Source organism: Corynebacterium sp. MSK012, assembly GCF_030232435.1.
In the GTDB taxonomy this organism is placed as follows: Bacteria; Actinomycetota; Actinomycetes; order Mycobacteriales; family Mycobacteriaceae; genus Corynebacterium; species Corynebacterium jeikeium_D.
Genome location: NZ_JASPJU010000003.1, coordinates 101,716 through 159,386 on the forward strand (window position 1 = coordinate 101,716; position 57,671 = coordinate 159,386).

The 57,671-nt window shown below is 59.4% G+C and carries 53 protein-coding genes and 1 pseudogene (1 of these 54 running past the window's edge); 28 read left to right on the top strand and 26 right to left on the bottom strand.

All coding sequences use genetic code 11. The annotated features are described in order from the left end of the window. Positions 1 to 31: 31 nt before the first annotated feature. The 12 genes from QP977_RS02730 to QP977_RS02785 form a co-directional block, all read right to left on the bottom strand. Complete coding sequence (locus QP977_RS02730; protein WP_049170724.1) at positions 32 to 799, bottom strand: isoprenyl transferase; 768 nt, start codon at positions 797 to 799, stop codon at positions 32 to 34. Next, positions 783 to 1,532: a DNA repair protein RecO gene (recO, locus tag QP977_RS02735; RefSeq protein WP_016423113.1), complete on the bottom strand. Its 750-nt coding sequence runs from the start codon at positions 1,530 to 1,532 to the stop codon at positions 783 to 785. The genes QP977_RS02730 and recO overlap by 17 nt, the downstream gene beginning before the upstream one ends. Before the next feature lie 4 nt (positions 1,533 to 1,536). Further along, complete coding sequence (gene era / locus QP977_RS02740; RefSeq protein WP_070607128.1) at positions 1,537 to 2,478, bottom strand: GTPase Era; 942 nt, start codon at positions 2,476 to 2,478, stop codon at positions 1,537 to 1,539. 4 nt (positions 2,479 to 2,482) lie between these two features. Further along, a complete protein-coding gene (locus tag QP977_RS02745) occupies positions 2,483 to 3,811 on the bottom strand; it encodes a hemolysin family protein (protein ID WP_016423115.1) in 1,329 nt (442 codons plus the stop codon). Next, positions 3,808 to 4,341: an rRNA maturation RNase YbeY gene (gene ybeY, locus QP977_RS02750; RefSeq protein ID WP_005511056.1), complete on the bottom strand. Its 534-nt coding sequence runs from the start codon at positions 4,339 to 4,341 to the stop codon at positions 3,808 to 3,810. The genes QP977_RS02745 and ybeY overlap by 4 nt, the downstream gene beginning before the upstream one ends. A 16-nt stretch (positions 4,342 to 4,357) precedes the next feature. Further along, positions 4,358 to 5,386, bottom strand: a complete 1,029-nt coding sequence (locus tag QP977_RS02755) for a PhoH family protein (RefSeq protein ID WP_070549896.1) — start codon at positions 5,384 to 5,386, stop codon at positions 4,358 to 4,360. A 12-nt stretch (positions 5,387 to 5,398) separates the two neighbouring features. Further along, positions 5,399 to 6,178: a 16S rRNA (uracil(1498)-N(3))-methyltransferase gene (locus QP977_RS02760; protein ID WP_070827319.1), complete on the bottom strand. Its 780-nt coding sequence runs from the start codon at positions 6,176 to 6,178 to the stop codon at positions 5,399 to 5,401. 44 nt (positions 6,179 to 6,222) lie between these two features. Further along, positions 6,223 to 7,353: a molecular chaperone DnaJ gene (dnaJ, locus tag QP977_RS02765; RefSeq protein ID WP_049170716.1), complete on the bottom strand. Its 1,131-nt coding sequence runs from the start codon at positions 7,351 to 7,353 to the stop codon at positions 6,223 to 6,225. Positions 7,354 to 7,355: 2 nt separating this feature from the next. Continuing rightward, positions 7,356 to 8,393, bottom strand: coding sequence for a heat-inducible transcriptional repressor HrcA (hrcA, locus tag QP977_RS02770; RefSeq protein WP_016423119.1), 1,038 nt, complete (start codon positions 8,391 to 8,393; stop codon positions 7,356 to 7,358). Between the two features lie 9 nt (positions 8,394 to 8,402). Further along, entirely contained in the window at positions 8,403 to 9,566 is a 1,164-nt protein-coding gene (gene hemW, locus QP977_RS02775) for a radical SAM family heme chaperone HemW (protein ID WP_016423120.1), read from the bottom strand. Continuing rightward, positions 9,563 to 10,249: a hypothetical protein gene (locus QP977_RS02780; RefSeq protein WP_016423121.1), complete on the bottom strand. Its 687-nt coding sequence runs from the start codon at positions 10,247 to 10,249 to the stop codon at positions 9,563 to 9,565. Before QP977_RS02780 ends, hemW begins: the two co-directional genes overlap by 4 nt. 205 nt (positions 10,250 to 10,454) lie before the next feature. Next, the gene (locus QP977_RS02785; RefSeq protein ID WP_016423122.1) at positions 10,455 to 12,287 is read right to left on the bottom strand and encodes an AMP-dependent synthetase/ligase; all 1,833 of its coding nucleotides are present in this window, start codon (positions 12,285 to 12,287) and stop codon (positions 10,455 to 10,457) included. A 154-nt stretch (positions 12,288 to 12,441) separates the two neighbouring features. Here QP977_RS02785 and malQ point away from each other — a divergent pair, with 154 nt between their 5' ends. Then, positions 12,442 to 14,661 carry a 4-alpha-glucanotransferase gene (gene malQ, locus QP977_RS02790; protein ID WP_049189616.1) on the top strand — a complete coding sequence of 740 codons (2,220 nt, stop codon included), beginning with the start codon at positions 12,442 to 12,444 and terminating at the stop codon, positions 14,659 to 14,661. A 359-nt stretch (positions 14,662 to 15,020) separates the two neighbouring features. On the opposite strand, the gene QP977_RS02795 is transcribed toward malQ, so the two are convergent. Both QP977_RS02795 and QP977_RS02800 read right to left on the bottom strand, forming a co-directional pair. After that, positions 15,021 to 15,236, bottom strand: a complete 216-nt coding sequence (locus QP977_RS02795; RefSeq protein ID WP_042388817.1) for a hypothetical protein — start codon at positions 15,234 to 15,236, stop codon at positions 15,021 to 15,023. A 75-nt stretch (positions 15,237 to 15,311) separates the two neighbouring features. Then, entirely contained in the window at positions 15,312 to 17,366 is a 2,055-nt protein-coding gene (locus tag QP977_RS02800; protein ID WP_016423125.1) for a M3 family metallopeptidase, read from the bottom strand. 108 nt (positions 17,367 to 17,474) lie between these two features. Here QP977_RS02800 and QP977_RS02805 point away from each other — a divergent pair, with 108 nt between their 5' ends. The 6 genes from QP977_RS02805 (at position 17,475) to QP977_RS02830 (ending at position 26,130) form a co-directional block, all read left to right on the top strand. Next, positions 17,475 to 18,749, top strand: coding sequence for a carboxylesterase family protein (locus QP977_RS02805; RefSeq protein WP_070653265.1), 1,275 nt, complete (start codon positions 17,475 to 17,477; stop codon positions 18,747 to 18,749). Between the two features lie 231 nt (positions 18,750 to 18,980). Continuing rightward, positions 18,981 to 19,469 carry a PH domain-containing protein gene (locus tag QP977_RS02810; protein ID WP_049170706.1) on the top strand — a complete coding sequence of 163 codons (489 nt, stop codon included), beginning with the start codon at positions 18,981 to 18,983 and terminating at the stop codon, positions 19,467 to 19,469. Between the two features lie 60 nt (positions 19,470 to 19,529). Beyond that, positions 19,530 to 20,849 (top strand): PH domain-containing protein, encoded by a 1,320-nt coding sequence (locus QP977_RS02815; protein WP_070653227.1) that lies wholly within the window; start codon positions 19,530 to 19,532, stop codon positions 20,847 to 20,849. A 108-nt stretch (positions 20,850 to 20,957) separates the two neighbouring features. Then, positions 20,958 to 22,769 (top strand): maltose alpha-D-glucosyltransferase, encoded by a 1,812-nt coding sequence (treS, locus tag QP977_RS02820; RefSeq protein ID WP_070827321.1) that lies wholly within the window; start codon positions 20,958 to 20,960, stop codon positions 22,767 to 22,769. 32 nt (positions 22,770 to 22,801) lie between these two features. Next, positions 22,802 to 24,154: a maltokinase N-terminal cap-like domain-containing protein gene (locus tag QP977_RS02825; protein ID WP_070438715.1), complete on the top strand. Its 1,353-nt coding sequence runs from the start codon at positions 22,802 to 22,804 to the stop codon at positions 24,152 to 24,154. Between the two features lie 59 nt (positions 24,155 to 24,213). After that, positions 24,214 to 26,130: an ABC transporter ATP-binding protein gene (locus QP977_RS02830; protein WP_070827323.1), complete on the top strand. Its 1,917-nt coding sequence runs from the start codon at positions 24,214 to 24,216 to the stop codon at positions 26,128 to 26,130. A 55-nt stretch (positions 26,131 to 26,185) separates the two neighbouring features. Here QP977_RS02830 and QP977_RS02835 read toward each other — a convergent pair whose 3' ends face one another. Beyond that, positions 26,186 to 27,145 (bottom strand): diacylglycerol kinase, encoded by a 960-nt coding sequence (locus tag QP977_RS02835; protein WP_049189386.1) that lies wholly within the window; start codon positions 27,143 to 27,145, stop codon positions 26,186 to 26,188. 224 nt (positions 27,146 to 27,369) lie between these two features. On the opposite strand from QP977_RS02835, the gene QP977_RS02840 reads away from it, so the two are divergent. The 3 genes from QP977_RS02840 to QP977_RS02850 all read left to right on the top strand — a co-directional run bounded on the left by QP977_RS02840 (position 27,370) and on the right by QP977_RS02850 (position 32,518). After that, a complete protein-coding gene (locus QP977_RS02840) occupies positions 27,370 to 29,064 on the top strand; it encodes an FAD-binding oxidoreductase (protein ID WP_083324583.1) in 1,695 nt (564 codons plus the stop codon). A 622-nt stretch (positions 29,065 to 29,686) separates the two neighbouring features. Further along, positions 29,687 to 31,270 (top strand): glycerol-3-phosphate dehydrogenase/oxidase, encoded by a 1,584-nt coding sequence (locus QP977_RS02845; RefSeq protein WP_284847115.1) that lies wholly within the window; start codon positions 29,687 to 29,689, stop codon positions 31,268 to 31,270. A gap of 96 nt (positions 31,271 to 31,366) precedes the next feature. Then, positions 31,367 to 32,518, top strand: a complete 1,152-nt coding sequence (locus QP977_RS02850; protein ID WP_016423135.1) for a MalY/PatB family protein — start codon at positions 31,367 to 31,369, stop codon at positions 32,516 to 32,518. 8 nt (positions 32,519 to 32,526) lie between these two features. Here the strand turns inward: QP977_RS02850 and QP977_RS02855 are convergent, their stop codons facing one another. From QP977_RS02855 to QP977_RS02870, 4 genes are all read right to left on the bottom strand, one after another. After that, on the bottom strand, positions 32,527 to 33,885 hold the full coding sequence (locus QP977_RS02855) for an acid phosphatase (RefSeq protein ID WP_284847116.1): 1,359 nt from the start codon (positions 33,883 to 33,885) through the stop codon (positions 32,527 to 32,529). Positions 33,886 to 34,165: 280 nt separating this feature from the next. Continuing rightward, positions 34,166 to 35,032 carry a 3-hydroxybutyryl-CoA dehydrogenase gene (locus QP977_RS02860; protein WP_016423138.1) on the bottom strand — a complete coding sequence of 289 codons (867 nt, stop codon included), beginning with the start codon at positions 35,030 to 35,032 and terminating at the stop codon, positions 34,166 to 34,168. Between the two features lie 187 nt (positions 35,033 to 35,219). Continuing rightward, positions 35,220 to 35,837, bottom strand: a complete 618-nt coding sequence (locus tag QP977_RS02865) for a hypothetical protein (protein WP_048732750.1) — start codon at positions 35,835 to 35,837, stop codon at positions 35,220 to 35,222. Beyond that, entirely contained in the window at positions 35,837 to 36,160 is a 324-nt protein-coding gene (locus tag QP977_RS02870) for a putative quinol monooxygenase (protein WP_038629105.1), read from the bottom strand. Before QP977_RS02870 ends, QP977_RS02865 begins: the two co-directional genes overlap by 1 nt. 106 nt (positions 36,161 to 36,266) lie before the next feature. Here QP977_RS02870 and QP977_RS02875 point away from each other — a divergent pair, with 106 nt between their 5' ends. Then, positions 36,267 to 36,821, top strand: coding sequence for a gamma carbonic anhydrase family protein (locus tag QP977_RS02875; RefSeq protein WP_005510604.1), 555 nt, complete (start codon positions 36,267 to 36,269; stop codon positions 36,819 to 36,821). 62 nt (positions 36,822 to 36,883) lie between these two features. Here the strand turns inward: QP977_RS02875 and QP977_RS02880 are convergent, their stop codons facing one another. Beyond that, positions 36,884 to 37,591 (bottom strand): isochorismatase family protein, encoded by a 708-nt coding sequence (locus QP977_RS02880; RefSeq protein WP_049170681.1) that lies wholly within the window; start codon positions 37,589 to 37,591, stop codon positions 36,884 to 36,886. A gap of 171 nt (positions 37,592 to 37,762) precedes the next feature. Here QP977_RS02880 and QP977_RS02885 point away from each other — a divergent pair, with 171 nt between their 5' ends. Beyond that, positions 37,763 to 38,740 (top strand): DUF808 domain-containing protein, encoded by a 978-nt coding sequence (locus tag QP977_RS02885; RefSeq protein WP_070866664.1) that lies wholly within the window; start codon positions 37,763 to 37,765, stop codon positions 38,738 to 38,740. A 12-nt stretch (positions 38,741 to 38,752) separates the two neighbouring features. Here the strand turns inward: QP977_RS02885 and QP977_RS02890 are convergent, their stop codons facing one another. After that, complete coding sequence (locus tag QP977_RS02890) at positions 38,753 to 39,289, bottom strand: YchJ family protein (RefSeq protein ID WP_172954619.1); 537 nt, start codon at positions 39,287 to 39,289, stop codon at positions 38,753 to 38,755. Between the two features lie 80 nt (positions 39,290 to 39,369). Beyond that, positions 39,370 to 40,803, bottom strand: coding sequence for a GuaB1 family IMP dehydrogenase-related protein (locus tag QP977_RS02895; protein WP_284847119.1), 1,434 nt, complete (start codon positions 40,801 to 40,803; stop codon positions 39,370 to 39,372). A gap of 152 nt (positions 40,804 to 40,955) precedes the next feature. Here QP977_RS02895 and QP977_RS02900 point away from each other — a divergent pair, with 152 nt between their 5' ends. The 5 genes from QP977_RS02900 to QP977_RS02920 all read left to right on the top strand — a co-directional run bounded on the left by QP977_RS02900 (position 40,956) and on the right by QP977_RS02920 (position 46,321). Next, positions 40,956 to 42,206, top strand: a complete 1,251-nt coding sequence (locus QP977_RS02900; protein WP_070827335.1) for a glutaminase — start codon at positions 40,956 to 40,958, stop codon at positions 42,204 to 42,206. A 98-nt stretch (positions 42,207 to 42,304) separates the two neighbouring features. Next, complete coding sequence (locus QP977_RS02905; RefSeq protein ID WP_049192857.1) at positions 42,305 to 43,177, top strand: patatin-like phospholipase family protein; 873 nt, start codon at positions 42,305 to 42,307, stop codon at positions 43,175 to 43,177. 295 nt (positions 43,178 to 43,472) lie between these two features. After that, positions 43,473 to 43,997: a CBS domain-containing protein gene (locus tag QP977_RS02910; protein WP_049189374.1), complete on the top strand. Its 525-nt coding sequence runs from the start codon at positions 43,473 to 43,475 to the stop codon at positions 43,995 to 43,997. Between the two features lie 69 nt (positions 43,998 to 44,066). Then, the gene (locus QP977_RS02915; protein ID WP_371441081.1) at positions 44,067 to 45,290 is read left to right on the top strand and encodes an MFS transporter; all 1,224 of its coding nucleotides are present in this window, start codon (positions 44,067 to 44,069) and stop codon (positions 45,288 to 45,290) included. Between the two features lie 146 nt (positions 45,291 to 45,436). Next, the gene (locus QP977_RS02920) at positions 45,437 to 46,321 is read left to right on the top strand and encodes a hypothetical protein (RefSeq protein WP_070602914.1); all 885 of its coding nucleotides are present in this window, start codon (positions 45,437 to 45,439) and stop codon (positions 46,319 to 46,321) included. A 47-nt stretch (positions 46,322 to 46,368) separates the two neighbouring features. Here the strand turns inward: QP977_RS02920 and QP977_RS02925 are convergent, their stop codons facing one another. Next, the gene (locus QP977_RS02925; protein WP_070827339.1) at positions 46,369 to 46,863 is read right to left on the bottom strand and encodes a 2'-5' RNA ligase family protein; all 495 of its coding nucleotides are present in this window, start codon (positions 46,861 to 46,863) and stop codon (positions 46,369 to 46,371) included. A gap of 371 nt (positions 46,864 to 47,234) precedes the next feature. Here QP977_RS02925 and QP977_RS02930 point away from each other — a divergent pair, with 371 nt between their 5' ends. The 10 genes and pseudogenes from QP977_RS02930 to arfB all read left to right on the top strand — a co-directional run bounded on the left by QP977_RS02930 (position 47,235) and on the right by arfB (position 56,161). Further along, complete coding sequence (locus QP977_RS02930; RefSeq protein ID WP_049170663.1) at positions 47,235 to 47,510, top strand: amphi-Trp domain-containing protein; 276 nt, start codon at positions 47,235 to 47,237, stop codon at positions 47,508 to 47,510. Between the two features lie 260 nt (positions 47,511 to 47,770). Continuing rightward, positions 47,771 to 48,079, top strand: coding sequence for a hypothetical protein (locus QP977_RS02935; RefSeq protein WP_070602909.1), 309 nt, complete (start codon positions 47,771 to 47,773; stop codon positions 48,077 to 48,079). 285 nt (positions 48,080 to 48,364) lie between these two features. Beyond that, a complete protein-coding gene (locus QP977_RS02940) occupies positions 48,365 to 50,077 on the top strand; it encodes a SulP family inorganic anion transporter (RefSeq protein WP_070827346.1) in 1,713 nt (570 codons plus the stop codon). A 189-nt stretch (positions 50,078 to 50,266) separates the two neighbouring features. Beyond that, on the top strand, positions 50,267 to 50,809 hold the full coding sequence (locus QP977_RS02945; RefSeq protein WP_049171224.1) for a DUF488 domain-containing protein: 543 nt from the start codon (positions 50,267 to 50,269) through the stop codon (positions 50,807 to 50,809). Positions 50,810 to 51,170: 361 nt separating this feature from the next. Continuing rightward, positions 51,171 to 52,237 (top strand): annotated as a pseudogene (locus tag QP977_RS02950) (LLM class flavin-dependent oxidoreductase). An 82-nt stretch (positions 52,238 to 52,319) separates the two neighbouring features. Further along, positions 52,320 to 52,679, top strand: coding sequence for a Cd(II)/Pb(II)-sensing metalloregulatory transcriptional regulator CmtR (gene cmtR / locus QP977_RS02955; protein WP_012359887.1), 360 nt, complete (start codon positions 52,320 to 52,322; stop codon positions 52,677 to 52,679). Next, entirely contained in the window at positions 52,676 to 54,568 is a 1,893-nt protein-coding gene (locus tag QP977_RS02960) for a heavy metal translocating P-type ATPase (RefSeq protein WP_049189368.1), read from the top strand. The genes cmtR and QP977_RS02960 overlap by 4 nt, the downstream gene beginning before the upstream one ends. 205 nt (positions 54,569 to 54,773) lie before the next feature. Then, on the top strand, positions 54,774 to 54,938 hold the full coding sequence (locus QP977_RS02965) for a hypothetical protein (RefSeq protein WP_160310014.1): 165 nt from the start codon (positions 54,774 to 54,776) through the stop codon (positions 54,936 to 54,938). 16 nt (positions 54,939 to 54,954) lie between these two features. Further along, complete coding sequence (locus QP977_RS02970) at positions 54,955 to 55,686, top strand: putative glycolipid-binding domain-containing protein (protein ID WP_224783733.1); 732 nt, start codon at positions 54,955 to 54,957, stop codon at positions 55,684 to 55,686. A gap of 31 nt (positions 55,687 to 55,717) precedes the next feature. Next, entirely contained in the window at positions 55,718 to 56,161 is a 444-nt protein-coding gene (arfB, locus tag QP977_RS02975; RefSeq protein WP_010187974.1) for an alternative ribosome rescue aminoacyl-tRNA hydrolase ArfB, read from the top strand. A 54-nt stretch (positions 56,162 to 56,215) separates the two neighbouring features. Here the strand turns inward: arfB and QP977_RS02980 are convergent, their stop codons facing one another. Beyond that, a complete protein-coding gene (locus tag QP977_RS02980; protein ID WP_049189394.1) occupies positions 56,216 to 56,476 on the bottom strand; it encodes a HigA family addiction module antitoxin in 261 nt (86 codons plus the stop codon). A 34-nt stretch (positions 56,477 to 56,510) separates the two neighbouring features. After that, on the bottom strand, positions 56,511 to 56,792 hold the full coding sequence (locus tag QP977_RS02985; protein WP_049189367.1) for a type II toxin-antitoxin system RelE/ParE family toxin: 282 nt from the start codon (positions 56,790 to 56,792) through the stop codon (positions 56,511 to 56,513). Between the two features lie 287 nt (positions 56,793 to 57,079). Here QP977_RS02985 and QP977_RS02990 point away from each other — a divergent pair, with 287 nt between their 5' ends. Further along, positions 57,080 to 57,403 (top strand): type IIL restriction-modification enzyme MmeI, encoded by a 324-nt coding sequence (locus tag QP977_RS02990; RefSeq protein WP_049189366.1) that lies wholly within the window; start codon positions 57,080 to 57,082, stop codon positions 57,401 to 57,403. Between the two features lie 219 nt (positions 57,404 to 57,622). On the opposite strand, the gene erm is transcribed toward QP977_RS02990, so the two are convergent. Next, a protein-coding gene (gene erm / locus QP977_RS02995) for a 23S ribosomal RNA methyltransferase Erm (RefSeq protein ID WP_070429178.1) crosses the window boundary here: on the bottom strand, positions 57,623 to 57,671 show its final stretch. Its footprint extends 806 nt past the window's final position; 49 of the gene's 855 nt are visible here — the last part of the coding sequence; the start codon falls outside the window, past its right edge; the stop codon is at positions 57,623 to 57,625.

Genomic DNA, 57,671 nt, shown 5'->3' on the forward strand with positions numbered 1-57,671 from the left:
CCCTCCCCCCCCCCCTAAAAAAATATCGGCTCTAGGCCTTGCCGAACCTACGGTCGCGCTTTGCGTACTCCACCACTGCGGCGCGCATGTCATCCCGACCGAAATCCGGGAAAAGCTTGTCTTGATAGACCATCTCCGCATAGGCGGACTGCCAGATCAAGAAGTTGGACGTGCGCTGCTCGCCCGACGGACGCAAGAACAGATCAACATCCGGCATAGTCGGCTCATCCAGGAACTGTGCGAAAGACTTCTCGGTCAAGTCATATTCGCTGAGCTCCCCCGCTGCTGCCTGACGAGCAATCTCTCTAGCAGCATCAACAATTTCAGCGCGACCACCGTAGTTGACGCACATATACAGAGTTAGCGCGTCATTGTCCTTCGTCTGTTCCTCGGCAATCTCAAGTTCCTTAATCACCGAGCGCCACAGTCGCGGACGACGCCCTGCCCAACGCACGCGAACGTTCTTCGAATCCAGCTCATCACGACGTCGACGCAGCACATCGCGATTAAAGCCCATGAGGAATCGGACCTCATCGACCGAACGACGCCAATTCTCAGTGGAAAATGCGTAAGCCGACAGGTGCTTGACGCCCATCTCCAAACAAGCATCGACGCACTCCATCAGCACGGCCTCACCACGCTTGTGCCCCTCGGTGCGTTTGAGCCCACGCTGTTCGGCCCATCTACCATTGCCGTCCATCACGAGCGCGATGTGATTGGGCACGAATTGCTGCGGTACAGGAGGATTCAACACGCTTCCTATTGTGCCCCACCGCTGACGTTTACTGCCAAAAAGCATCCACATGTTCCAGCGCCGGCACCCGGCGGCCCAGGTAGTACTGCAGGTACTTCGCCGTTAGGGTACGCGCCGTCGCCATTCGTCCCTCGAATTCGCTTGACGACGTATCGATGCCCGCCCATTGCTCATGAGCAAGCTGCCACATCAGATGCAGAACCTCGGTCGGCGGAGTATCTGCACCCGGTGGCCTGCAGTTGGTGCACACTGCTCCGCCCAGTGCGGGAGAAAACGCGTGGTGAGGGCCGGCTTTGCCGCAGCCTGCGCATTCAAAGAGGCTTGGCTGCCAACCTGCCTGCGCCATTGCTCGCAGGATGTAGGAGGTCAGCAACAAATCGGGGCGATGGCGACCGGCCGCAACGTCGTCGAGCGATTGGGTGGTGAGATCCCACAATTCGGGAGCCGGCACTTGCTCCTCGCCGACAATGCGTTCGGCGACGTCCAGGACTGCACACGCACAGGTGTAGCGCGCATAGTCGTCGACAAGCGGTGCTGCCCACGTGCGCACGGTATCTGCGCCTGCGATAGTGGACAGTCCTCGGCGTGGGTAGATGTTGACATCCACGTCGACGAATGGTGAGAGGCGGGAGCCGAAGCGGCTCTTCGCGCGGCGCACGCCTTTGGCGACACCGCGGACTAGGCCGTGGTCGCGGGTGAAAAGGACGATGATGCGGTCGGCTTCGCCGAGGTCGTAGCGGCGTACGACCAGCGCACGGTCGCGATACGGCTCGACCAACTTTTTAGAATCCCAACTTGCCCAGCTGCTTCGGGTCCGACTGCCAGTCCTTCAGCACCTTCACGCGCAGGTCAAGGTAAACATTCTGACCGAGCAGCGCAATGAGTTCCTTACGAGCTTTGTGAATGGTGGTGCCCATGCGTCGACCGTCGCGCCCCATGAGGATGGACTTCTGCCCCGAACGCTCGACATAGATAACGGCGTGGACATCCAGGACGCTTTCGCGATCCTGGTTTGGCAGCACCTCATCGATCTGGACTGCCACGGAATGCGGCAACTCATCGCGCAGACCGCCGAGGGCCGCCTCGCGGATGAGCTCTGCCATCCGGGTGTGCAGATCCTCATCGGTGATGTGCCCCTTCGGGTACAGGCGCGGTCCCTCCGGCAACTGGGAAGCCATGACATCAATCAGCGTGTTGATGTTCTCGCCGGACTTCGACGACAGTGGCACCAGCTCGGCATCCGGACCGAGCAACTCCTGCAGCTCGATAAGGCGCTCAATAATGGTGTCGCGCGAGACCTTATCCACCTTGGACACAATGCCCATGATGTTCTTGCAACCTTTGGAGACGTTCTCGTAAATCCAGCGGTCACCGGGGCCAATTTTCTCGTCGGCAGGCACGACCATCGCGACCAAGTCCACATCGGAGTAGGTCTCCTGAACCATGTCATTCAGGCGCTCACCGAGCAGCGTGCGTGGCTTGTGCAGACCTGGCGTATCCACGACAACGATCTGACAGTTCTCGCGGTGGACTACACCTCGGACTGGATGACGCGTGGTTTCCGGCTGGTTAGCGGTAATAGCGATCTTCTCGCCCACCAGGGAATTGGTCAGCGTGGACTTACCGGTATTCGGACGCCCCACAATGGAAACGAACCCAGAGCGAAAGCCCTCCGGCGCACTGTAATCATCAGCATCTCCGCCAAGTCCAGCATTGGCCAGCATGTCATCAAGATTGCCCATCAGTATCTTCTTCCTCGGAGTAAAACTCCGCAGTCGGCTCCACCACCACAGTGCGTACCCGCATACGACCACGACGGTCACGCGAGCCCTCGGCGGTAAACTTCAGTCCTGCATATTCTACGTACGAACCGGGCAGTGGCACACGTCCAAGCTCATATGCCAACAGACCGGAGACCGTATCCACCTCATCGGTGACCTCGTCATCGAAGACGAGTTGGCGCCCGTGGGCTTCGTCGTAAAGCTCTATGAGCTCGCCCAAGCTGAGGCGCGCCTGCACGCGGTAGGAGGCATCCCCCAGTGGTTCGATGGGGGCCTGCTCGGCCTCGTCGTATTCGTCGGCAATCTCACCGACAATCTCCTCGAGGATGTCCTCAATAGAGATAAGACCGGCGACCGATCCGTATTCGTCGATGAGAATGGCGATGTGATTGCGGGTGCGCTGCATTTCATCGAGCAGATCATCCAGTGGCTTGGAGTCGGGAACAAAAACGCAGTCGCGCATGACTTCGGAGACGCGAACACCGCGGCCACCATCAGTACGCGAGTACGTCTGCTGGACAATGTCCTTCAAGTAAATGACGCCGACGATGTCCTCAACGCTCTCGCCAATCACCGGCAGTCGCGAGTGACCCGACTTCACGCATAGGGCCACTGCCTGACCACAGTGCTTATCCGCCTCAATCCACACCATCTCTGGGCGCGGAACCATAACAACGCGTGCCGACGTTTCCGCGAGATCGAACACAGACTGAATCATGCGGCGCTCATCGTGCTCCACAATGCCGCGCTCCTGGGCGATATCGACCATCTCGCGCAACTCGACTTCAGTGGCGAACGGGCCATCGCGGAAGCCACCACCAGGGGTGATGATGTTGCCGAACCAAATCAGCAACTTTTCCAGTGGCCCCAACACCTTGGCCATAAAACTCAGAACGACCGCGGTGGCGAGGGAAATCGAGTACGGATTCTTCCGACCCATCGTGCGGGAAAACACCCCGAGGACCAGGAAGGTGAACAGAGCCAACAACACCACTGCAGCCACAATGGCCCAGCGTTCCGGCTCGAAAAGCTTGAGACAGACCGCCGCCAGCGTCACTGCACCGATTGACTCGCACAGCGTCCGCAAAATCACCAGCACATTGACGTGCCGAGCGCGATTTTCTACGACCTTGAGAAGCGCATTAGCACCCGCGACCTCGTCACGCTGCAGCTCAGCCACGCGTGCACGGGAAATGCCTGCGACCGCAGTTTCGACTGTGTTAAGTCCGCCAGCGCAGATCATCGCCACAACGGCGACAATTATCAAAGTGATCATCGCTCGTTAGAACGTTCCGGGAACGCATTGGGGTTAATCGGTTTTTCGGAAAAACTGACACCACGACGATCGATGTCGTCGTACCAGTCCGCCAACAGACCATTCTGCAGGGAGAACATCTGGCGCTCTTCCTCAGCAGTGACGTGGTCATAGCCCAACAGGTGCAGCACACCATGCACGGTGAGCAGCACCAGCTCGTGGCTCAGAGGGTGGCCTGCGCGCTCAGCCTGGCCCGCAGCGAACTCGGGGCACAACACGATGTCGCCAAGCATGGCAGGTCCTGGGCTGGCAGCATCGGGGCGACCAGAGCCGGGAGTGAGCTCATCCATCGGGAAGCTCATCACATCCGTCGGCCCCGGCAGGTCCAGCCAGCGCACGTGGAGATCTTCAATCGTCTTCAAGTCGACAATGTGAATGCTCAGCTCAGCTGCCGGATGCACGTCCAGGCGGCCCAGCGCATAACGGGCAACGTCGATAAGCGACTCTTCATTGACGCCCTGACCGGACTCGTTGAAAACTTCAATGCTCATGTAATTTCAGCGTCCTTTATCGCTTTGTGGCGGACTGTCGCTTTTGTGGGGACTCGGCGCCCTGTTCAATACCTTCGTTATAGGCATCGTAGTCATCGTAGGCCTCGACAATTGCGGTTACCAGCGGGTTGCGCACCACATCCGCAGCCGCCAGCGCCGGAAAAGCGATTCCCGGCACACTGCGCAGCACCTCACGGGCGACAGCTAGACCGGACTTCTGCCCTCGAGGCAGGTCGACCTGGCTGGCGTCACCGGTGATGACCATCTTCGAACCGAAGCCCAGGCGGGTGAGGAACATTTTCATCTGCGCCGGAGTAGTGTTCTGTGCTTCGTCGAGAATGATGAACGCATTGTTCAAGGTACGACCGCGCATGTACGCCAGCGGTGCGACCTCCACTACCCCAGTTTCCATCAGCTTTGGAATCAGCTCTGGCTCAAGCATTTCGCGCATCGCATCGTGCAATGGGCGCAGGTAGGGGTCAATCTTCTCGTGCAGAGTACCCGGCAGGAAGCCCAGGTTCTCACCCGCCTCCACTGCGGGGCGAGTCAGAATAATGCGTTCTACCTGCTTATTCTTCAGTGCAGCAACCGCCTTGGCCATGGCCAAGAAGGTCTTGCCCGTACCGGCTGGGCCGATACCGAAAACAACGTTATAGCGGTCGATGGCATCGACGTAGTTCTTTTGTCCCTCGGTCTTGGGACGCACGGTCTTGCCACGATGTGTCACGATGCCGCCACCGAGCACCTCGCTGGCGGACTTCTCCCCGCGATCCACAATGCCCACCGCGTGCCGCACCGACTCCGGGGAGAGCTCGTGCCCACGACGGGCCATTGCCTCTAGCTCCTTGAACGCGCGGACAGCCAACGAAACATCCGCCGGAGCACCCTTGATTGTCACAACTCCGCCGCGGACATGAATATCCGCTGCCAGCAGAGATTCCAGCAGACGTAGGTTCTGATCCGCATGACCGACCACAATCGGCGCGAGATTGTCATCGAGCTCGACGACGGCAGTGGTACGAGCAGTTACTGAATACTTTGTCATTATGCGTCTATCCTACTGACCAGGCGTGGGTGCGCCGCCCCAGCGCTTTGTCAACGGGCCCAGTGCGCAAAGAGCAGCAGCTCCCGCGAGGGCGCTGCGGAGAACTGTCGGGCCGAGTACTACCGAGCTAGCACCTGCGGCGCGGAAGGCCTCGAGTTCCCCAGGGCTGACTCCCCCTTCTGGGCCGACGATGAAAAGAACCTTGTCAGCGTTTGCTGCCTGCGCGGCGAAGTCCACGAACGGAGCTGTTTCCTCCTCGTGCAAAACTGCTGCCACACCACCTGCTGACGTGGTTTCCTGGATGAGTTGCTCAATATCGGCGGAGCTATGCAGGTCAGCGACCGGCGGAATCCATGCACGACGAGCCTGCTTGGCTGCCTCGCGCGCAGCCGACTGCCACTTTGCGCGCGCCTTGGTGACCTTTGCTGCACCCTGCCAACGGGCCACACAGTTCACTGCCGCCCACGGGATAATCTCGTCAACCCCAGCCTCGGTCATCAAGTCAACAGCGAGCTCGGCACGATCCGACTTCGGCAACGCCTGCACTACCGTGACGTGCGGCGTTGGACGTGCACGCTTCTCGGCAGCGATTACGCGGACGTGAACCTCGCGCGGGTCAACATGCATAAGCTGTGCTCGCACCACCTTGTCCGCACCATTGGCAAGAAGAATCTCCGAGCCCTCCTTCAGCCTGCGAACGCTGATGTGCTTTGCCTCCGACCCGAGGATTCGAATGATTTCTTCCGGGCGCGGCAGCTCGGTGAACTCACCGAGGAATACGGGCAAACTCATGTGTGCTTCACACTCACTGGAGGGGGCTTTGGGGATGGCGTGTTCTAACGGCGGCGGAATCGGGAGAAGAAACCGTTGCGCTCACTCGAGTCTGCCACCTTGGCATCATCATCGCGGTGCTCGCGTAGCTTCTCCAGCAGCTCGCGGGACTTGCGGTCCAGCTTCGTCGGCACCGTGACATCGACGTGTGCGACCACGTCGCCGTTGCCCTCGCCGCGCAGATGCGGCATGCCCTTACCCGACAGACGAATCTGCTCTGCCGGCTGGGTGCCCGAATCAACCTTGATGGTCATTGGTTCGCCGAGCAGGTCGTCGACCTCAAACTCGGTACCAAGTGCGGCATCAGCCATGGGCACCTGCACGTTAAAGTGCAGATCATCGCCCTCACGCTCGAATACAGGGTGCGGGTCCATGGCAACTTCCACGTAGAGGTCACCCGCCGGGCCACCGCCCGGACCGACCTCGCCCTGCCCTGCCATGCGAATACGCATGCCATCAGAGATACCTGCCGGAACGTTGACCGTCAGATCACGGCGAGCACGGACGCGGCCATCGCCACCGCAGTTGTTACACGGATCGGGGATGATCTCGCCGGTGCCCTCACAAGTCGGGCACGGCCGCGAGGTCATCACATTGCCCAGGAAGGAACGCTGGACCTGCTGAATCTCGCCAGTGCCATCACAGCTGGTACACATCTTCGGCTTGGATTTGGACTTCGAGCCAGTTCCCTCGCACTGCTCACACAGCACCGCGGTGTCCACCGTGATGGGCTTGCGGACACCGGTGAATGCCTCATCGAGGCCCAGCGAAATACGCAGCAGCGCATCTGCACCTGGCTGTACACGCGAGCGGCGCTGGCGGGTACCGCCGGCACCGCCGAAGAATGCTTCGAAGATATCGCCGACTCCGCCGCCACCGAAACCGCCGAAACCTCCGCCTGGCATACCGCCCTGCGGATTGAGAGGATCTCCTCCCATATCCACAATCCGGCGCTTTTCAGGATCCAGCAGGACCTCGTTCGCCTCAGATGCCTCACGGAACTTCTCCGCAGCTTCTTCATCACCCGGATTACGGTCTGGGTGGTACTTGAGCGCCAGCTTTCGGTACGCCTTCTTAATCTCAGCGTCCGTAGCGTCCTTCTCCACTCCGAGGATGCCGTAATAGTCGCGTGCCAACTTTAGCTACTTCCTTTCAATACCCGGCCAACGTACTGTGCAACAGCAGCAACCGAGGAAATTGTTCCCGGATAATCCATAAATGTGGGGCCAACTACGCCCATGCCACCCAAAATTTCGGTGCCGGTGCCATAGCCAGTTGAAACAACTGAGGTAGCGCGCAGCTCCTCGTCCTCGTTTTCCTCACCGATGGAAACGCGAACGTGGTGCAAATCCTGCGCGGCCGACAGCAGTTTCAGCACGACCACCTGTTCTTCGAGAGCTTCAAGAACCATGGGCAACGTAGAAGGTAAGCGACCGGCCATATTACCACGGGTCAAATTCGATGCCCCGGCCAGGATGAGTCTGTCATTCGGCTTCTCAATCAACGACTCCACCAGCACCGTCGAGCAGCGAATAAGCACATCCCGCAAATCACGCGGGGCGTTAGCCGCAAGATCGGAAATCGCAATCGACGCGTCGGCAAGCGTGTGCCCCGACATTGCACGGTTGAAATGCTCACGCAAGAGCGGCACGAGATCGGGATCCATCGGTGCTGGCAGCTCAACATTGCGCTGCTCCACGCGCCCGGTGTCAGTGATGACTACCAGCAACAATCGCGCGTCGGCGAGCTGGACAACCTCGCAGTGCCGGACGCGGGAGACCTCCAGCGTCGGTACCTGCACCACTGCGACCTGACGGGTTAGCTGGGCCAGCAGCTGCACACTGCGACGCAGAACGTCCTCCAAATCGACGCCGCCTTCGAGGAACTCGAGGATAGCTCGGCGCTCAGCCCGGGACAGCGGCTTAATCTGCGAAAGATTGTCCACAAAAAGGCGGTAGCCCTTCTCAGTCGGGATACGCCCGGACGATGCATGTTCCTGCTGGATATAGCCCTCGGCCTCCAGCACCGCCATGTCATTTCTAATGGTCGCCGAGGACACACCCAGATTGTGGCGCTCCACCAGAGCCTTCGAGCCGACTGGCTCCTGGGAAGCTACGTAATCCGAGACAATTGCCCGAAGAACTTCCTGCCTGCGCTTATCCGTCTGAGATGACATGCGGATAGTTTAACTAAGGATGTCAACAATTATTGCGTCGGCCAGCAAACGACCGCGATTGGTCAGCTGAATCCGCTGGCCACAATCGACGGAAACAAACTCCACCATGCCCGCTTCCGCTTGCCGACGTGCCTTGCCCAGCTCATCCTCTCCGAGCAGATTGGCATCGATACCCTCGGCCAAGCGGAGGCCCAGCATAATCTTCTCAGTGTGCCGATTCTCGGCCGTTAGCCCTTCTGAATCCTTAATCGGCAACTCTCCGCCGGAAATGGTCGCCGCGTAGCGAGCCGGATGCTTGACGTTGTAAAACCTCGTGCCATCCAGATGCGAATGGGCACCGGGGCCCGCACCCCACCAATTTCCATCGCGCCAGTAGAGCATATTGTGACGACATTGGCCGCCCGGTTTCGCCCAGTTGGACACCTCGTACCAGGAGAAACCGGCTTGACTCAGTGCGGCATCGATGCGCTCGTAGCGGTCGGCGAGATCGTCGTCGTCAGGCATCGGCAGCTCACCGCGACGAACCTTACGCGCCATCGCGGTACCCGGTTCGACGATCAGCGAGTACGCCGAAACATGATCGACCTCCGTGGCCAGGACCGCCTCCAACGTCGTATCGAGATCCGCCATCGACTCCCCTGGCGTGCCATAGATAACGTCGAGGTTGATGTGCTCAAAACCGGCAGCGCGTGCCTCCGCCACTGCCGCCGCAGGACGCCCCGGCGTGTGCGTACGATCCAGAGTGGCCAGCACATGCGGCACAGCCGACTGCATGCCCAGACTCACCCGGGTAAACCCTGCCTCGGCCAAGCCTTCGAAAAACTCCGGGGAGGTCGACTCGGGATTCGACTCGGTGGTGACCTCGGCGTCGTCGGCAAGCCCAAAGCTGTTGCGCACACCGTCGAGCAGGCGACGAAGACCACTCGCCCCCAACATCGACGGCGTACCACCGCCGACGAATACGGTATCGGCGCCACGCGCTAGTTCGGGGTGCTTTACGACGGCCATCTCGAGCTCAGCCACGATGGCATCGAGGTAGTCTCCCTGCGTTGCGCCACTGCCCAGCTGACCTGGCGTGTACGTGTTGAAATCACAGTAGCCACAACGGGTGGCACAGAATGGGACGTGTAAGTAGACACCGAAGGAATCGGTGTGTGCGGAGGCTTCGCTCACGCATGCTCCTTGGCTCGACGTTGCTTGACGCGGCGGACAATTTCATCGATGCGGGCACGTTCCATCAGGAACTCCGGAGGCCTACGGCCGCGCAGCGCATTGGCAACTGCCGGATGAGTCTCGGGAACAGCAACACACCAAGCGGCGGCAGCGGACAGTGCACGGCGGCCAGACTGTGCGTAAAGCTGCGGAAGCACCACACTACCGAGCTTTTCCACGCCTCGGATGTTTTCGGCGGAAACCCAGTCGGCGAGTTCCTCCAGGTAAGAAGCCACGGCATCGGAGCGAGCAATCATTGCCTGCGTGACCGTAGGGACTGCAACCGGATGCTTCAAAGGAGCCGGAATGAGCGACAGTGACTGCACATCCGGCGACTTCGGTGCCGGATGCGGGTGTCGACGCGGTGTCGAAGCGGAGGAAAGAGTACCGATGCGCCCCGAGCGAATGCCGGAGGTAAACGCTTGGCGTAGACCATCAAGCTCACCAATCAGAGGGCGGCAGTCCTCAACGGCCTCGTCGACGATGTCAGCGAGCTCGAGGACACATTCGTCCACCAGCTCACGATCTACATCAGCAACCGCCTGAGCAAGGTGCTCGATGTGTTCGGCAACTTCGTCACCAATGTCGTAGAGCTCTTGGGTCACTTCGCGCAGGCGTAGCCGAGCATCGAAGTGGTTAATCATTGCCCGCCCTCCCACGACATCTTCGGCGCCGGTGACATCATTGCAGTCTTCCGCTTTCGAATATCGACGAACATTGACGAATGCCGACTTTCGAAAACTGAAAACTCCTTAAAAATTTCTAGCGCCCCTCACCTTAATGGGGTGAGGGGCGCTAGCGCGGTAACAACACGCTGCCGTTTTCTATCGGCAGCGGGTAGACCGTGAATTAACGCTGGTAGAGAGCCTCAATGTCACGCGAGTAGTTGTCCATGACAATGTTGCGCTTGACCTTCATGGTCGGGGTCAGCTCGCCGCTTTCCTCGGTGAAGTCACTGTCCAGAATATGGAACTTCTTAATGGCCTCTGCGTGAGAAACCAGCTCGTTAGCGGAGTTGACGGCGTCCTGAATCTCGGCGCGCAAAACTGCGCTGGAGGCAGCGAGTTCACGGATCGAGGTGTGCTCGGGGACGGAGTGCTCAATCTTCCACTTCTCCAGTGCCTCCTCATCGAGAGTGACCAACACGGAGACGAACGGACGACCATCGCCGATGACGACTGCCTGGGACACCAGCGGGTGCGCACGCATGCGGTCTTCCATCGGGCCCGGCGCGACATTCTTACCACCAGCGGTGACAATGAGGTCCTTCTTGCGGCCGGTGATCTTCAGGTGGCCTTCTTCGGTCAGCTCACCGAGGTCACCAGTCTTAAACCATTCGCCGTCGATGAAGGCTTCCTTGGTTGCCTCTTCGTTCTTCCAGTAGCGGTCGAACACAACCGGACCACGGAGCAGAACTTCGCCGTCATCAGCGATAGCGGCGGAGCAACCACCGACCGGACGACCAACGGTACCAATAATCTGCTCGCTCGGGTTGTTCACGGTGACGGCAGCCGTGGACTCAGTCAGACCGTAGCCTTCGTAGACAGGCACACCGAGACCACGGAAGAAGTGCCCGAGGTCAGAGGACAGAGCCGAACCACCGGAAATGGTGTACTGCACGGCCTCACCCATAGCTGCGCGAATTTTCGAGAACAGCAGGCGATCGTAGAGCTGGCGACGCAGCTTCAAGACACGCGACGGACCTGCCGGAGTATCCAGTGCCTTGGAGTACTCGATGGCGGTGGCCTCAGCACGCTCGAACATGGCCAGGCCGAATGCGCCCTTCTCCTTAGCGGAGGCGTAGGCGGAGTCACGAACCTTCTCGAACACGCGCGGCACACCGAGAATCATGTGCGGACGGGAACGCTGGAACTCCAGGGTGACGGTCTTGGTATCAGCCCAGTGAGACTGGGTAGCACCGGAAATCATCGAAGCCAGGGACACTGCGTGAGCCAACACGTGCGCCAACGGCAGGAAGGTCAGAATGCGGTTCCCCGGACGGGCAATCAGGCCAATCTCGTTGGTGAGGATGGCGCGGGCCTCCGCCAGCCAGTTGCTGTGCAGGAGCACGCAGCCCTTCGGACGACCAGTGGTACCGGAGGTGTAAATCACGGTTGCCAGGTCGTCGGCCTTGGTGTCCTTGATGCGGCGCTCGACCTCGTCGCCGTCAATGTCACGGCCTTCGTAGCTAATGGTGTCAGTAGCGGAAGCGTTAATCTCCAGTACACGACGCAGCTGAGACTCGCCCTCCGGGTTCTCGGTGCCCTTTTCGACCAGCAGAGGCTTCATGCGGTCGGTGTGCTCACGCGACTCGGTAAATGCGAAAACAGCACCGGAGTTTTCAATAATCCAACGAATCTGGCCAGACGAAGAAGAGCCGTAAATCGGGACAACAGCAGCGCCTGCCATCCAGATAGCGGTATTGATCAGGTTCCACTCGTAGCGAGTCTCACTGAGCAGCGCTACGCGGTCGCCCGGCTGAACACCGTTGGCAATTAGCCCCTTAGCGACGCCCTTTGCCTCGTCATAGAACTCCTGAGCAGTGACATTTACCCACTCAAAGTTCTTGGGGCGAGTGAAAAGCACCAGCTTCGGGCGCTTCTGCACCAGCTCCTGCAGCGAGGTAATAATCGTTTCGTCCTCGCCGATGACGTATTTCGCCTCGGTAGTATATTCACGCATCGAGTTACAAACCCCTACTTTCGGTAGTTCTGTCCGTCGTTGGTTTCGTTAGGAATCAACTTAGAACATCAAACCCTGCGCCGTTGTGATTTCAGTAAATATTTCGATAACGAAGTGATTTACCTTACTACTGGCAAAGTTTTTCTAAACTGGCATGATGGAAAGGGTGACACAGGCAGCTTCCAATCCTCCCCTTTCCTCTCCACTCGCCGACCTCGCTAAAGATGTCGGAGTTGGGGTTTCCTACTACTCCACCGAGGGCCAACTCGTGCACGTCTCTCGTGAGACAGTGCTAAAAACTCTCGCTGCTCTCGACATCGATCTGGGCCCAGATCCCAGCGATGCCGACATCAACGACGCCCGTCGTGAGTGGGCAGACACGCAGTGGTCTCGCCTTCTCCCGCCCGTGGTAGTTACCCGCCAGGGCATCTTCCACCGAGTTCTGGTTCACGTACCGCACGGCAGCAATGTCAGCGTGACTGTGAAACTGGAGGACGGCGCAGAATGGCCCTGCGCTCAGGTGCACCACTTGGTACCGCCACGCCAGGTCGGCGATGTGTTGATGGGTGAAGCCGCCTTCGCAATTCCAGAGGATCTGCCACTTGGTTGGCATCGCTTGCGCGCAGTCAACGATGACAACGTCGCTGAGTGCGATGTGGCCGTAACCCCCAACCGTCTCGCCACTGCCGACAAGTACGTGCAGAATCCTGCGCATGGTGTCATGGCACAGCTGTACTCGGTACGCTCCAGCCGCAGCTGGGGTATTGGCGATTTCGCTACCCTCGGCGACTTGGCACAGGTCAGTGCAGAGCACGCGGGCTCTGATTTCGTCCTCATCAATCCGTTGCACGCCGCAGAGCCACTGCCTCCGGTAGAAGACTCGCCGTACCTGCCCACCACGCGCCGCTATGTCAATCCGCTGTACGCGCGCCCAGAGCTTATCGACGAGTTCGGGTACCTGGACAAGGACGAGGCCGATGAAGCCCGTGCGCTAGCGAACTCTTTCCACCAGCTCAATCACAGCCCTGATGAGATTGACCGCAACCCCATCTACGCTGCAAAGCTCAAGGTATTGCGGGCAATTCACAAGATCCCCCTGTCCAGCGCACGCCAGGCGGAATTTGACCGTTGGCTGGAGGCCGAGGGCCGTGGCATATACGACTACGCGTCGTGGTGCACCGAGCGCGAGCTCGCGGATCGCGCTGCTGCCCGCGATGCTGCACGCGCTGCCACTTCCGATTCTGGTGCCGTAACCGAGAACGATATCGAGTTGGTTCCACCGTTGGGTAACCACGCCAGTGTCGAATCTCTGCGGGAGGAAATCTTCCAGTTCCACCTCTGGGTGCAGTGGATTCTCGATCAGCAGCTCGGCCAGGCACAAGAGGCAGCCCTGGATGCGGGTATGCGCATCGGCATCATGGCCGACCTTGCCGTCGGCGTGCACCCTGGCGGCGCGGATGCCGAGAACCTTGCGGATTGGCTCGCTCCTGCTATCTCTGTTGGCGCACCGCCAGACGGTTTTAACCAGCGCGGCCAAGACTGGTCGCAGCCGCCGTGGAACCCGCACAAGCTAGCCGAGGCCGGCTACCGCCCCTGGCGCGACATGCTGCGCACAATCCTTCGCCACGCAGGTGGCATTCGTGTTGACCACGTGCTGGGTATGTTCCGCCTCTGGGTCATGCCGCGGATGGAGTCCCCCGTCAATGGCACCTACCTGTACTTCGACCACGAGGCAATGGTCGGCATTCTCGCACTTGAGGCCGAGCTCGCTGGGGCCGTCGTCGTAGGCGAAGACCTGGGCACTTTCGAGCCGTGGGTGCAGGACTACCTGGCCTCGCGGGGCATCATGGGCACCTCGATCGTGTGGTTTGAATCCGAGGGCGACCAGCCGAAACCACCAAGCGCTTACCGCAGCCTGTGCCTGTCCTCCGTCACCACGCACGATCTGCCGCCGACGGCAGGCTACCTCGCAGGCGAGCACATCAAGCTACGGGAACGCCTGAGACTATTGCTTTCCGACGTCGCGGAGGAAGACCGCCGGGACTTCGAGTGGATTCGAAAGGTTTTGGGTGCGGCCAAGGAAGCCGGCTGCTTTGGTGACACGGCTGCGGCGGACATGGATGTTCATTCCCTTACCCGCGATAATCTGCCACCAATTGACGCACTGGTCACGGGGCTGCACCGCTTCCTCGACCAGACGCCATCCGCGCTGAAGTGTGAGGCCTTGGTGGACATGGTCGGCGATCGTCGTACTCAGAACCAGCCGGGCACGAGCCACGACCAGTACCCGAACTGGTGCATTCCGCTAACCGATGCCGAGGGCAAGGCCGTGCTTGTCGAGGACCTGCCTCGCTTCCCCGGATTCAAGCGTTAATTGGTTCGTGAGCGACTAATCCCTCATTTTTGCTGTTCACCGATCTTTCAGGTTATATGCCCGGCACTAAAACCGAGGCTAAAACTGGAAATCGGTGACTGCACCAGCGATGAGGATGAGAAGAAGCAAAACGATTAGGGCAAGTAGGACCTTCGAGTGCCTCGACCGATGCATGCTAACTCAGCTCCCTACTGCGAAATATTTGCGAACTACCCAACTCTAGCCTGTTGGGCAAATTTCCTAATACTTTAAGACATACCTTAGGGCAGCGATAGCGACCCAACACTTAAAGGGGGCTTCTCCCAGCTCAATTCATCGGGTCTCTCGGTGAGCTATCCGCAAGGCCACTACCTCTTCGGCTAGCTCTCGCTGCCCGCTCCTCGACGCTCCTGCGAACGCTCCCGCCGATGCACCGACCTCTGCCACAGACGTCCGCTGACAACATCGATTGCGCCAACGAGAACGAAAGCAAGAAACCCTCCGACTACCAGGAGAACCACGCATAGCACGCTGACCTGCGCAAGCAGTGGCAATTGGATAAGCCACTGCCCTACTCTGTCGAATGCTTCTGCCATGAGTGTCAACCTACCCTGCCGGTGACCGGAATAACCAGTGGGCGGCGGTCGCGGGGCTCGTCGTAAAGCGTGAAGCTAGGCATCAGTGCCCGACAGCCCGCGGCGTTCGAGGAGCGGCTGGATGTCCTTATCGCGACCTCGGAAGGCACGGTAGGCGGCCATGAAGTCGATGGCGCCACCACGGGAGAGAATCTCCTCGCGGAAGTGGCTGCCGCCGCTGATTGTGGCACCGCCGTTGTCGGTGAACCAACCGAAACCGTCCGCGTCGAGCACCTCTGCCCACAGGTAGGAGTAATAGCCCGCCGAGTAACCGCCGGCGAAGATGTGGTTGAAGTAGCGGGAGCGGTAACGCGGAGCCAGGTGGGGAACGTCGAGGCCGAGTTCAGCGAGTGCTTCCGCTTCGAAGGCATCAACATCAGTGACCTGAGCTGCTTCCTCCTCGGTGAGGCTGTGCCAGGCCAGATCGATGGCGCACGCGGCGAGGTACTCAACCGTGGCGAATCCCTCACCAGCGGTGCGGGCCTTCTTCACAGACTCGACTAGCTCGGCCGGGATCGGCTCACCGGTACGAACGTGGACGGCGTAATTGGCCAGAATGGATGGCTCAAGTGCCCAGTTCTCGTTAATCTGGGAGGGGAATTCCACGAAGTCGCGCGGGACGTTAGTGCCCGAGAAGGTCGGGTACGTGACGTCGGAAAGCAGACCGTGGAGGGCGTGCCCGAACTCGTGGAAAGCAGTGGTGACCTCGTCGAGCGTCAGTAGCACCGGGGTTCCCGGCTCGGTTTCGGCGATGTTCATCACGTTGACCACGACTGGCAGGCGCCCCAGCAGACGGGACTGGTCCCTAAACGAGCTCATCCATGCACCACCGCGCTTAGTCGGGCGCGAGAAGTAGTCCGTAATAATCAGGCCGATGGTCTCGCCTCCGCCCTGGCGTACCTCCCACACGGTCGTGCCCGGCGCGTATCCCTGCAGGTCCTCGCGCTTGACTACCTCGATGCCGTAGAGCTTGCGGGCAGCGTAGAACACGCCGTCTTCGATGACACGGTGCAGCTCGAAGTAGTTCTTGAGTTCCTCCGTGTCGACTGCGAATTCTTCCGCTTTACGACGGCGCTCCCAATACGGCCAGTCAGCGCCCGTGACCGTCTCACCGCCAGCCAGATCAGCGACCCGCTTGTACTCGCCTTCAGCATTGGCAATGGCAGCTGGCGCCAGGTCTGCAATGAGCTTCCGAGCAGCCTCTGCGGTGGTTGCCGTCTCCTTGGCAATGACGTAATCCGCATGCGTGTCGTAGCCGAGCAGCTTGGCACGGCGGGCACGCAGGCGCGCCATTTCCAGCACAATGCCGGAGTTGTCGAACGTGCCGGAGGCAGCACCCGCACGCCCCAGTGAGGCTTCATAGAGCTTGGCGCGAGTAGCCGGATTATCCAGGTCAGCCAGCTGTGCCGGAGTTGACGGTAGGTCCAGCGGAATCAGCCACGGCGCATCGGTGTCGGCCTTTTTCGCGTAGGCGGCGAAGGACGCAATGGCGTCGTCGGAAAGCCCGGCGAGTTCCTCGCGGTCGTAGATCTCCACGGCGCGCGCGACGGTGTCCTTCAGTAGGTTTTCACCGAAAGCCGTGGAGAGCTCAGAGAGACGGGAATTGATGCGGCTGAGCTCGGCTTTGTCCTCGTCGCTGAGGTCCGCACCGGCGCGCTGGAAGTCTTCGCGGACTTTCTTCAGCAGCAGCTTCGCCTCTTCCGGATTGGCGGCATCCTCAACGCTGTCGATGGCATTGATGCGCTGCCACAGGTCACTGCGCATGCGAATCTGATCCAGGTGTGCAGTGAGCTGCGGGGCAATCTCGGCTTCAATTTCCATGCGGACATCGGTGGCGTCCGTGCCGGCAACGTTGAAGAAATAAGCAGCGACGCGGTCCAGATCCTGGCCCGCCTTTTCCATTGCCTCGATGGTATTAACAAAGGTCGGCGCCTCCGACGACGTGGCGATGGCGTCGATCTCGCGTGCATGGCTGCGCATTGCTTCGCTAAAGGCCTCGCGGACGTGGCTGTCATCGATTGCCGCAAAATCTGGCAATTCGCAGAACAATTCTGACGGTGTCAACAGTGGATTTCGTGCATCATTGGTCATAGTGAATTCAACTGTAGCGTGCTCGAAAAACCAGAGTGCGCCTACCGTCTGAAACAGGCTCCCCGCCGTTCTGGCAGGACCAACCGTGACGAGGAGGCGTTTTCCGCCATGACAGAGACGACTATTTCCGCTCCCTGTGGGAGGCTAACCGGCCGTATTCACGATGACGCAATACAAGTTTTCAATATCGATTACGCAGATGCTGCTCCGTTCGCCGCGTCGGCACCGGTGGCTGACGGGCCACAGTCAGGCACTCGGCGCTGTGAACCCGAGCGCGAATTAGTTCTCACCGTCACCGCACCGGCTGAGCCCGCGGACGCTTCCTATCCCGTATTGCTGTGGATCCACGGTGGTAGCTACGAGTTTGGGCATCCCTCCGAGCCCTGGACGGACGCGACGGCCTTCGCACAGGCAGGCATCGTCACCGTTTCGCTCGGATACCGCAAGGGCCTCGAGGGATTCTGGCGCGACAGTGAAACAGAGACCTACCGGGCCATTGATGACCTGTATCTGGGGCTGCAGTGGGCTCGTCGTAACGCGCCTGCCTTCGGCGGCGATATCGACAACATCACTATCTCGGGGCAATCGGCGGGTGCGGCGCTGGCGCTCACTCTCGCTGCCGACGAACGCACTCGCGGCCAGATCCAGCGCACCATCGCCATGTCGCCGGCCTTCTCGCTGCTGTCGGGCTCGCGTCTCCGCCGCACGTTGGCGGGCATCGGTGTGGGACGTGCGCCGTCCACCGACATCTTTTCGCGTGCCGACGAACGCAGGGTCGCTCGAGCCCAGAAATTGGTGTCGGCATCCTCACCTTCGGATCCGGCAATTGGGCCTCGCTTTGACAGCTTTGCTCCCACACTGCCAACGATGGTGACTGCCACCAGCGAAGAGTTCTTCTCAGAACCGCCGGTTGTGGCGATGGACAAGTTGCCCATGCGGGAGTGGATGGCTCGGCGCTACGCCAAGGGGCATCGCGGCCACGGCGAATTTCCGGCCACCGCCTATGCCGAACGTCCGATGGGGAATGTCATTTCTGACTCAGCGATTCGCTCATACGCTGTTAAAGTCGCCGAACGGTCCGTGGCGGCTGAGCTGGATGTGTGGGCGGCACAGTTCGAACCGGGAGAAGGGTTGGGCTATGCACCTGCTGGCCGCACCAGTGGTGCTCCGCACTGCATCGACATTGCACGCTTCTTCGGTATGAAGGAACCCAACCATCCATTCCACCAAGTGGCGGTCGAGTTCATCCGCGAAGGCACCTCACACATGCCCCGCTACAACAATGACCGCAAGGTGACCACCTTTGCTGGCGCTGACGCCCAGGCAGTCGAGGACATTGCCATCGATGCGTGGGCGGCTCCGCGCCAGCTCTTTGGCGCATAAGGCATAAGGCGGGTGAGGCTTGCGCTGGTTAGCGCTGTGCTGTTGTGCTCAACAACTGAGCCCAGCGACTTAAGCTGGCAAAGTCTGCATGTACCGATAAATCTCGACGCAGACCAAAATGGTGATCAGCGTGATAAGTACTGCTATGAGTTTCCTGCGATCCATAGCCACCGTTCTTACCGAAGCACCAGGCCAGACGCAAGCTTTACCCTCTGTGGTTAACTGTCAACTATGGAGCCGCTTGATTTATTAGTCCCCGAGAATTCCGCGCTGCAGCCGGTCGACCCCGCGCTGGCTAAGGTGAAGCGAGTCGCGCACGCCGCTCCCCTGCTAGTTATCACGATTGCATCCGTCGTCGCCGCTGTGATGTGGACTCCGTGGATGTGGTTGGGCGTCCTCGCCTGCGTGCTCTACTTCGCATATATCTACTGGCTCATCGGTCGACGAGTTCGTGCCCACCGATACCTCGAAGAGGACAACGACTTCATTGTTGCGTCCGGACGCTGGTGGCGCTCGGTCACTGTCGTCCCTTACGGACGAATCCAGTTCATCGACATCGATGAAGGACCTCTCCTTCGACTATTCGGACTGGCAACGCTGAAGCTCAACACAGCATCGGCGAGCTCGGATGCAGCCGTCCACGGTTTGCCACGTGAAGAAGCGCTCGCCCTGCGCGCTCGTCTATCTCAGCGCGCCCACGACCGGATGGCGGGTCTCTAAATGAGGCATAGAGTTCATCCCCTATCTCCGCTGCTCAAAAGCTTTGCCACAATCGCTGCGGTGACTGCATTCGCAGTCGCGAATCAGTGGCAGTTGGCCGTTGCGGTCGTGACTCAGCTCTACGACTGGGCATGGCTCGGTCTCCTTGTCGGTACCGGTGCGGTCGCCATAATTATTGGTCTGATTGCATTTTTCTCGTGGCTGTCCTGGCGGTATACGTTCTACGAGCTCACCGACGATGAGGTTCGCTACGGCTCCGGATGGCTACTGCGTTCTCGACGCGCGGCACGGCTCGACCGCGTGCAGGCGGTGGATATCAACCAACCATTGTTGGCGCGCATTTTCGGGCTCGCCGAAATTGTCATTGAAACAGCCGGCGGCTCCGATTCACACTTCACAATCAAATACCTCACTCCCCCGCAGTGCGAACAGTTCCGCGCTGACGTGTTGGGTGAGGTAGAAAAGCTGGACACCGAGCTGGCACGTTCGCTTTACGACGGCGACAGCTCCACCGCGCCCCTCGACTCCGGCGCTCACATGTCCTCTCGCATGCCCGAAGCGAAGACCATCTTTGGCCCGGTCGATGTCGGACGGCTGATTGCATCCGTGGCCATTGGACCCGGTCTTTTCGTCGGCATAGCTCTCATCCTCCTCGCCGTTGTCTCTGCGCTGTTTACCGACCTCATCGTAGAAATCCTCAGCGGAGTAACCATCACTACTCTGATTGTGATTGGCAGTTTCGCTGTCGGCCTTTTCGGGGTACTAAATCAGTCGTGGGATTTCACGCTGAAGGTATCGTCGGAAAGCAGGCGTCTGGCGATTACCGCCGGACTGTTGTCGACGCGCGCTCAGACCATTCCCATTGATCGCATTCATGGCTTTAAAGTGGTGCAACCGCTCTGGTGGCGTCCGTGGAGATGGTCCCGTGCGGATGTCTCGGTGGCGGGCTATGGCCTGGACAGCACACAGTCGAACAACACACTGGTGCCAGTGGCGCCGACACCGGAGACGGACACGATTGTCGATTACCTGATGACTGAGATTGCGGGACCGGCCTCTACCGATGACCTGCTGGGCTCCTGGCAGACTCCACGCACGGCATGGTGGCTCAGCCCAATTGACTGGAAATTTCAAAAGGTGCAGGCCACGAAGCGGGGGCTGTTAGTGACCAAGGGTCGGTTCTGGCATACGCGGTTCATGGCCCCCTGGCAGCGCATCCAGGGGCATACACTAACCATTTCTCCGCTGAAGAAAGCGGCGGGAGTGGCGAACGTGCGGATCGACATGGTGCCGGGAGCGGTCACTCCGGTGGCAACGGAGTTGAAGTTGGATGATGCGTACCAGCTCGCTGCGTTAATTCAGGAACACAAGGCTGTTTAGAATGCTGTTTAATGAGGTCTCCCAGGACGGCCATCTCGCACGGTCTTGTGGGATCTCGCAGGAAAACTCTCTCTGCAGGCTAGTGGCATAGTCATTACGCTGGGATGCATGACTATCGCCAAGGAAGATTACGAGTGGTACCGCAGCGCGGTGTTCTATGAGGTGCTCGTCCGGGCCTTCTTCGACTCCGACAACAACGGCTCCGGCGACCTCAAAGGGCTGACGGAGAAGCTCGATTATCTGCAATGGCTGGGCGTTGACTGCCTCTGGCTGCCGCCTTTCTACGACTCCCCGCTGCGCGACGGCGGTTACGATATCCGCGACTTCCGCGCCGTGCTCGACGAGTTTGGCACGGTCGAGGATTTTAAGGTGCTTCTCGACGAGGCCCATGCGCGCGGTATCCGCGTTATTACTGACCTGGTGATGAACCACACCTCCGATAGCCATGAGTGGTTCCAGCAGTCGCGCACTGACCCCGATGGCCCCTACGGCGATTTTTATGTCTGGACTGACGACCCGGACACCTACTCGGGCGCACGCATTATCTTCGTCGATACCGAGGACTCCAACTGGACCTATGACCCGGTGCGTGGCCAGTACTACTGGCACCGCTTCTTCTCCCACCAGCCGGATTTGAACTATGACAATCCGGCGGTGCAGGAAGCGATGCTCGATGTGCTGCGCTTCTGGTCCGATCTCGGCATCGATGGCTTCCGCCTCGACGCTGTGCCCTACCTCTTCGAGCGCGAAGGCACTAACTGCGAGAACCTGCCCGAGACCCACGCTTTTCTGAAGCGCTGCCGCAAGGTCATGGATGAGGAATACCCGGGTCGCGTCCTGCTGGCGGAGGCCAACCAGTGGCCCTCCGATGTGGTGGAATACTTCGGCGACCCGGAGGTCGGCGGCGACGAATGCCACATGGCTTTCCACTTCCCGCTCATGCCACGCATTTTCATGGCGGTGCGAAAGCAGTCCCGCTTCCCCATCTCGGAGATCCTGGAGTCTACGCCAGAGATTCCGTCTTCGGCTCAGTGGGGAATCTTCCTGCGCAACCACGATGAGCTGACGCTGGAAATGGTCACCGATGCCGAGCGCGACTACATGTACGCCGAGTATGCGCACGATCCGCGAATGAAGGCCAACATCGGCATTCGCCGTCGTCTAGCGCCACTGCTGCAAAATGACCGCACACAGCTCGAGCTTTTCAATGCCCTGCTACTCTCCCTGCCGGGTTCGCCGGTGCTCTACTACGGGGACGAAATTGGTATGGGCGACAACATTTGGCTCGGCGACCGCGATGGCGTGCGCACACCGATGCAGTGGTCGCCCGACCGCAACGCCGGGTTCTCCAAGGCCGACCCCGGTCGGCTCTATCTGCCGACCATTCAGGATGCGACCTACGGTTACCAGGCGGTCAATGTCGAGAACCAAGCGAGCTACTCCAATTCGCTGTTGAATTGGGTGCGTCGACTGATCCAGGTCCGCAAGCGCTATGAGGCTTTTGGCCTCGGTGACTTCCGCGAGCTGAATAGCGACACCGCCTCTGTTCTGACCTATCTGCGCACATACGGCGACGAAGTGCTGCTGTGCGTCAACAACCTGTCCTCCTACCCCGCGGCCGTCTCGCTGGATCTGTCCGAGTTCGCCGGAGCCACCCCGGTAGAGCTCACGGGTTCGGTTCCCTTCCCCACGATTGGCACTGATTCCTACCAGATCACGCTTCCTGGTCACGGTTTCTACTGGTTCGAAATCCAGTTGCCGCCAGAGACAAACCTCGAATCGAGCGCCTCGATGTCGGCGCCGACAATCCCGGTTGCGCAGGCGATATCGGACGCGCCGGTGACGTCATCACGCGAGCACTCCGGCACGGCCGCCGATGCCTCCGCCGATGCCGTAACAAACGCCGATAATAAAGAGTGATCTTTTAAGTCCCGAAAGGCGAAAGAACTAAAATGACTATTCCCACCGCCGAATTCATTGCCGAAGAGCTGGCAGAAACACTGGTCAAGATGCGCTTTTTCGCTGACAAGGTCTCTGACATCGACCACGTCGAGATCCTCGCGCTTGACCCCGTACTGCGCGACAATCCCGACAGTCCCGATGTCGATATCGCATTGGTGAGGGTGCACACCGCACATTCTGCACCGACCTATCAGCTGCCCATCGCTTGGGCGGAGGACGTCCCCGATGGCCACGAGCAGTCCCTGCTGGTTCGCGCCGAGGGCATCGTCGGCTACGACGCTCTGATCGATTCGGATGCCATCACAGCACTCGGCCAGAAGCTTTCCGACGAAGGCAAGCTCGGCCGCATGGAACTGCGGCGTGTGCCGGGCTCTGAGCAGCTCCGACCGGAATCCGGCCGCCCCATGGGAGTCGAGCAGTCGAACACCTCGGTCATTTTCGACGACCGCGTGATGTGCAAGTTCTTCCGTCGCCTCTACCCCGGTACTAATGCCGATGTGGAGCTGCTGGCCGCACTGGCCCAGGCGGATTGCAAGTTCGTCCCTGAGCTCTACTCCTGGGTGGAGACCACCATTGGCGAAGACACCTACACCACCGCCATGCTGCAGGAATTCGCACCGAACTCGGTCGATGGCTGGGAGTTGGCTCTTGGCGCAGTGCGCGATGCCATCCGCGACAGTCAGACCCCGCTGGAAGATTTGGGCACCGACTTTACATCCGAAGCGCGTGCGCTCGGCGCAGCAGTGGCCTCGGTACACAGCAGCCTCGCTGCCGCTGTCGCGGTAAAGGAGCGTCTGACCGGTGCGGAGCTGGTAGCCCCACTGCGAGCTCGCCTGGATTTCGTCGCTGGTGTTGTGCCACAAATTGCTGAGGTCAAGGATAAGGCTCAGGCTATCTTCGATCGCGCGGAGGCTGCGGTTCCGGAAGGTGGCGCCGTCGTCCAGCGAATCCACGGTGATCTGCACTTGGGGCAGGTATTGCGCACGCCGAGCTCTTGGCGCTTGATTGACTTCGAAGGCGAGCCGTCGCGCCCGTGGGAGGAGCGCCGGCTGCCGGATCACCGCCTACGCGATATCGCCGGCATGATTCGCTCCTTCGATTACGCCGCTCACTACCCGCTGCTGACCGGACGTGAAGACACCGAGGCGGCTACCGAGCGTGTTGAGCAGTGGGCTCGCCGCAATATCGATGCCTTCCTGGAAGGCTATGGCGACGCCAGCGACCCGGCACTACTGGAGGCGTTTGTGCTGGATAAAGCCATTTACGAGTGCCTTTACGAAGCTCAGAACCGCCCCAACTGGCTGCCGCTGCCGCTTGGTGCTGTGCGCTCGCTGTTAGGATAGGGCTTTTGTCGCAGTAATTTCATAGCGGGAGTGATCCTCCCGCAAGATAGAGGTCTTTCGTGCGTCTGCTCAGCAGAATCCTGTCCACTACACGAGTGCTCTGGCCTTTCTATATCGGGGTCATCATCTGTTCGCTGGCCACCGCCGCCGCGTCGTTGATTAGCCCCTTCCTCATCCGCGATGCCACCGACGCCATCGTCGGCGCGGTGTCCAGCGATGAAGGCTTGAGCCAGGCGGCGATGTCCGATACCACTCGCACGGTAATCTGGCTGGTCATCGGGCTGCTAATCGCAGATCTGACGCAAACCATCGTGCATAACATCGGTGGTTACCTGGGCGATGTGATGACTGCGCGCATGCGCGAGATTCTGTCGACCCGCTACTATGCAAAGCTGCTGTCGCTGCCGCAACGCTATTTCGACAGTCAGGTCACCGGCACAATTATCTCCCGCCTGGAACGCTCGATTACCAATATCACGCAGTTCCTCCAGGCGTTTTCCAACAACTTCTTCCCAATGCTGTTGACCGTCGGCGCGGTACTGGGCATCACCGCCTGGCACTACTGGCCACTGGCGGTGCTGTTGATTATCGTTTTCCCGGTCTACACCCTGCTGACCGCGCTGACCTCGAAGCGCTGGCAGAAGATTGAAGCGAAAAAGAACGAACAAATCGATATCGCCGGTGGCCGTTTTGCCGAGGTCATCGGCCAAGTCAAGGTTGTCCGCTCCTTCACTGCAGAGCTGCGCGAAATCGCTTTCTTTGGTTCCCGCTTCCGCCGCACCATCTCCCTGACCCGCGATCAGTCAACGTGGTGGCACCGCATGGATGCCCTTCGCGGGGGTATTTTGAACATCATCTTCGCAGGCATTTACCTGCTGCTTTTCCTGCGTACGCTGTCGGGAGAATTCTCCATCGGCACCATGGTCATGCTCATTCAGCTGATTAACATGGCGCGCCAACCAGTGACCATGATGAGCTTCCTGGTCGACGCTGCCCAACGCGCAGTCGCCGGTTCGCGCGATTACTTCAAGGTCATGGAGCTTACTCCAGAGACCCGCACGCAGCCGGAGCTGCTCAGTGCAGCGACCGCGAATAACGGCGACTTCGACTCCGCGTCCGTTGGTTCCACCGCAGACGCAGAGTCCGTCGACAGTGCCCACCGTTCCTCCCTGGAACGTGCAGCCGAACAGGAGGCAAATGGCGCTCCCATTGTCGACTTCGACGCAGTGGATTTTGCCTACGAAGAGGACAAGACGGTGCTCTCCAATGTCAGCTTCCAGGCGTACTCGGGCCAGAAAATCGCCCTGGTCGGCGAGTCGGGTGGCGGCAAGTCCACCATCGTCAACTTGCTGCTCGGCTTCTACGCCCCGACCGCAGGCCGCTTGAGCGTGCTGGGTTCGGATGTCTCCGAGGTTTCCGGTTCCACTCTGCGTGCTGGCTCTGCCGTCGTGTTCCAGGACTCGTCACTGTTCTCCGGCACGATTCGGGAGAACATCGCCTACGGCAAACCCAACGCCACCGACGAAGAAATCATTGCCGCCGCGAAGAAGGCCAACGCCGACGACTTCATCCGCAGCTTCGCCGACGGCTACGACACCACTATCGGCGAGCGAGGTCTGAAGCTCTCGGGTGGCCAGAAGCAGCGCATCGCCATCGCGCGCGCAATTTTGAAGGACGCTCCCCTGCTCATCCTGGACGAAGCCACTTCGGCGCTAGACACCAAGGCAGAACGCGAAGTTCAGCGAGGCTTGGACAAGCTGATGGAGGGACGCACAACGGTTATCATCGCCCACCGCCTGTCCACAATTTCCGATGTGGACACCATCGTTACGCTGCGTGACGGTCACGTCGACGAGGTCGGCGCACCCGCAGAATTGGCGCAGACTGACGGTATCTACGCCGAGTTGCTACGCCTGACGGCTTCGGCCTCGGCGGCGGATCGTCTGCGCCTGAAGAAATACGGCATCAAGGGGTAACGCGCCGTCGTCAAGCATGCAGGAAACGCTTGACGACGGGCACCCCTGCGCCCTTTTACGGACGGGGAACGATGTAGCGGCCAGCGCCCGGAACAATTTCGACGGTAACCGGCATCGGGAACATGAGGTCGCCGTCAGCGTAGGCATTCATCTGGCGTGGCGGGCCGATGTATTCCACGTAAGCCTTCTTGGCGCGGTAGGTGCTGACCTCCCCGATTTTTTCAACGGTGCCGTCGAACACGGACTTGAAGGCCAGGGCGGCCTTGATGCGCCCGGCCTTGCCGATGACAGTGATATCCATCAGTCCGTCGGAGTGGTCTGCGGACGGGCAAATCTTCATCCCACCGCCATAAGAACGGGTGTTACCGAAGGCGGCCAGCGTGATTGGATCTTCGAGAACCCGATCGTCATCCAGCGTGATGCGGAATGGCAGCGAGTGGAAAGCCAAGAACTCGCGGACGATAGCCAGGTTGTAGCGGTTGCGGCCATGCGGCCAGGTCATCTGATTGACGCGGTCGGAGACAATCGAGTCGAAGCCGGCACACATGATAGTGCCGAACCAGCGCTGCTCCCCCGCCTCATTGGTGATGCGGCCGAGGTCAGTGGTCGTCCAGAAGCCATCGGCGATAACGTGAGCGGCATCGCGAGCATTGCCACGCGGCAGATTGTATTCGCGACCGTGGTCGTTTCCGGTACCGGCCGGGATAATACCGAGGGGGATGCCGGTCTGTGCCTGCTCCTGCAGTGCGAGGTTAATCATGCCGTCGCCACCACAGACTGCCAGGGCATCAATTCGGCCGTCGGCGATGACCTCACGAATGAGCTTGCGGGCGTCGTCGGGGTTAGCACCTTGGAGAGCGATGACATCGATGCCGCGATCCGCGAACACCCGGCTCGCCCGGGCGGACGCAATCTGCGAGGCGCCATGACCCGCGTGGGGGTTAGTGACCAGAGCAAGGGTACGAATCTCAGTTGTTCCCAGCGGGTAGTTGAGATTCTTGTCGTTAGCGTTCATCGAAGAAATACCTACTTTTACGTGGGCTTTTGACCGGTCAATACTGGCCTTTATGGGAGTGCGTTAATGCATCTAACTAAAGCTTACCAAGATTGATTGACATTTTTTGAGAAAACGTAACGTAATACCGCTATAATAAAAGATGTAAAGATGTGCTTCCGCGCAAGTTACATATAATTCCGCAGTTCAGACTCGCAGCACCGATGCCCAAGGAGAAGCTCAGGATGTCTAACAAGCTCACGATTCCGTACCGCATGCGCTGGTGGGGCTGGGGTGTTGACGGCAACGACAAGCCAATCACCACGGCCAGCGAGAAGCTACTGCAACGCGAAATCGGTATGTCGTTGGACGCAAACAACCCGCCGCGCAACATCGCCGACGTCACCATCCCCAATAGTCGCCTCAGCGCCGAGGATATCGAAGCCCTGGGCGCTGTTGTCGGCGCGGATGCCGTCGCCACCGACCACGACACCCGCGTCAAGCACGCGGTCGGACGCTCCTACCCCGACCTGGTTCGCCTTCGCGCAGCCAAGCTCGATGTCGCCCCAGATGCTGTAGTGCTACCGAAAACTGAAAAGCATATCGAGGACCTGTTCAAGGTATGCGCTGAGCGCAAGATTGCAGTCGTCCCCTTCGGTGGTGGCACCTCGGTCGTCGGCGGCGTGGAGGCTGTTGACGGAGGCATGGGTAAGGCCATCGCAGTGTCCATGACCGCCTTTAACAAGATCATCGACATCGACAAAGTCGCTGGCACTGTCACCGCCCAGACCGGCGTTTTCGGCCCCGACCTGGAAAAGGAGTTGTCCAAGGCCGGCTTCACCGCTGGTCACTTCCCGCAGTCCTTCGAGTACTCCACTGTCGGCGGTTGGGTTTCCTGCCGCTCGGCAGGCCAAGAATCCTCTGGTTACGGTCGTATCGACCGCAACGTGATTGGCATGCGCGTCGTCACGCCAGCCGGCACCATGGAATTCCGCGACATGCCGTCGTCGGCATCCGGCCCGAACCCGCGTGAGCTTTTCCTGGGTTCGGAGGGCACCCTGGGCATCATCACGCATGTGACGATTGCCCTGAATCAGCGTCCACAAAAGGAGATGCTCTTCGACACCTACTTCTTCAACTCCTTTGAGGAAGCCGCCGAGGAGCTGCGCAAACTGGAGCAGAGCGGCAGTATCCCGCACCTAGCACGCATCTCCGACGAGAAGGAGACGCTGTTCGGCCTCACTCAGCTGGGCTCCGCCAGCATGTCCGAGAAGGTCACAAAGTACCTGAAGCTGCGTGGCATCGACACCCCGTGCATGGTGATTTTTGGCTTTGCGCAGACGGATCCGGTCGGCGCCCGCGTCACCCGTGAGCGCCTGGCCGCTCGCCTGCTGGCCAAGAAGTGCGTCCGCATGGGCTCCATCCCGGGCATGGCTTGGGTTAACCACCGCTTCTCCTCGCCGTACCTGCGCGATGTCATGATGACTCGCCGCGTCGGCGTCGACACCCTGGAAACCGCCACCACCTGGGATAACGCCGCTACACTGCGCCGCGAAATCGCCTCCGCAATGGAAGCCGCTGGCGAGAAGCACGGCACCCCGGTGTACGTCTTCTGCCACATCTCGCACATGTACGAATCCGGCTGCTCGCTGTACTTCACGTACTTCTTCCGCGAGACCGAGGGCGAGATCCTCCAGCAGTGGATGGACATCAAGACCGCGGCGTCGGAGGCCATGATGAACTTTGGCGGCACCATCACGCACCACCATGGCATTGGCCAGGATCACAGCCCGCAGTACTACGAGGAGAACACCGAGTTGTTCGCCAAGGTCATGCGTGCAATTAAGGACGAACTCGACCCTGCTGGCATCCTCAACCCGGGCAAGTTGGCTACCGGTCCGCACTCCTTGGAAGAGCGTTACGACGGCAACATGATTTAACCCTGTTGCCGCCAGCCTCCGCTAGCGAGCTAGACTGACCAGTTCGCTGGCGTAGATTGCCGGTGACGTTGGGCCGTCATAAATAAACAGTGAAACGTAATCGTCAAGGGTAAAAGATTCAAGTGCTGCGGTCATTGTCGCTGTCGCTTCTTCCTGGGATTCCAAGCGAAGATGCCCGGATAGTGGGATGGTCGGCTCAATCGGTGCGATTTCGTCCGTGCGACCGCAAACAGCGTGGCGTTTTAAATACCTAAGCGTGCTTTTCTAGTTACGACCTGTCTGGGGTGGCACGGACTGGAGACAGCAGCAACACATTTGCAGCGATGGTGCAATAGCAGCGAAAGCTCGGTTCATGGACTCAGAGCGGTTGGACGCTGGGTGCATAGCCATCGAGGTGTCTCCTTCCTTGTAATCCCGGGAAATGATTCGCAACTAAGAAAGATCTCTTGAATCAATATCCGTGCCGGTCGTTGATAATGAACAACTTAGTCTATTTCTAAGCGCCTTGCAATGGGGTACGCCCGAAATAGTTCACACTCACTACGCACTCCACAACTTCATCACTTACGCCAGATAGTTTCATCACTATCACCGTCTTCGGGAAAGTCGAGGAAGAAAGACTATGACTGCCACGCACGCTCCTCAGCGCGATCGCTCAGCTGCGGTTTTGAACAAGGCTCGTCGGCAAGCGGACTTGAATCGTCTACGCGAAGAAACCGCTAAGGGCGACATCCCAGATCTGCTGGTCATCGGTGCCGGTATCACTGGTGTCGGCATCGCTTTAGATGCAGCGTCGAGGGGTTTGAAAACCGTTCTCGTCGAATCGAAGGACCTCGCTTTCGGCACCTCTCGTTGGTCATCGAAGCTCGCCCACGGCGGACTGCGCTACCTTGCCAGTGGCAATGTCGGTATCGCTCGCAGCTCAGCTATTGAACGTGGTGCGCTGCTCGACGTCACCGCTCCGCACCTGGTGCATAACCTGCCACAGGTTGTACCGGTGATGGATAACTTTGCACCGTTGACCCGGGTTTTGCCGCGTTTAGGCTTTTTGGCCGGTGACTTTCTGCGCATTATCGCTGGTACCTCCGCCACTACCCTGCCGTTGTCCCGGACTGTCAGTTCCCGCCGAGTCAGCCAGCTTTCGCCGACCGTCCGTAAGCGCGACGTGAAATTCGGCTACGTCAACTACGACGGTCAGCTGCGTGACGACGCACGCTTGGTCACCACTATCGCTCGAACCGCCGCTAGCTACGGTGCAACTATTCTGACCCGGGTGCGCTGCGAGAACGCCTCTGGAACGAGCGCCACACTAATCGACGAGCTCACTGGCGATTCCTTCGAGCTGCCGGCTCACGCTGTGGTCAATGCCACTGGTGTGTGGGCCGCAGACCTAGCGACGAACATCAAGATTCGCCCATCTCGCGGCACGCACCTGGTTCTTGACGCCGCGAAGCTAGGCAACCCTACCGGCTCTCTGACGGTACCGGTTCCTGGTCACACCAACCGTTTCTGTTTTGTCCTGCCCGCAGAGCACAACCGCGTCTACATTGGCCTGACCGACGAGGATGCACCGGGCCCGATTCCGGACGAGCCGGAAGTACCGGAGGATGACATCGTTTTTCTGCTCGATGTCATCAACCAGGCCCTCGAGGTTCCGCTCACTCGCGACGATGTCATCGGCGCTTTCGCCGGTCTGCGTCCTCTCATCGACACCGGCGAGGCGCATACCGCGGATCTCTCCCGCGAGCACGCCTTATTGGAGGCCCCGAACGGCCTGATTTCCATTACTGGGGGCAAGCTCACCGAGTACCGTCTAATGGCGGAGCAAACCGTGGACAAGGTTGCGGAAAAGCTCGGTGTTTCGCTTGCTCCGTGCTCCACCCGCACCATCCCTGTGCTGGGCTCCGAGCCAGAGGAGCTCGACCGCGCTCGCACCGCTGCCGCTGCCGGCCGTATCCCGATGCCGCTGTTTAACCGCTACGGTGCCGAATCCTTCGAGGTCATCGAATCCTGTCCGCTCGACCGACCGCTCGACCCGGTAGCGGAGGGTCTCGATGTCACCCGCGCCGAGTTCGCCTGGCATGTGACGCACGAGGGAGCTCTCAGCGTCGACGATATTCTCGATCGCCGCACACGTCTGGGGCTGGTCAAGGCTGATCGCGAAGCTGCCCTGCCAGCTGCTCAGGAGGCACTGGGGCTGGCCTAGCGCTGGCCATTGCCGCGGCTGCTTCTGATGCGGCCGTAGCTACTGGTTAAAGCAGAGGTCTTCGGACTTCCCGCTTTTTCTGTATACACGGAAACTATGAGTGTAAATAACGCTGTCACTTTCCCCTCCCTCGATGAACTCCGCTCCCGCAGGACAGTCAAATGGACCGCATATTCACCGGACGTGCTGCCACTGTGGGTCGCCGAATCCGATGCCACAACCTGCCCTGCCGTCAGTGCCGCAATCGACGAGGCGTGTCAGCGCGAACAATTCGGATACCTCTCGCAGGACATCACCGCGCTTACAACCGCAACCGCGGACTTTTCTGCACAACGCTACGGATGGCGCCCGAACCCCGACAATATCTTTGCCGTCGCTGACGTCGTCCGCGGTGTCACACTCGCGGTTGAACGCTTCACCCGCCCCGATTCCGCAATTGTCGTCCCCACTCCCGCCTACATGCCGTTTTTCCAGGTAGGTCCCGCGCTGGGACGCGAGACAGTGTGCATTCCCACGCTTGCCGACGGCCCGGATCTCGGCGCCCTCGAACGCGCCTTCGCCGACGGTGCCGGTTGCCTAATCTTGTGTAACCCGAATAATCCTCTCGGCTTTACCTACTCCCCCGAAAAACTGCGTGAGATTACCGATTTAGCCGCTCGCTTTGGTGCGCGCGTTATCTCAGACGAGATTCACGGCCCAGTTGTTCTAGATGGCACTCACACTCCAACCGCGTCGGTGTCGGATACCGCGGCGGCCGTGACTATCACGGTGACTGCTACCTCGAAGGGCTGGAATACCGCCGGCCTCAAGTGTGCGCAAATCATCTTTAACGACGAAGATGCCAAAACCTGGCTGGAGCTGCCCTTCATTGTTCGCGAAGGCGCTTCTATTCTTGGTGTCGCCGCGACCACCGCCGCCTACCGCGATGGCGTGCCCTGGCTGGACAATTTTGTCGATGTCCTGCGCACCAACCGTGAGACTCTGCGAACACGTTTGTCCACTATTGCGCCACAGGCTCGCTTTACCCCACCGCAAGCATCATTTTTGGCGTGGTTGGACTTGGGTGACGTGCCTGGTGTTGACAGTGAGGACCCAGCTGCGTGGCTGGTTGAAAACGCCAAAATAGCACTCAACCCCGGCTTCGCATTCGGCGAAGGCGGGGTTGGGCATGTGCGGCTTAACTTTGCGACCTCCCCGGAAATCCTCGGTGAGGCCCTGGACCGTCTTGACGCGGCCCTGCGCTTGTAGTTGACGTTTTAGTTGGTGACAGTGACGCTGCCGTCGGCGTTGACAACAACGTTGGAGGCCAGAGCGCGAGCCAGGTTCATGCGAACGTGCTGGCCCTCACCGTCAGTGCGATCGAGCGGGTAGCCGGATGGGATTGCGGTCTGAGCGAGGACGGAGCTGCGCTGTTCCTCAGTCAGCTGCGGGAAGCGGGTCTCCAGCAAACCTGCGTACCGCTTCGGAACAACAACTGGCTCGTTAGCCGGGCCAACCTGCTTGAAGTCGTAGGTCATGCGTTCGGTGTACTGCTGAACGGCAGCTGCGGTGCTCATGTACGGAGTGTCCTTGGCAACGCAGTTGGCGATGGTGTCGCCACAGCGGTACTCGAGCTCCGTACGCAGCTCATCCATGGCTTCTTCGATGAGTGGGCGGAACTCTGGGTCTGCCCAACGATCAGCTGCGGCCTGGTTGCCCATCATGCGGCCGCCCATAACGTCCAGCGGGTAGTGGACGCCCATGACAAGGCGAGAATGACCAGCCTCGGACGCACGCGCCTGAATCTGCGGTGCAACCTCCGGCAGCATCATGGCCAGCATGGTTGAAGTCCATGCAGCCTTGTTGGTGTGGCCCGACGGGTAGGACGGGGTGGTCGAGTACGGGTCGTCCTGACCTTCGCGGTAGTAGCGCTCGATGCGCTCCGGCGCCACCACAAACGGGCGATCGTAGCCGTAGACGTACTTCTCGAAGAAGGTCGAGCTGACCAGACCGCCGCCGCGAGCAAGGTTGCCGGACAGCAGGGCCTTTACCTTCGGCAGGCGATCCTCGTCATAGGCATCACGGAAGTGCTGGCCCAGGTTTGCACCGAAAGCAGTGGAAATATTGGCCAGTGGGTCCAGGTAGTCGTCATCAAGAGCGAGTTCCTGTGCCTGCGGGTCATTCTTGGCAGCGTTGTTAATGCGGACGACCGTTTCGAGGTTCTGGTCCATAACCTCTGGGTGGTTCTTCTCCAGCTCCACGAAAGGATGCACAACGTAGAAGTAGAACCAGTTATCGGTGGCGGCATCCGACGGGTACGCGCGTGCAATCTGGTCCGGGCGATACGAGGTTGGCTTCGGCGCATTCGGGTCGGTGTTTTCACCGGAAGATGACGGCAGCGAGATGGAATCCGGGACCTCGAAGCCACCGCCGGGGAGCTTGATTCCCTCTGGAGCTGCCACATTAGCTGGAAGATCAGAAACAGAGTCCAGGCGGTTGCCGTGCTCGGCCAACGGGTTGACCGGAGCTGCCACGGCCGTTGCCGGTGTAAGCCCCATTACAACTGCCATTGCTGCGGTAGCAGCGCCGACGCGAGTACGTGTTGCAGTGCGCTTGTGCGGCTTCAAAGAAGACACTGAAGCATTCCTTTCCAGATTGCTGCGTGGGAGGCACCAGTTGTGAAGTGCTCTATAAGCCAAGGTCTGACAAAATCTTCACTTATGTTAAGCGCACTGTGAGGTTTCGGCGCGTTGAAAAGAAACAAGTTTTCAAAATGCTAGCGCCGATCGTGGGAGCTGTCCCCATCAGACTCCGGGTTTTCACTGATAAATGCATAAAAGAAACCGGTTGGCGGGAGAAACGCCCGTCAACCGGTAAGAACTCAATACTCGCCCCAAACGGGGCTAAAAGCGTGGACTACTTGGAGTAGTCGTAGAAGCCACGGCCGGACTTGCGGCCGAAGTGACCCGCCTCAACCATGCGCTTGAGCAGTGGAGGTGCCGCGTAAGTCGGCTCCTTGTACTCATCGAACATGGCATCGGCAATGAACTTGATGGTGTCCAGACCAACCATGTCGGCCAGAGTCAGCGGACCCATCGGGTGCGCACAGCCATTGACCATTCCGGCATCGATGTCTTCTGCAGTAGCAATGCCGTCCTGCAGCATGCGAATAGCGCCGAGGATGTACGGAACCAGCAGGGCGTTAACAATGAAGCCCGAGCGATCCTTAGCGCGAATGACGGTCTTGCCCAGCGCCTCGGAAGCGTACTCGTACGCACGCTCCGACTGAACATCACCGGTCGTCAGAGTAACGACATGCTCTACCAGAGGCAGAACCGGAACCGGGTTGAAGAAGTGCAGACCCATGACGCGCTCCGGGCGCTTGGTAGCTGCAGCAATGGACTGAATCGGCAGCGAGGAGGTGTTGGAAGCCAGGATGGCATCTTCCGACTCAACAATTTCATCGAGCTGCGAGAATACGCTGGCCTTTACTTCTGGGTTCTCCACGATGGCCTCGATGACCAGCTCACGGTCAGCGAAGTCTTCCAGCTTGGTGGTGAAGCTAATACGCCCCAGAATCTCATCACGTGCAGACTGCTCTAGCTTGCCACGGGAAACGGCCTTATCCAGCGACTTTTCAATACGGGCGCGACCGGACTCAAGGAACTCCTCCTTGGCCTCCCAGACCTTGACATCGCTACCGGCCTTCGCACAGACCTCAATAATTCCGGAGCCCATCTGACCGGCGCCGACGATACCTACTCGCGAGATACTATTTGCCATTGGCGTGTTTTCCTACCTTCTACTCTGGGTTATTAGCCAGCATTGTGCTTCATCCGAGTGCGCATTCGCTTGACGACGATCACAGCGCACTGGCTTTATTTACACGCTACTCACTTCCCCGGTTCCCCGGGCACGCTTTGCAGGACTTTTTACTTGAATTTCCCCCCCCACGAGCTTTGGGCAGCGGCTAGTACTGCATACGTTTTTCCAGCGCCTGCTGAATATCTTCCAGCTGCTGCTGAGAAGAGCGTGCCAACTCTTGCAGGTCGTTTCCGCCATGCTTTTCCAGCTCTTCCCACTGGCCGAGCATCTTATCCAGGCTGCCTTCCATCAACGTCAGATAAGCCATATCTGCGTGTGGCCCCTCCTCGTTCTCGAGGCGAGTCATGGTGGCGGTGTCGAGCTTGGTCTCAGACGGATCGACATCGACGCCGAGAGTCTTGACTAGCTGCGCTTCCTCTTCAGCAAAGATTGGCTCCGCCTGCTGCGCAATCTTTCGAGTCTCTTCCGAGACCGATTCCTTTGCAATTAGTGTCTGCGATGCTTTCTTCAGCGCCGCAGTATCTGCCGCCAGCTGAGCCAAGTTATCCCGAATGGCGGCAGTGGAGGCAACAGCACTCTGCTCCTGGCTTGACTGATTTTGGCTACCCTCCAGGGCTGCCTCATCGCTATCCCCACAAGCACTGAGACCAACGACGAGAGCAGAGGCCAGCACAGCGGAGCCAATACGCAGGCCACGCCCAATCAGAGAATAGGTGTCACTGCTGGAAGCGGCTGCGCTATCGCGAATGGTGTCTGAGGACATTAGTCGACCTGCAGCTCGCCCATGCGATCCCAGTCCTGCTTATCTGGCAGTACCTGCGAGACAATCTTCGGGGTCTCAGCGAGCAGCGGCTTCATCGCCTCCAGGCCCTTGGCGAAGTGCTCGGAATTGACGTGGGCTTCACCAGCGTCATCATCGAATGCCTCGACGAGGATGTACTGGTTGGGGTCTTCTACGCTGCGGGACCATTCAAACCACTTGTTGCCAGCCTCTGCGCGGGTGGCAGCGGTGAACTCAGCGACGTGGTCCATCCATTCGTCGGCAAATTCCGGCTTAACTTGGTAATTCACAACGATAAAAATCATGTCGCCCACTGTAGGCGCGTCCAAGCAGAATTGCACCCTTCGACGAATAGAGTTTCGCTGAGAATTTTTCTTACGCTGACCTCAGGTGACAGTTATATTGGTTTGTATGATGAACACTCCGCTCATTCTCACCTACCAAGATAAGACCCCACGCATTCATTCCAGCGCCTGGATTGCGCCCGGCGCGGTCATTATCGGTGATGTCGAAATCGGTGCGGATAGCTCCGTGTTCTACGGTTCTGTTCTCCGAGGAGACGTCGCACCGATCCGCATCGGCCAGCGCACCAATATTCAGGACAACTCCACAGTCCATGTCGACCGAGGTGTGCCCACAATTCTCGGCGATGATGTCACCGTCGGACACATGGCCTTGGTCCACGGCACCACGGTTGAAAATGGTTGCCTCATCGGCATGAAGTCCACCCTGCTTTCGCGTTCCCGTATCGGCGCTGGCAGCCTCATTGCTGCAGGTGCCGTGGTGTTGGAAGATCAGATTATCGACCCCAGGTCGCTGGCTGCAGGCGTTCCCGCCAAGGTGCGTCGTGAACTCTCCGCCGAGGAAGCAGAGGGCTTCATCGCCCATGCAGGGCGTTATGTGGAAACAGCGTCCAACCACCGCCACCTCCGCGAGGTCGACCTGGATATGGTGACTTTTAACTAGGCGGCTGCCGAGGCGCCTAGCTAAGCGGCTAGGCGGATTGTTTGACGGTCAGCGTCGCAGCACTACACCACTGTCGCGCCCGCCGCGGCCAATTCCGCTAGTGCAGCCTTGCCGCGCTCCGGGTCCACCGCCGCGACCTGATTGCTCAGAACACGAACGGAAAAGCCCTCCTTGAGGCCATCGAGCACTGTGGCGCGGACGCAGTGGTCAGTCGCAACTCCCACCACATCGATTTCTTCGATGTCAGAGGCGCGGAGAGCGTCGGCAAGCGAAACGCCAGCCTCCGTTGTTCCCTCGAAACCGGAGTAGGCGGCGGCGTACTCCCCTTTTGTGACATCGATACGCACAGCAGCGGGGTTGAGCTGCTCAAAAAACGCGATGGCGCGCTGCATGCCGGGGTGAATCTCTGCGCCCGGGGTACCTGCAACACAGTGTTTCGGCCAGGTATCGACGAAATCCGGGGTTTCAGAGAAGTGCGTGCCTGGGTCGATGTGATTGTCACGGGTGGTCGCAAGAACCGAGTACTTGTTAGCTGTGCCCGCAACATGCAGATATGTAGCGGTGTACGCTGCCTCAGCACCGTCGACGGCAAGTGCGCCACCCGCGGAAAAATCATTCTGAGCGTCGACGACTACCAGTGCCATGCGGGGACGCGCCGGGCGCTGCTGTTCCTCGGAGCGGGTTTCGTTGCTGGTGTCTGCCCCGGTGCCAGCGTTGTCCGAGTTGTCCGCATTGACCTGTCGGTAGATTTCGGAGAAGGAAGCGTTCATGGCCTATATCTTGCCACGTGCCCACGTTCAGAGGAGCACGTGAACTATCGACCGGACATCGACGCCCTACCGACAACACAGAGTCAATCCGGGAAAGCGGTTAAAATTGCTCCGGTAATTCTTTGATACGACGACGGCTCCTGGTCGCGTCCTCCAATACAGGAGGTTTTTATGGCAGGCGGACTTGTCGCGCTGCTTGACGACGTTGCCACGATTGCACGCGCTGCAGCGGCAACAACAGACGATATTGCGGCTGCGGCCGGCAAGGCTAGCGCTAAAGCCGCCGGTGTTGTGGTTGACGACGCTGCGGTGACGCCTAAATTCGTCGAGGGTGTCTCACCGAAACGCGAGCTGCCGATTATTTGGCGTATCGCCAAGGGCTCCTTGGTCAATAAAATTGTCATTATTCTGCCGATTGCGCTGCTGCTCAGTCAGTTTCTGCCTTGGGCGCTGACGCCGATTTTGATGCTCGGTGGCTCATACCTGTGCTTTGAGGGCATGGAAAAGGTCTGGGAGAAGATTAAGCACCGGATCTCTCCCGATCAGACTGAGCAGGAACGGATGGAGGCGGCGACCAACCGCACACCGAAGAATGAAGATTCGCTGGTGAAGTCTGCAATTTTCACCGACTTAATTCTCTCTGCGGAAATCATGGTGATTTCTCTCAATGAGGTCGCTGATCAGCCGCTGCTCAACCGCGCGCTGATTCTTATCGTGGTGGCACTCATCATCACGCTTGCGGTCTACGGCGTGGTGGGCTTCTTGGTCAAGATTGATGACATTGGCCTGCACCTGCAGTCCAAGGAGTCAGCCGGTATCAGCAAGTTTGGTACGGCACTGGTCAAAGCCATGCCAATCGTTCTGAACACGATCGGCATTATCGGCACGTTTGCCATGTTGTGGGTCGGTGGCCACATCATGGTGGTCGGCCTCGACGAGCTGGGCTGGCATCTCCCCTACCAGCTGGTCCACAACCTTGAGCAGCTGTTTACCGGTGGCTTCCTCGGCTGGTTGGCCAACACCACCGGCTCACTGATTTTCGGCGCCATCTGGGGAGCAATCATTGTGGCGATTGTCGCCGTGCTGCCATTCGGCCACGGCAAGCACAACAAGTCTGACGAGGAAAATGCAGCGGAGGCCTCTGCCTAACAAGTCTGACGCTTAGGAGTACGTGACCTCGCCGTCGACGTAGACCCAACGTCGCGCACGACGAACAAAACGAGAACGCTCGTGCATCGTGCCGACACCGTCATGGTCATGAAAGGCCGCTTCAAATTCCACGATGCCTTCGCGGTCATCCTCGCCACCATCGACAGCGTTGATGATGGTGAGTCCTTCCCATTCCACACCGTCATCGACATTGATAACTTCCGGGCGGTAGCGCGGATGCCACGTCCGCCAGATGTAGTCCGCCTCGTGGGCAGCGTAAGCGCTGTACCTCGCGGCCATCAGCTCAGCTGCGGTCACTGCCTCCCGCTCACCGCGGTGCAGCGGGCCACAGCACTGCCCGTAGAGTCCCCCACCACACGGGCACAAATCGGAATCAGTAACGCGGGCGCGGGCGAAAAATGCGTTCCCGCTTCCTGCTCTAGCACCGTTTCCTGCTACCAATCCAGACTCCGTTACAGCACTGTTTTCTCTTACCTGCCGACCCATAATCGCCAGCCCCTCCCCAATCTTGCACGTGGTACTAAACACGTCCTAACAACGTCTTTACATACCTACCAATTGGCCCGCAGCACCGCTAGTCGGCTTAGCCCCGAGAGGCTTGACGACGGCTACCGCGTCGCCCTCGGCATTCCTTCCGCAAAGCCCGCAGCGGATTGAATTCCCACCACTGCCCGCTCAGCGAACTGCTCGATGGTGGCCGAACCCGCGTATGTGAACGAAGAACGTACGCCCGAGATAATGCGATCGATCTGGTCCTCCACGCCTTCGCGGCCTGGCTCCAGGTAGATTTTCGCAGTCGAGATGCCCTCTTCGAACATCTCGCGCCGGGCCTTCTCAAAGGCCTCTACCTGTGCATTTCGGCTCTCCACCGCACGGTGTGAAGCCATGCCAAAGGACTCCTTGAACATGCGCCCGTCGACGTCCTTTTGGACATCCCCTGGGGACTCGAAAGTACCGGCAAACCACGAGCCAATCATCACGTTGGACGCACCCGCAGCCAACGCAAGCGCAACATCGCGAGGATCCTTCACCCCACCGTCAGCCCAGACATGCACGCCGCATTCACGGGCGGCTGCAGCGCATTCGAGCACGGCAGAAAACTGTGGACGCCCAACTCCGGTCTGCATTCGGGTTGTGCACATCGCACCCGGACCGACGCCGACCTTAATAATGTCGGCTCCCGCCTCCGCTAGGTCGCGAACACCATTGGCGGTCACGATATTGCCAGCGGCAATTGGCACAGGTGGGTTGAGCGCGCGGACTCGTCGTAAAGCACGGAGCATCGATTCCTGATGACCGTGGGCGGTATCGACAACGAGCACGTCGGCACCTGCGTCGAGCAGTGTCTTCGCGCGCCCTTCAACATCACCGTTGATGCCAAGCGCCGCACCGACGCGCAGCTTGCCCTCCGCGTCGACAGCCGGCTTGTAAAGCGTCGCCCGCAGCGCGCCTTTACGCGTGAGGATACCCACCAGCGCGCCATCGGCATCCACCACCGGAGCGAGTTTGCGCCCGGATGCGGTGAGCTGGTCGAAAGCGTCACGGGGCTCAATATCGGCCGGAAGCGTAAATAGCGAAGTGGACATGAGCGTCCCCACCTGCGCAAAGTTGTCAACGCCCGCCAGATCACGGCCGGTAATCAGACCAACCGGTTTGTTGTCTTCCACCACCACTGCCGCACCGTGCGCGCGCTTCGGCAGAAGATGGCGCGCATACCCCGCGGTGTGGTGAGGCTTGACGACGATTGGAGTGTCGAAAACCAGCCCAGCGGACTTGACCTTGCGGATGGTCTCAGCAGCAATGTCAGCTGGGACGTCCTGCGGCAGGATGGCAATTCCGCCTCGGCGAGCGGTGGTTTCGGCCATCCGGCGACCGGAGATGGCCGTCATATTGGAGACGACAATCGGAATGGTTGTGCCGGTGCCATCATCGGTGGCTAAATCGACACCCATGCGAGAGCCGACGGATGACTTTGACGGCACCATGAAGACATCGCTGTAGGTCAACTCGTAGGGCGCGGACTGATTGTTGAGGAATTTCACACACCCCAGGATATGCCGATTTTTCCGGCGCGCACGGTGAGAGTGCACAGAGGTGAGCATCAGTGGCTGACCTCGCCTGGTGTAGGTTCGAACGGGACTCCATTGACTCAACCGGGATTTTTCAGCCCAGGAAAGATGCTTAGCAGAATCTGATGAAAACGCCGATCAAAGATTACTTGTCCGAAATCGTCGAATCCGTCCGCCCCGATGAGTCTGGCGAGGTAGCGGACTATATTCCCACCCTTGCCCAAGCTAATCCCGACCGCCTCGCGCTTGCTATGACCACCGTGTCAGGGCGCACCTATACCGCTGGCGACACCGATACTGAATTCACCATTCAGTCGATGTCCAAGCCCTTCGCTTATGCCGCAGCCATCACCGAGCACGGCACAGACAAAATCGACAGCATTGTGGGCACCGAACCTTCCGGTGAGGCTTTCAACGAGCTGTCGCTGGAGCAGGGCACGCACCGACCAAAAAATCCGATGATTAATGTCGGCGCACTGGCCATCAACCAGTTCGTATGCCAGCCAGGTGCCAACTGGAAGACTCGCACGAAGCACATGGTGGAGCTTCTCTCGACTTTGGCTGGCCGTAAGCTTCGCGTTGACTACGATGCCTATGAATGCGAAATGGACACTGCCCATCGAAACATGTCCATCGCACATATGCTGGCAGCTTACGGTTTCATCGAAACCACGCCCCACGATGCTGTCCGCGGCTACACCGCACAGTGCTCCGTGCTGGTCAACACTCGCGATGTCGCCATGATGACCGCAGTGTTGGCCAACGGTGGCGTTAACCCGGTTACCAATCAGACTGTGCTCGGCCGCTCGGTTGTTCGCAGAGTCTTGTCCGTGATGGCTATTGCCGGCATGTACGACGAGGCCGGTGAATGGTTTACCGACGTCGGGATTCCCGCCAAGAGCGGTGTCGCCGGCGGCTTGCTGGGAGCGCTGCCTGGACAGGCGGGGCTCGCAGCCTTTTCGCCGCGATTGAACGACCACGGCAATAGCGTCCGCAGCATTGCCATCTTCCGGAAGCTCTCCGAAGATTTGGGTCTTCATCTCATGGATGCCGATGCGATTGGTTCGCGTGCGCTGCGCGGTACACGCGTCAGCAATGGCCGCTCGATCATCGAGATTCAGGGCCCCGTCAACTTCACTGCGGCCGAGATTGTTCTCAACAGGTTGGCGACTTCCACACCGTCGGAAAGCGAAGTTGTCTTCGACGTCAGCCGCGTTGGCGTTGTCAACCCGGTGGGACGCACGTTGATTCTGGAAGCGATGCGACGTCTGAGCCACGAGGGCAAGGAGATCTTGTTCTACGACCCGGAGGGCGTACTGCCTAACCCAGATATGGGCGAGGGGCTGCTGCCGGTCATCCTCCAGGATGCGCCGTAAACTACGCTAACCGAAATCCAATATGGTGACGTTCGGGTAGTCTTGAACGATCGTAACGCCCGAAAAGCAGCAGCGCGAGAACAACCGGAGGGATGTAAATGCAGGTCAGCGATGTAGCATTAGTCTTCGAGGGTGGAGGGACTCGCAATAGTTACACGGCACCTTTCGTCGAACGGTTACTTCGCGAGGGCATCGATGTCGGCTGGGTCGGTGGCGTAAGCGCCGGCGCCTCTCACGTGGTCAATTACCTTTCCCGGGATATCCAGCGCTCTATAAATAGCTTCACTGACTTCATCGCGCAGCCGGACAGCAGTGGCTGGCGCCCAATGTTGCGCGGACGCGGCTACTTCGATGCCGAGTACATCTACGAAGACGCGGGACTTCCCGACGGCGCCATGCCCCTGGATTACGAGACTTTTAAGAACAATCCAACTCCCTACCGGATTTCTGCTGTCCGAGCGGATACGGGCGAGACCATCAACTGGGGGCCAGACGATATCCCAGATCTACCTACGCTGATGAAGTACACTCGCGCCAGTTCGACGATTCCGGGTGTCATGCGTATGCCCTATATTGATGGCGTTCCGTTCGTCGACGGTGCACTGGGATCATCAGGTGGCATTCCCATTAATGCCGCCGAAGCAGATGGTTTCAAGAAGTTCCTCATCGTTCTGACTCGCCCGAAGGGATTCCGCCGCACCGCCCCTAAGCGCCCACAGCTACTGCGCCAGATTTTCCGCAGTAACCCGGTGGTGGCTGAGCTGCTTATCACTAGACACGAGCGCTACAACGCTTCTCTCGATTGGGCTGCTGAGCTTGAACGAAAAGGCCAAGCATATGTTTTCTACGCCAATAACATGAGCATCACAAAGGCGGAGCGGAGGCGGTCGAAGCTGCTGCACAACTACGAGCTCGGCCGGGCGCAAGCCGATGCCGAGTGGCCAGCAATTCGAGAGTTCATGGGCTTATAACTTCCGCCACCTTTAGGAAGCTTTTCGTTCATTCCTCTTTACTGTGTACGTAACCTTGTGTTAACCTTTGCGTAGCGAACAACCTCGTTAGGTAAGGCTCCTATATCCACATAGGCCGCTACCCTGCACTTCATCGAGAGTTTCGAAAGCCTCTCGAAGCAAGGTTCCACCTCAAGTGGCCACCTTTAGTTACGGCATTACATTGCCAACACTCTTAGGCGGGGAGCCATAATTTTTCAATCAACAGAAATTCCCTCCTAGCAAAGGAGCTGGGATACCTGGAAAAGGATCCACAATGACACAGACACAGAACACCATCGCCAACTTCTTCAAGCCGAAATCTTCAATCAGCCCGTACAGCCTCCTGCCTGACACCGTAAGCATGCACATGACGGATTCTTACATTGCGCTGCCGGAGGACATCACTGTCGGTGAGGCACTGAGCACCTACGCAGCCGAATTTGCTGGTCTCGATGACGATACCTGTGTCTTCCTCGTCGACGATGAAGGCTACCTGACCAGCGATATTACGCTGAAGGAACTCCGTGAGTACGCCGACCGCGATGCCTACATGAACACCGTCGGCGCCCCGGTGAAGGTCTTTGTCAAGCCCGAGGATCCAGCTGCAATCAGGGCTCGCCAGCTTATTGACGGGCCCCTCAGCGAGCTGCCCGTCGTCCGCAGCGGCAAGCTGGTAGGTGTCCTCACCGACCGCATCTCTGAGCGCATTCTTGGCAGGACAAAGGCAGCTAAGAAGTCAAAGAAGTCCAAGGGATTCTTCTCGCCGATTACCGCGTTTTTCGGCGCCGCCAATAACTAGGGCGACTAACTTGGGTAGACGACCCGAGTGACTCAATAGGCCAGCTAGCGTTTGTTAGCTGGCCTATTGTTGTTACCACACTGTTCTATCCCCACAGATGAGAGCCCTCAGGAGGCAACCGTGATACGAGACTGGATTCGGGTAGCCCTGGGCATGTTCGCGGTTGCGTTTGGAGCCAACCTCTTCGCACCACTCCTGCCCGCGTATCGAATAACCGATGCTCTCAACCAGTCCCAGGTCACCTTTCTCTTCGCCATCTACGTCGCAGGACTCATCCCCGCACTACTCATCTGCGGCCCACTTTCCGACCGGCTCGGCCGTCGCGCCATCATCCGGCCTGCACTCATAACCTCTGCCGTTGGCTCAGCCGTCCTACTCACCGGCATCTGGTTCCACTTCCCATCACTTCTGGTAGGACGTCTTATCATCGGCATTTCGATGGGCATGGTAATGGCCGCCGGTGCCTCGTGGATCAAAGAAATTGTGCCCGTCGCACCTCAAATTTCTGCCCGGCGCGCAACCGTTGCACTCTCCGCCGGATTCTCCCTCGGCCCCCTGGCTTCAGGGTTGGTCGCAGAATTCACTCCGCGCCCTGATGTCATCCCCTATCTTGTTCATCTCGCACTGTTGCTTAGCATCACACCACTGACATGGAACGCCTCCGGCGGATTACCGGCGGCAGGGCACAGCGACTCTCCGCAACGGTTCTTCTCCTCCGCCACTCTAAGCCCGAGGTTCCTGTGGGCAGTCGCCGCTTGGGCACCGTGGGTCTTCGGCGCTGCATGCACATCCTTCGTCGTCCTGCCGACAATCGCCGAATCCCGCTACCCCATCGCCTTCGCAGGACTCATCGCCTGCCTTACGATGGGCACCGGTGTTCTGGTGCAACCACTGGTCACTCGCATCAGTTCCAGCAGCTTTATCCCACCAGCTATTTTCGGTCTTGGCTTAACGACGGTCGGAATGCTGCTCAGCCTTATCGTCGCACTCACCCAGAATGTGTGGAGCGTTTTCCCCGCTGCTCTGGCCCTCGGTGCCGCGTACGGCGTGATGATGGTCTCCGGCCTCCGCGAAGTGCAAATTATCGCACCGCCAGCCGAGCTGGGCGCTGCGACTGCTATCTACTATTCGCTGACCTATGTTGGTTTCTTCGCTCCTTTTGTTATTTCCTTCGCGGCACCGAAGTTCGGGTTCGTGCCCGTTTTCATCTTCGGTGCGATTATTGCGTTGGTATCCACGTACCCCGTGGCAAAGGTTGCACAGTCTGCGGTGAGGTCCGACGGAGCGTCGTGAAGCAGACGCGACTGAAATTCTTGATATTGGGAAGCGTGCTGAGGCGAGCTCTTGTATTCTTTCTTTCACAAAAGATTGGCTCCGGCTCAGGACATCTGATCAGGTTGCATAGGTTGTTGAAATTCAGCTCGATGGAATGAGGAATCATGAAGCAGCGCAGCTCTGGAATGTGGAAGAAAATTGCGACAACCGTCGTCGCAGGTTGTACAAGCGCCGCCCTGCTCACCGCATGCGGCTCGGGGGAAGAAAGCAGCAATGCCGGTGGCGAGGCAGGCAAAGAGTCGACCAGCAAGATGACGAAGGCAGACGGGTCAGCTCCAGCTGCAGCCGAAGATCAGCTCCTGCTCACTAATGAAGTTCAAGGTGTGGACTTCTCCAACAACAGGATTAATGGGTACAAGGACGCAATGGAGATGTTTTCGGAGGATTCTTTAGATATAGAGCCGGCCGAATGTGCCACTTTCATCAAGCCAACGGAAGAATTGGAGCGAGCTGTCAGTTCTTTCGCTAACTTGGACGCGGAAAAGGTCACCATCGCTGTCTCAGTATTGAAGAACCCTCAGACCTACCAGGAGTACACAGATGTTCTTAACAAGTGCTCTGAGGTGACCGCTTCGATGGATGCTTCCGACCTCGTAAACGAATCCATGGAAGGCCAGGAACTTCCTCCTGAGGCGCAGGAGATGCTCAATGACATGGATATGACAACCACCATGAAAATGCACCGGGAAAAGTGGGAGCCGGATCTTTCCGTCAAGCCAGATGAGCTCACTGCACACGCGACAGTTGTGGACATTAGCTCCGGTGGCACTAATACTGATGCCACCAGCTACGACATTGTCGGCGTTGTCAATGGCGTGATGGTGATGGTGTCCGCTGCCCCGATTCCAGACGTTCCATCAACCGGCGCGGAAAATGCGACACAACCGATGGAACTTGCACAGGCGACCCCAGAGTCCAAGGAAGCGGCAAAGAAGCGCGCCTTGGAGGTCTTCGATGCCCAGGCAAAGAAGATTATGGACGCCGCTTAGTGGCCGCTTGGCTGCGCTGCTTTTGAAAAGTTGCGGCGTGCGGCGCGCTAAAACTCCGTTAATTCCTGCACTTTGGGACTCCAGAACGCAGCGCGTGGTGCACTAAGAGTTTTGAAGTGCGGGCTTGTTAGTTCATCAAGAGCCCGGACGTAACCGGGAACCATATCCCGCGGGATTCGCAGCCCCATAGTCAGGTGCGGAATCCAGCGGGAGCCGCGACCTTCAGGGTTAAGACGACTGATCTCACGAGCGGCTTCTTCCAGCTCATCGCTTGTTTCTAATAACCATGCGACAGTCTGTTTACTCTTTGTGCCGAACACTACCGTTCCTACCCTGCGGAATTCCGCAGGCATCAGCGGTGGGAGAATTTCGGCTGCTCGTTGGATTACCTCCGGTCTCATGGTCGGTGCGAAGGTGACAGTGATGTGGGGCTTTTGATTCTGCTGCGGGAATCCACGCTCTGCCAGTTGCACAAATATCTCTTTAACCTGCGCCTCTTGCTCAGGCAGAAGGTACATCAGGATGTTGTCGGGTGACACCATGTGACGTTTACTCCTCCCCTATTGCTGTCGGTCGACACGTTTGAGGCGCTACCCAAGGGCGCCGTTACTAGAGCTCCTAACCTAAGGCACTTAGGACCTTGCACCCCAGAGCATAGCGTAGGGATTTTCCACAATTTATAACCTACCTATAGAAATTTCTAGCCTCTTGTTATTTAGCCCGGTAAAAACCGCTTTTTATTGGGATAATGGGGATAGACAGGCTTCCTGAAAGCTTTCTAGACCATCTTCAAAGACAGTGTGGAGTGACGGCCGATTCTCCACACTGCACAAATACCTACACGGCTGGAAAGGTAAGTAAAGACATGGCACCGAAACCTAAAAAAATTACACCCCCGAAGAATCAAAAGCTGGTGAAGAGCAAGGCAAGCTTCAGCCGCGATGAGCTCGCGGATTTGCTGGAGACGCTGGCAGCTCGCATCCGCGCCGGGGAAATGACTCTCGGCACTGGTGAGTCCACGGTGACGATGACCATGCCGACATCGTTTAATACCACGATGGAAGTCGTCGATTCCCGAAAGCGTGCTGGCATCGAGCGCGAGCTGGAGCTGGAAATCGACTGGATGGTCGACGAGGCTGGCGAGCCCGTTGAAAAACCTGGACCAGCATCTGGCTTCGCAATCTCCTAGCAGGCTTGTTGCTGCCCGGTTTTGTTCCGCGCAGTATTGACTGAGCAAAAGGCGACTTCGGAAGTGTCTTCCGGAGTCGCCTTTTGTCTTGGCTTCTAATCCTGCAGGCTTTACGCCTTAAGCACGTAACGCAGAATCTCTACAACCTGGTCGGTCGTCGTGCACCACGCCGAATACACCCGCCATACACCCACGCCTACCCACATCGCATGAGGTGACGCTAACCTAATTCAGGAAAACCCGCGATGAAGGGAACGCGCATGGCCAAGGGCAAGAAAGGCGACAAGGGCAAGAAGAAGCACGCCGCCAAAACCAAGAAAAAGGCTGCGGCAACGACCTCGCTACGCCTGCCCGAATACTCGAAGGCCGAGGCCAAGGCCGCGAAAAAGCTCGCCGGCAAGGACCCCTTCAAACTGGCCGCAATGACGCCGAAGAAGAAGTGCTGCAAATCCGGCATCCGCTGCCTGCGCTGCCCCGTGGTGCTGCACAAGCTCAATCGCGAGATCAAAAACGGCGAAGTCGACCACGCCGCCCTGCTGCTCGTCGCCGCGAAAGCCCGGATCCGGTAGCCGGCCCTCGCCCCCCCAGCCCGCCGTCGGGCCCGTCCTATGAGCAGTGGTGTCGCGCACTGTATGGCACTGGTACCGATTCTCCCGGGCTGTCTGCTCTTCGGACACCGGCTCACACGCGTCACTCCAAGTACCGCGACAACGATCCACGGAACTCCCGCCAGGTCAGGAAGTTTTATTCCGTCGACATGAGGCCTCGGCCAGAACCAGGAATGTGACCGTCGGAGGATGACACCTTGTGTATCCTTTGAGTGTCATTGAGCCCTGAAGGAGCAAGAAAGTAGCATGACCCGCCCCTCCTCCGCCGCCTCTACGGTGGGCATCCGGTCCCGTGCCCTGCGTTTCGCACCGCGCCGCTCGGACTGGTCCCGCGCGACAATCGGGCGCGACCTCTCGGCAGGCCTCATGGTGGCCCTCGTCGCCCTCCCCCTCGCACTCGGCTTCGGCGTTGCGTCCGGTGTCGGCGCGGCGGCCGGAATTACGACGGCCATCGTCGCGGGTATCCTGGCCGCAGTCTTCGGCGGTAGTAACGTCCAAGTAAGCGGCCCGACCGGCGCAATGACCGTCGTGTTAATCCCCATCGTGGCCAACCATGGTGCCGATGGGGTGCTCGTCGTCGGCGTGCTGGCGGGGCTCATGCTGCTCTTGCTGGCGTTCACCGGCGCTGGCCGCGCGATGAAGTACATGCCACTACCTGTCGTCGAAGGTTTCACCGCCGGTATTGCATTAATCATCGGCCTCCAACAGCTGCCCGCAGCACTCGGTGTTGACGTGGAGGGCGAGAAAGTCCTCGGGTTGGCGTGGGGCTCAATCAATGCTTGGTTAGATACTCCGGCATGGCAGGCGCCCGTGATGACCCTTGCAGTAGCGGCTGGAATCGTGCTTGCTGCGCGCGTCCGTAGTGGCTTCCCCGCGGCGCTAGTGTTGGTAGCTGCAGCAACGGCCATCAACATGCTGGCAGACAGCGGCCTGAAGACAATCGGCTACATCCCGTCGACATTGCCTGCTCCGCGCTGGCCAGAGATTCCGTGGGAGCACCTGGATTCCTTGCTGTTTGCAGCGGTCGCCGTCGCAGCTCTCGGTGCGCTGGAATCGTTGCTGTCTGCGACGGTTGCCGACGCAATGACTGTCGGCGACCGGCACGATCCCGACCGCGAACTCTTCGGGCAGGGCGTGGCCAACGTCGTCGCGCCCCTGTTCGGCGGGATTCCCGCAACCGCCGCGATTGCCCGAACTGCCGTCAACGTGCGTGCAGGCGCAGGCACACGCCTGGCAGCGGTGTTCCATTCGCTGCTCCTGCTCGTGGCCGTGCTCGTCGCGGCCCGGTGGGTGGGCGAGATTCCTCTCGCCGCGCTCGCCGGCGTGCTCATCGCCACTGCGATTCAGATGATCCACCCGCGGAACCTCCGCTCGGTGATACGCGCCACCAAGGGCGACGGGGCGACCCTGCTCATCACAGCTGCCGCCACCGTCGTGTTCGACCTTGTCGTCGCCGTACTCATCGGCCTTGTAATGGCGGGCTTCTTCGCACTGCGCGAGACCGCCCGCACTGCGGTGTTGGAAGCCGCCCCACTAGACGAGGGAGACCACCGCGACAAGGAACGCGAGCTCCTCGACGAGCACATCGCCGCCTTCCGTATGGAAGGCCCTCTCTTCTTTGGCGCAGCGCACGATTTCCTCCTCGAGCTCGCTGATGCCTCGTCGGTCAAGGTTGTCGTACTCCGCATGCGCTACGTCACGACGATCGATGCCACCGGCGCCCAGATGCTCGCCGACACAATCGGGCGCCTCGAACGCCGCGGTACCAGAGTCCTGCTCGCAGCCACGAAGCCCGAACATTTTCCGGTGTTGCGCGAACTCGGCGTATTCGACCAGCTTGCACACGAGAATCACGTCTTCGACAACACCCCTGACGCCATCGCCCACGCCCGACTGCATGCCTCACGCATTCAGCACGAAGAGTCTGATGGCACATCCGCAGCATCGCAGAGTCAATAGCTTGGCTGAGCCAGACAATGGTCACTCCGTCGCAGTCGACCCTGCAATCGTGGGTCCACGTCCCCATCGCGCGATGCTTGAAAAACCTTTACACGTTGCACTTAAACTCCACGACGTGTCGTTGCAAAGTCACCTTCTCATTCGTGAAGCCGATGTGGGTGTAACCGCTTGGCGCGTAGCATTGGCGACATGCGCATTTTCACCGTGGGCCACTCCAACCTCGAGTTCGAGGACTTCGCTGAAATGATCAAAGCTGCCGGTGTGGCATCCATCGTGGATGTGCGCAAGCTGCCCGGATCCAGGAAGTACCCGTGGTTCAACGGCGACTACCTTGCCGAACACCTTCCTACATGTGGCATCACTTACAGCAGAAGCGAGGGCCTCACCGGGCGGCGCAACGTGTCCCACTCGGTGCCGTTTGAGGTTAACGGCAACTGGCGTAACCGCAGCTTCCACAATTACGCCGACCATGCGCTGGGCGAGGAGTTCTCCGACGCAATCTCGCAGCTACGGGCGAACGCCGCGGAAACCCCCACCGCAATCATGTGCGCCGAGGCGGTGTGGTGGCGCTGCCACCGGCGTATCATCGCCGACCACCTCATCGCCCACGGTGACGAGGTTGGCCACATTATGGGTCTGGGTGCAGCCGGGGCGAAGGTGAGCGAGGCAACGCTCAACGACGGCGCAGTCATCGGCAACGATCTCCTCGTGCGCTACCCCGAGCGGGGCTAGCGCGTACACCAGAGGCCAGTGGGTGCGGAAACTCGGACTACGACCCAGTGAGCCACGGCATCCTCCTCGGCCTGACCTAAGGCGCGACTTACGCCTTGTATTCATGGAGCGCCCACCACCTTATGAGCAGCAGCATCGGAGGCACACCAGCGGATAGCACGCTCAAACGAGCTTTAGGTTAGGAAATCTGAACCGCGCAATCTAAGAAGAGCACCGGCAACCCCGGTAGTGTGCCCCAAAGCGTCGAATCGAAAAACGTACTACCGACTTGCCACGGCCCTAGACGTCGAGCTTGAACTCCACGGCATCTCGTTGCAAAGTTACCCCCTCTCGTTAACACCATCAAAAGGAGTGTTATCCAATGAAAGCGTTCGGCTTCTTAAGCTTCGGGCATTACGCCTTCGGCAGCTAGCGCGGGCCATCTGCAGAAAAGATCGCCAAGACTCATCTGGAGATCACCCAGGCTGCGGACGAAATCGGCGTGAACAACGCGTCCTTTCGTGTCCACCACTTCGCGCCGCAGGCCTCCGCCCCGATGCCGCTGCTGGGTGCTGTCGCGGCCACTACCAAACACATCGAGGTGGGCACCGGTGTCATCGACATGCGCTATGAAAACCCGCTCTACCTCGCCGAAGAGGCCGCGTCGCTGTACCAAATTTCCGGTGGCCGCGTGGCCCTGGGCATCTCGCGCGGCGCCCCCGAGGTGGCTGACCGCGGCTGGGAGGCCTTCGGCTACTGGGGTAAAGCGCCCAACGGCGCGGACGTGGCGCGAGCCCACCTCGAGGCGTTCATGGCTGCAGTGGACGGCAACGGATTCGCCACCGCCGCACCGCTGGACCGGCAGTACCCCAACATATTCCAACCCGGCTCCGCCCTGCCGGTCTTCCCCATGGCGCCCGAGCTGCGTAAGCATATTTTCTACGGCTCCGGCACCCACGCTTCTGCCGAGCAAACCGCCAAGGACGGGCTCAACCTGATGTCCTCCACCCTGGTCTCCGAGACCACCGCCGAGACTCTGGGCGAAATCCAGGCGGATCAGATCAGCCGCTATCGCGCCGCGTGGAAGAAGGCGGGCCACGATTGGACGCCGCGCGTGTCGGTGTCCCGCTCTATCTTCCCCATCGTCGACGGCGCGGACATGCAGTTGTTCGGCATGCAGGCCTCCGGCTCCGATCAGGTGGGCATGCTTCCCGACGTCGGCGCCTCCACCTTCGGCCGCACCTATGCCGCCGAGCCGGACAAACTCATTGAGCAGCTCAAAGCCGACGCCGCCGTCATGTCCGCCGACACCCTGCTCATCACCATCCCCACCGGGATGGCGTCGACGTCAACGTGAAGATCTTGGACAACTTCGCCACGCATGTCGCCCCCGCGTTGGGTTGGCAGCCGAATCACGAAGGCCCAGTTACCGGCTATCTCATCGACTAATTCCTGCAGTTCGCAAGCTCTTCGCTTCAATGTCAGTTCAGTGCGTGTTGAATAGTTCAGTAATTGCTGTATAGTTCAGTATATGCTGACTATTGCTTCACGCCTCGACGTCATGAACCGGCTCGGCCGGGCCATGGCGGATCCGACGCGCTCCAGAATCCTGATCACCCTACTCGACGGCCCGAGCTACCCGGCCGTGCTTTCGCGCGACCTGGACCTGACCCGCTCGAACGTCTCGAACCACCTGACCTGCTTGCGTGACTGCGGCATCGTCGTCGCCGAGCCGGAGGGCCGCAAGACACGCTACGAAATCGCCGATCCGCACCTCGCGACAGCGCTCAACGCACTAGTGAACGCGACGTTGGCTGTCGACGAAAACGCCCCGTGCATCGACCCTGAGTGCTCGGTGCCCGGCTGCGACGGAAAAGGAGCGGACGCATGAGTTCAGCATGTGGATGCGAACACGAACCAGCCACGGAGATCGAAGATCTCGATCGGCCATGGTGGAAGGACCCCGAGTTGCTACTGCCGATCTTCTCCGGCGTAGCCCTCTGCATAGGTCTGGCGCTGGACTGGTCCGGACTAGAGACACCCGCGACAGTTCTGTTCTGGATCGGCCTGCTGCTAGGGGCGTATACGTTCACGCCCGGCGCTATCCGGAACCTTGCCACGAAGCGCAAGCTCGGCATTGGTTTGCTGATGACGATCAGCGCGGTCGGCGCGGTAATCCTCGGTTACGTCGGAGAGGCGGCGGCGCTAGCGTTCCTGTACTCGATCGCCGAGGCACTGGAAGACAAGGCGATGGACCGGGCCCAGGGCGGACTGCGGGCACTGTTGAAATTGGTACCGCAGACCGCGACGGTGCTGCGCGACGGTACGACGGTCGAGGTCGCAGCGAAGGATCTCGTGGCTGGCGAGCTGATGCTCGTGCGCCCCGGAGAGCGGATCGCCACGGACGGCATCATTCGGTCTGGGCGCTCCAGCCTTGACACCTCAGCGATCACCGGAGAATCCATTCCGGAGGAGGTTGCGCCCGGCGACGAGGTGCCCGCGGGAGCAATCAACTCCGCCGGCGTGCTGGAGGTCGAGACGACCGCAGCTGGAACGGACAACTCGCTGACCACACTCGTGGACCTGGTCGAGCAGGCGCAGGCGGAAAAGGGCGACCGCGCCCGGATCGCCGACCGGATTGCCCAACCCCTAGTGCCCGGGGTGATGATCCTGGCGGTGCTGGTCGGCGTGATTGGCTCGCTGCTGGGCGACCCCGAGACGTGGATCACCCGCGCGTTGGTGGTCCTGGTCGCAGCATCGCCGTGTGCGCTGGCAATCTCGGTGCCGCTGACGGTCGTGGCCGCGATCGGCGCGGCCAGCCAGTTCGGCGTGGTCATCAAATCCGGCGCGGCGTTCGAGCGACTCGGCGGCATCCGCCACCTGGCGGTGGACAAGACCGGAACCCTTACCCGCAACCAGCCCGAGGTTACCGACGTGGTCCCGGCAGACGGATTCGATCGGGCTCAGGTGCTTGCTTTCGCGGCGGCAGTTGAGCAGCAATCGACGCACCCCCTCGCCGCTGCGATCGCGGCAGCGGGGCCCGAAGCGCCCGCTGCCTTGGACATCAGCGAGGAAGCCGGGCATGGCATCGGCGGCACCGTCGAAGGTCGACGGGTACTTGTGGGCAGTCCCCGGTGGATCGACGCCGGGCCACTGAAGGCAGACGTTGAGCGCATGGAGTCCGAGGGCCAGACCTGCGTCCTTGTCACCGTCGATGACGCTCTCGCCGGGGCGATCGGGGTCCGCGACGAGCTGCGGCCCGAGGTACCCGAAGCTGTGCAGACCCTGCACGCCAACGGCGTGGAAGTGAGCATGCTCACCGGCGATAACGCTCGCACCGCCCGGGCTCTGGCTGAAATCGCCCGAATCGACGATGTGCGCGCTGAGCTGCGCCCGGAGGACAAGGCAAGCATCGTCGCCGAGCTCTCCTCCAAGACGCCGACGGCGATGATTGGCGACGGCATCAACGACGCTCCTGCGCTGGCGGGCGCGACGGTGGGCATAGCAATGGGAGCGACCGGCTCTGATGCCGCAATCGAGTCCGCTGACGTCGCCTTCACCGGCCACGACCTCCGGTTGATCCCGCAGGCGCTGCAGCACGCCCGTCGAGGCAGCAGGATTATTAACCAGAACATCGTGCTGTCTCTGGCCATCATCATCGTGTTGATGCCGCTGGCGATCAGCGGCGTGCTGGGTCTGGCCGCCGTCGTATTGGTTCACGAGGTCGCTGAAGTTATCGTGATCTTGAACGGCCTGCGGGCTGCGCGAGCGAAGCGCTGAGGCGCACCTTCGCCCAGCGCGCTGGCTCTCCAGCGCGGATCTTTGAAGGATCGAGCTGCTCAGGGACCAAGCGTCGTCTCAAAACTTTTGATGCCGCGCTTCATCGACACGACCCGCGACTACCTAGGCAGCGTATTTAGCAAAAGGACCCGACACCTATCAGGGTTGCCGAACCGTCGCCGGTCCAGTTGCCGTAACCAACTAGATGGAGATTCTTCACCGCGGTTTCGCGGTCGCGCATGAGGTGGCGGAATGGGCCGAGGGCCGGACGGAAACCAGTGCACCAGATCAGATGGTCGTGGTCGAGCTCGCTCAAACTATCGAAGATGGGGGCAGCGGTGAGCTGGCCGGAATCGCGGAGCTCACGTAGATGAGGAAGCGCGAGAATGTCCCCGAGGTTCGGGCCGGAATCGCCACCGAGAATCCGGCGGCGGCTGCCCGCGTTAAACGTTGAATTTGAACTCGACCGAGTTTCAGTCGAAAGCTACCTGCCTTTTCGCACCATCAAGCGTGGTAAAATCCTCACCATGGAGCGCACGTATAAGTGGGAGCATGTCAAGACTCCCCTCATCCGGAACGAGGCCGCAGTTCATTTTTTAGGAGCCGGTTTGACCGCTTCCGGAGTGCAATACGGCGATGGATACAAGGCCACGTGGGAGCTGCGCGCCGCGGAGAACTGGGTGACCGAACGTGTGTCGGTGAACGTTGAAGGCGACGGATGGGGGCGAAGCCTCGAGCTGTTTAGGTCCGAGCAAGGCGTGTGGTCGGCGGAAACCAATGAAGAGGGCGCCCAGCCTGAAGATCTGCCCTCCCCCGGTATCGTCCAGTCAGCCGACCTGAAAGCCGCACTCGATTGCGATCTCGGTCTGTGCCCTCTCACCAACACAATGCCTATTCGTCGCTTGACGCTGCTTGAGACTCAGGTCCCGAAAACGCAGCTGATCATGGCTTGGATTGATATACCGTCCCTCCAGGTGATCGCATCAGACCAGTACTACAGCTCCGTCGATGCTGAAACTGTCCGATACAAAAGCGGAACACGGGGAGTCGACGTCGAGTTGGAGGTCGACGGTGACGGCGTGGTCGTACACTACCCTGATCTCGCACGGCGGGTCTGATCCGGAAACAACTCTAACTAAGCTGGGCGGTATGAACGACCTGACCATCGCGCCTGGCCCAGGGATCCCCGGGGGTCTGGTCATCGTCGCCGCCGACCTGACGGAGCGGTTCGCGAAGTCGTCGGGACCAGGCGGCCAAGGCGTCAATACTACGGACAGCAAAGTGCAGCTTTCCGTCGATATCGCTACGTGCTCATCGCTTTCCGACGCCCAGCGTCGCCGCGTCCTCCACAACCACGAGCACCGCCTAGACGGCACCGTCCTTACCGTTACCGCATCGACCCAGCGATTGCAGGTACGCAACCGCGCCGAGGCACGCGAACGCATGGCCGCCCTCTTGCGCGAGGCGCTCGCTCCGCCTCCTCCCCCGCGGCGCAGGACCAAGCCGACGCGGAGCTCGGTGCGACGCCGTCTCGAAGCGAAAAAGCGGCGCTCGGAACTCAAGTCCACGCGACGGCGGCCCCAAATTCCCTAGTTCGAACCATCCGCATGCATATCCTCACGCTGACGGACCTGGTTCGGGTAACCGCTACGCTGAGACAGCTTGGACCGGTTGAATCCGCTCGATTTCCGAGAGGATCTTGTCTTCCGCAACGTCCAAGTCATATTGAGTCTGTAACCCGAGCCAGAACTGGGGGCTCATTCCGAAGAACTTAGCCAAGCGAAGAGCAGTGTCCGCGGTTACAGCCCGCTTACCGTGAACAATTTCGTTGATCCGGCGGGGCGGAACGCCGATGGAGACTGCGAGCTTGTGCTGGGTGATCCCCATTTCCTTGAGAAAGTCCTCCATGAGGATCTCACCGGGGTGAACCGGAGGGAGCTTGTCAGTGGTAGTCAACGATCTCAACCTCCTCTGGCCCCGCGGCGGACCAACGAAAACAGATCCGCCACTGGTCGTTGATTCGAATGCTGAACTGACCCCGCCGATCACCTTTCAACGCCTCGAGCCGGTTTCCCGGGGGAATCCGTAACTCATCAAGAGTCTGCGTGTACCCAAGCTGGCGAAGCTTGCGCAGCGCTACTGAGTGAATGCGGGAATCGATCGAGCGAACTCGCTCTCGATTCCACAAACGCTCAGTGTCCTTGTCAGCGAACGACTGGATCATGCTTCACCCTATCCCCCATAACGCGAAGCGTCAATAACGCTACACGTTAAATTTGAACTCCACGGAGTGTCGGCGATAAATAACCATTTTATTCGCAAGTGCGGAAGTAGCAACGAAATACCGCTAAAACGGACAACATGGGGGTGCACAGAAATACATATAGGTTCTGCGGAAAACCTATAGGGATCGTCGCTATAAACCGCTGTGCGTGGAAAACATAAAGGGTTTACGGACCCGGTCCCAGCCCCCTCAATACTCTGAGCCGGGAGAATGGAAAATGGAAGTCGATGTATCCCCACTATTCATTTTTCCGTTCTTCGGAGTACACCGGGAGCTACTCCTTCGGACCAGCTCCGTGTGAACTAGATGAGAAAGCGCAGCAGCGAATCATCGACGCTGGACAGTTGGTACTGCGGGCCCGCGAGCGGCACCCCGAGGGGTCACTCGCGGAGCACTACAACCCGTTAGCGATGGACCAAACTCTGCTCAAGGCTCACGACGAAATGGACCGAGAAGTAAATAAAGCTTTCGGTGTGGCACGCAAACTCACCAACGAGCGCCAGCGCCAGGAGCTACTGTTCGCCAGCTACGGGGAGTTGTCGAGGGGCTAATCTCCTCGCTTCCATCAAAATCGAAACCACCAGCAGGGTCGTTCCCCGTGCGGGTAATTTTGATCGGCCCCGCTGCTGGGTATAGAACCCTGTCGCCGGCAACGCCGGGAACTATGACTGTGCCCGACGAGAACACGTCACTGTCATAACCCGGCTCACGGTAGACCAGCACTGGTCGTCCACTACTACTGGTGGATTTCGGTTTGGGTGGCGGGGAGATTAACGCCGCCGGCCTCGTTTTTTGCGTTGAGGAGGGCGTTGACTACTT

Coding starts and splice junctions, on each gene's coding strand:
- QP977_RS02730 (WP_049170724.1), bottom strand. CDS start 799: ATGCTTTTTGGCAGTAAACGTCAGCGGTGGGGCACAATAGGAAGCGTG.
- era (WP_070607128.1), bottom strand. CDS start 2,478: ATGCTGGCCAATGCTGGACTTGGCGGAGATGCTGATGATTACAGTGCG.
- QP977_RS02745 (WP_016423115.1), bottom strand. CDS start 3,811: ATGATCACTTTGATAATTGTCGCCGTTGTGGCGATGATCTGCGCTGGC.
- ybeY (WP_005511056.1), bottom strand. CDS start 4,341: ATGAGCATTGAAGTTTTCAACGAGTCCGGTCAGGGCGTCAATGAAGAG.
- QP977_RS02755 (WP_070549896.1), bottom strand. CDS start 5,386: ATGACAAAGTATTCAGTAACTGCTCGTACCACTGCCGTCGTCGAGCTC.
- QP977_RS02760 (WP_070827319.1), bottom strand. CDS start 6,178: ATGAGTTTGCCCGTATTCCTCGGTGAGTTCACCGAGCTGCCGCGCCCG.
- hrcA (WP_016423119.1), bottom strand. CDS start 8,393: ATGTCATCTCAGACGGATAAGCGCAGGCAGGAAGTTCTTCGGGCAATT.
- QP977_RS02780 (WP_016423121.1), bottom strand. CDS start 10,249: ATGATTAACCACTTCGATGCTCGGCTACGCCTGCGCGAAGTGACCCAA.
- QP977_RS02785 (WP_016423122.1), bottom strand. CDS start 12,287: ATGCGTGAATATACTACCGAGGCGAAATACGTCATCGGCGAGGACGAA.
- malQ (WP_049189616.1), top strand. CDS start 12,442: ATGATGGAAAGGGTGACACAGGCAGCTTCCAATCCTCCCCTTTCCTCT.
- QP977_RS02795 (WP_042388817.1), bottom strand. CDS start 15,236: ATGGCAGAAGCATTCGACAGAGTAGGGCAGTGGCTTATCCAATTGCCA.
- QP977_RS02800 (WP_016423125.1), bottom strand. CDS start 17,366: ATGACCAATGATGCACGAAATCCACTGTTGACACCGTCAGAATTGTTC.
- QP977_RS02805 (WP_070653265.1), top strand. CDS start 17,475: ATGACAGAGACGACTATTTCCGCTCCCTGTGGGAGGCTAACCGGCCGT.
- QP977_RS02810 (WP_049170706.1), top strand. CDS start 18,981: ATGGAGCCGCTTGATTTATTAGTCCCCGAGAATTCCGCGCTGCAGCCG.
- treS (WP_070827321.1), top strand. CDS start 20,958: ATGACTATCGCCAAGGAAGATTACGAGTGGTACCGCAGCGCGGTGTTC.
- QP977_RS02825 (WP_070438715.1), top strand. CDS start 22,802: ATGACTATTCCCACCGCCGAATTCATTGCCGAAGAGCTGGCAGAAACA.
- QP977_RS02835 (WP_049189386.1), bottom strand. CDS start 27,145: ATGAACGCTAACGACAAGAATCTCAACTACCCGCTGGGAACAACTGAG.
- QP977_RS02840 (WP_083324583.1), top strand. CDS start 27,370: ATGTCTAACAAGCTCACGATTCCGTACCGCATGCGCTGGTGGGGCTGG.
- QP977_RS02845 (WP_284847115.1), top strand. CDS start 29,687: ATGACTGCCACGCACGCTCCTCAGCGCGATCGCTCAGCTGCGGTTTTG.
- QP977_RS02850 (WP_016423135.1), top strand. CDS start 31,367: ATGAGTGTAAATAACGCTGTCACTTTCCCCTCCCTCGATGAACTCCGC.
- QP977_RS02860 (WP_016423138.1), bottom strand. CDS start 35,032: ATGGCAAATAGTATCTCGCGAGTAGGTATCGTCGGCGCCGGTCAGATG.
- QP977_RS02865 (WP_048732750.1), bottom strand. CDS start 35,837: ATGTCCTCAGACACCATTCGCGATAGCGCAGCCGCTTCCAGCAGTGAC.
- QP977_RS02870 (WP_038629105.1), bottom strand. CDS start 36,160: ATGATTTTTATCGTTGTGAATTACCAAGTTAAGCCGGAATTTGCCGAC.
- QP977_RS02875 (WP_005510604.1), top strand. CDS start 36,267: ATGATGAACACTCCGCTCATTCTCACCTACCAAGATAAGACCCCACGC.
- QP977_RS02880 (WP_049170681.1), bottom strand. CDS start 37,591: ATGAACGCTTCCTTCTCCGAAATCTACCGACAGGTCAATGCGGACAAC.
- QP977_RS02885 (WP_070866664.1), top strand. CDS start 37,763: ATGGCAGGCGGACTTGTCGCGCTGCTTGACGACGTTGCCACGATTGCA.
- QP977_RS02900 (WP_070827335.1), top strand. CDS start 40,956: ATGAAAACGCCGATCAAAGATTACTTGTCCGAAATCGTCGAATCCGTC.
- QP977_RS02905 (WP_049192857.1), top strand. CDS start 42,305: ATGCAGGTCAGCGATGTAGCATTAGTCTTCGAGGGTGGAGGGACTCGC.
- QP977_RS02910 (WP_049189374.1), top strand. CDS start 43,473: ATGACACAGACACAGAACACCATCGCCAACTTCTTCAAGCCGAAATCT.
- QP977_RS02920 (WP_070602914.1), top strand. CDS start 45,437: ATGAAGCAGCGCAGCTCTGGAATGTGGAAGAAAATTGCGACAACCGTC.
- QP977_RS02925 (WP_070827339.1), bottom strand. CDS start 46,863: ATGGTGTCACCCGACAACATCCTGATGTACCTTCTGCCTGAGCAAGAG.
- QP977_RS02935 (WP_070602909.1), top strand. CDS start 47,771: ATGGCCAAGGGCAAGAAAGGCGACAAGGGCAAGAAGAAGCACGCCGCC.
- QP977_RS02940 (WP_070827346.1), top strand. CDS start 48,365: ATGACCCGCCCCTCCTCCGCCGCCTCTACGGTGGGCATCCGGTCCCGT.
- QP977_RS02945 (WP_049171224.1), top strand. CDS start 50,267: ATGCGCATTTTCACCGTGGGCCACTCCAACCTCGAGTTCGAGGACTTC.
- cmtR (WP_012359887.1), top strand. CDS start 52,320: ATGCTGACTATTGCTTCACGCCTCGACGTCATGAACCGGCTCGGCCGG.
- QP977_RS02960 (WP_049189368.1), top strand. CDS start 52,676: ATGAGTTCAGCATGTGGATGCGAACACGAACCAGCCACGGAGATCGAA.
- QP977_RS02965 (WP_160310014.1), top strand. CDS start 54,774: ATGGAGATTCTTCACCGCGGTTTCGCGGTCGCGCATGAGGTGGCGGAA.
- QP977_RS02970 (WP_224783733.1), top strand. CDS start 54,955: ATGTCCCCGAGGTTCGGGCCGGAATCGCCACCGAGAATCCGGCGGCGG.
- arfB (WP_010187974.1), top strand. CDS start 55,718: ATGAACGACCTGACCATCGCGCCTGGCCCAGGGATCCCCGGGGGTCTG.
- QP977_RS02980 (WP_049189394.1), bottom strand. CDS start 56,476: ATGGAGGACTTTCTCAAGGAAATGGGGATCACCCAGCACAAGCTCGCA.
- QP977_RS02985 (WP_049189367.1), bottom strand. CDS start 56,792: ATGATCCAGTCGTTCGCTGACAAGGACACTGAGCGTTTGTGGAATCGA.
- QP977_RS02990 (WP_049189366.1), top strand. CDS start 57,080: ATGTATCCCCACTATTCATTTTTCCGTTCTTCGGAGTACACCGGGAGC.